General features: G+C 69.5%; 25 protein-coding genes and 1 pseudogene (1 of these 26 running past the window's edge). 14 read left to right on the top strand and 12 right to left on the bottom strand.

What is annotated here, in order from left to right:
- From ACPEH1_RS12905 to ACPEH1_RS12915, 3 genes and pseudogenes are all read left to right on the top strand, one after another.
- A pseudogene (locus ACPEH1_RS12905) lies at window positions 1-1,228 on the top strand (NAD-glutamate dehydrogenase); the annotation flags it as partial.
- A 300-nt stretch (window positions 1,229-1,528) separates the two neighbouring features.
- The gene (locus tag ACPEH1_RS12910; RefSeq protein WP_423715883.1) at window positions 1,529-2,299 is read left to right on the top strand and encodes an NAD kinase; all 771 of its coding nucleotides are present in this window, start codon (window positions 1,529-1,531) and stop codon (window positions 2,297-2,299) included.
- Window positions 2,300-2,348: 49 nt separating this feature from the next.
- Complete coding sequence (locus ACPEH1_RS12915; protein WP_017355219.1) at window positions 2,349-3,293, top strand: 5'-nucleotidase; 945 nt, start codon at window positions 2,349-2,351, stop codon at window positions 3,291-3,293.
- Between the two features lie 48 nt (window positions 3,294-3,341).
- Here the strand turns inward: ACPEH1_RS12915 and ACPEH1_RS12920 are convergent, their stop codons facing one another.
- From ACPEH1_RS12920 to asnS, 12 genes are all read right to left on the bottom strand, one after another.
- Entirely contained in the window at window positions 3,342-3,881 is a 540-nt protein-coding gene (locus ACPEH1_RS12920; RefSeq protein WP_313160783.1) for a DUF2939 domain-containing protein, read from the bottom strand.
- Window positions 3,882-3,944: 63 nt separating this feature from the next.
- A complete protein-coding gene (locus ACPEH1_RS12925; RefSeq protein WP_423715884.1) occupies window positions 3,945-4,940 on the bottom strand; it encodes an aldo/keto reductase in 996 nt (331 codons plus the stop codon).
- 5 nt (window positions 4,941-4,945) lie between these two features.
- Window positions 4,946-5,632 (bottom strand): DUF2461 domain-containing protein, encoded by a 687-nt coding sequence (locus ACPEH1_RS12930; RefSeq protein ID WP_017355222.1) that lies wholly within the window; start codon window positions 5,630-5,632, stop codon window positions 4,946-4,948.
- Window positions 5,629-7,071, bottom strand: a complete 1,443-nt coding sequence (gene sbcB, locus ACPEH1_RS12935; RefSeq protein ID WP_136003394.1) for an exodeoxyribonuclease I — start codon at window positions 7,069-7,071, stop codon at window positions 5,629-5,631. The genes ACPEH1_RS12930 and sbcB overlap by 4 nt, the downstream gene beginning before the upstream one ends.
- Entirely contained in the window at window positions 7,071-8,438 is a 1,368-nt protein-coding gene (locus ACPEH1_RS12940; protein WP_017355224.1) for an FAD-dependent oxidoreductase, read from the bottom strand. The genes sbcB and ACPEH1_RS12940 overlap by 1 nt, the downstream gene beginning before the upstream one ends.
- Window positions 8,439-8,448: 10 nt before the next feature.
- On the bottom strand, window positions 8,449-9,726 hold the full coding sequence (kynU, locus tag ACPEH1_RS12945; protein WP_423715885.1) for a kynureninase: 1,278 nt from the start codon (window positions 9,724-9,726) through the stop codon (window positions 8,449-8,451).
- A gap of 370 nt (window positions 9,727-10,096) precedes the next feature.
- Entirely contained in the window at window positions 10,097-10,624 is a 528-nt protein-coding gene (locus tag ACPEH1_RS12950; protein WP_017355226.1) for a 3-hydroxyanthranilate 3,4-dioxygenase, read from the bottom strand.
- Between the two features lie 25 nt (window positions 10,625-10,649).
- On the bottom strand, window positions 10,650-11,312 hold the full coding sequence (gene can / locus ACPEH1_RS12955; RefSeq protein WP_017355227.1) for a carbonate dehydratase: 663 nt from the start codon (window positions 11,310-11,312) through the stop codon (window positions 10,650-10,652).
- A 74-nt stretch (window positions 11,313-11,386) separates the two neighbouring features.
- Window positions 11,387-12,025: an FMN-binding negative transcriptional regulator gene (locus ACPEH1_RS12960; RefSeq protein ID WP_423715886.1), complete on the bottom strand. Its 639-nt coding sequence runs from the start codon at window positions 12,023-12,025 to the stop codon at window positions 11,387-11,389.
- A gap of 6 nt (window positions 12,026-12,031) precedes the next feature.
- Window positions 12,032-12,346, bottom strand: a complete 315-nt coding sequence (locus tag ACPEH1_RS12965) for a hypothetical protein (protein ID WP_017355229.1) — start codon at window positions 12,344-12,346, stop codon at window positions 12,032-12,034.
- Window positions 12,343-12,648 (bottom strand): hypothetical protein, encoded by a 306-nt coding sequence (locus tag ACPEH1_RS12970; RefSeq protein WP_136003401.1) that lies wholly within the window; start codon window positions 12,646-12,648, stop codon window positions 12,343-12,345. Before ACPEH1_RS12970 ends, ACPEH1_RS12965 begins: the two co-directional genes overlap by 4 nt.
- A 24-nt stretch (window positions 12,649-12,672) precedes the next feature.
- Complete coding sequence (asnS, locus tag ACPEH1_RS12975) at window positions 12,673-14,067, bottom strand: asparagine--tRNA ligase (RefSeq protein ID WP_017355231.1); 1,395 nt, start codon at window positions 14,065-14,067, stop codon at window positions 12,673-12,675.
- Between the two features lie 132 nt (window positions 14,068-14,199).
- Here asnS and ACPEH1_RS12980 point away from each other — a divergent pair, with 132 nt between their 5' ends.
- From ACPEH1_RS12980 to ACPEH1_RS13030, 11 genes are all read left to right on the top strand, one after another.
- On the top strand, window positions 14,200-14,538 hold the full coding sequence (locus tag ACPEH1_RS12980; protein ID WP_017355232.1) for a HesB/IscA family protein: 339 nt from the start codon (window positions 14,200-14,202) through the stop codon (window positions 14,536-14,538).
- 326 nt (window positions 14,539-14,864) lie between these two features.
- Window positions 14,865-15,599 carry a thioesterase II family protein gene (locus ACPEH1_RS12985; RefSeq protein ID WP_165699836.1) on the top strand — a complete coding sequence of 245 codons (735 nt, stop codon included), beginning with the start codon at window positions 14,865-14,867 and terminating at the stop codon, window positions 15,597-15,599.
- 206 nt (window positions 15,600-15,805) lie between these two features.
- Complete coding sequence (locus ACPEH1_RS12990) at window positions 15,806-27,367, top strand: amino acid adenylation domain-containing protein (RefSeq protein ID WP_423715887.1); 11,562 nt, start codon at window positions 15,806-15,808, stop codon at window positions 27,365-27,367.
- A complete protein-coding gene (locus ACPEH1_RS12995) occupies window positions 27,367-31,893 on the top strand; it encodes a MupA/Atu3671 family FMN-dependent luciferase-like monooxygenase (protein ID WP_423715888.1) in 4,527 nt (1,508 codons plus the stop codon). The genes ACPEH1_RS12990 and ACPEH1_RS12995 overlap by 1 nt, the downstream gene beginning before the upstream one ends.
- Window positions 31,886-34,948, top strand: coding sequence for a type I polyketide synthase (locus ACPEH1_RS13000; protein ID WP_423715889.1), 3,063 nt, complete (start codon window positions 31,886-31,888; stop codon window positions 34,946-34,948). The genes ACPEH1_RS12995 and ACPEH1_RS13000 overlap by 8 nt, the downstream gene beginning before the upstream one ends.
- 73 nt (window positions 34,949-35,021) lie before the next feature.
- Window positions 35,022-47,666: an amino acid adenylation domain-containing protein gene (locus ACPEH1_RS13005; protein ID WP_423715890.1), complete on the top strand. Its 12,645-nt coding sequence runs from the start codon at window positions 35,022-35,024 to the stop codon at window positions 47,664-47,666.
- 28 nt (window positions 47,667-47,694) lie between these two features.
- Window positions 47,695-48,687 (top strand): TauD/TfdA family dioxygenase, encoded by a 993-nt coding sequence (locus ACPEH1_RS13010; protein ID WP_312708353.1) that lies wholly within the window; start codon window positions 47,695-47,697, stop codon window positions 48,685-48,687.
- Window positions 48,688-48,745: 58 nt separating this feature from the next.
- The gene (locus tag ACPEH1_RS13015) at window positions 48,746-51,808 is read left to right on the top strand and encodes a non-ribosomal peptide synthetase (protein WP_423715891.1); all 3,063 of its coding nucleotides are present in this window, start codon (window positions 48,746-48,748) and stop codon (window positions 51,806-51,808) included.
- Window positions 51,801-56,234 (top strand): type I polyketide synthase, encoded by a 4,434-nt coding sequence (locus ACPEH1_RS13020; protein ID WP_423715892.1) that lies wholly within the window; start codon window positions 51,801-51,803, stop codon window positions 56,232-56,234. The genes ACPEH1_RS13015 and ACPEH1_RS13020 overlap by 8 nt, the downstream gene beginning before the upstream one ends.
- Window positions 56,231-57,292, top strand: a complete 1,062-nt coding sequence (locus ACPEH1_RS13025) for a TauD/TfdA family dioxygenase (protein WP_017357526.1) — start codon at window positions 56,231-56,233, stop codon at window positions 57,290-57,292. The genes ACPEH1_RS13020 and ACPEH1_RS13025 overlap by 4 nt, the downstream gene beginning before the upstream one ends.
- A gap of 1 nt (window position 57,293) precedes the next feature.
- Window positions 57,294-57,671 carry the start of an amino acid adenylation domain-containing protein gene (locus tag ACPEH1_RS13030; RefSeq protein WP_423715893.1) on the top strand. 2,667 nt of this gene lie beyond the right edge of the window, so the window shows 378 of its 3,045 coding nt (coding positions 1-378); it begins with the start codon at window positions 57,294-57,296; its stop codon lies beyond the right edge, outside the window.

A 57,671-nucleotide genomic window follows, 5' to 3' on the forward strand; every position in this document is an offset into this window, starting at 1 on the left:
GATGACCGACGAAGTGGCCGCGCTGGTGCTCAACGACAACTACCGCCAGAACCAGGCCCTGAGCCTGATGGAGCGGATGGCGGTCAAGCGCCTGGGCTCCAAGCAGCACTTCATCCGCACGCTGGAGCAGCAGGGTCTGCTCGATCGCCAGATCGAGTTCCTGCCGTCCGACGCGGAGCTGTCGGCACGCAAGGCGCGTGGCCAGGGTCTGACCCGTCCGGAGCTGTCGGTGCTGTTGTCCTACTCCAAGCTGGTGGCGTTCGCCCAGCTGCTGGATTCGGACATTCCGGAAGATCCGTACCTGTCCAAGGAACTGCAGCGCTACTTCCCGACGCCGCTGCAGAAGAAGTATGCCGATGCGATGGAGCGTCACCGCCTGAAGCGTGAGATCATCGCCACGGCCGTGACCAACCAGACCATCAACCGCATGGGCGCCACCTTCCTGATGCGCATGCAGGAAGACACCGGCCGCAGCATTGCCGAGGTTGCCAAGGCGTACACGATCAGCCGTGAAACGCTGGACGCGCGCGCCCTGTGGGCGCAGATCGACGCCCTCGACGGCACTCTGCCGGAGTCGGTGCAGATCGATGCGCTGGAAGTCATCTGGAAGCTGCAGCGCTCGTTCGTGCGCTGGCTGCTGTCGCGCCCCGGCGCGATGCCGGGCATCACCGAGGCGGTGAACCGTTACCAGGCGGCGTTCAACGACATCCGCGTGGCCTCCGGCGTGCTGCCGGACTCCCAGCGCCCGGCCTACGAGGCGAGCGTGCACGAGTGGAAGGAGAAGGGTCTGCCGCCGGCACTGGCACAGCAGCTGTCGGAGCTGCAGTTCCTGGAACCGGCGTTCGACATCATCGAACTGGCCCGCACCCGCAAGCTCAAGCCGGTGGACGTGTCCAAGATCCACTTCCGCCTGGGCGACGCCCTGCAGCTGCCGTGGCTGTTCGAGCAGATCGACGCGCTGGAGGTCAACGGCCGCTGGCACGCCGTGGCCCGTGGCGTGCTGCGCGACGAGCTGGCCGCCCATCACCGCAACCTGGCTGCCCAGGTGCTGTCGATGAAGGGCGGCAGCGCGGAGGCCAAGGTCGCCGCCTGGATCGGCCGTGACGACAGCAGCCTGCGCTTCACCCTGTCGATGCTGGCCGAACTGGCCGAGCAGAAGACCCTGGACTACCCGACCGTGTCGGTCGCGGTGCAGCGCCTGGGTCAGCTGGCCGCGCACGGCGCGTAACCCGCGCTGGCGCGTGAGAACGAAAGGGCCCCGCTTCGGCGGGGCCTTTTCTTTGGGGCGACGGCGTGTTGATCTGGCAACCCACTGTCTGAGGGCCGCCGGGTGCGGGGGTAGGGGACACGCCGTAAACCCATCCCTGGGGGCTCGTAGAAAACATCCATGTTCTCTACGGTCCCGCACCCCCGCACCCGACGGCCCCTGGACAGTGGATCGGTGGCCTTGGGAACAGCCTGTGACACGCCATACGTGTCTGTGCGTCGACCGGGTATGCTTCGGTCGTATGCCTTACCCGGACTTTCCATGAGCGACACCCCCCGCATCGCTTTTCTGGCCAGCAGCACCGAGCCCGCGCAGCAGGCCCTGGCGCTGATGCTGGCCTGCTACGGCGCATGCCCGCCCGAGGAGGCCGATGTCCTGTGCCCGCTGGGCGGTGACGGCTTCCTGCTGCAGACCCTGCACCGCCACGGCGCACTGGGCAAGCCGGTGTTCGGCATGAAGCTGGGCACCGTGGGCTTTCTGATGAACCAGTTCCGTGACGACGACCTGCCGGCGCGGCTGGCGGCCGCCGAGCCGGCCAACCTGCGCCCGCTGGAGATGCTGGCGTTGACCGAATCGGGTACGACCACCGGCTCGCTGGCCTATAACGACGTCTCCCTGCTGCGCCAGACCCGCCAGGCCGCGCATATCGGCATCGATCTCAACGGCCAGGAGCGGGTTGCCGAGCTGATCGGCGACGGCGTACTGGTGGCCACCCCGGCCGGCAGCACCGCCTACAACTATTCCGCGCATGGCCCGATCCTGCCGCTGGGCTCGCACACCATCGCCCTGACGCCATTGGCACCCTATCGCCCGCGGCGCTGGCGTGGCGCGATCCTCAAGGCCGATACCGAAGTACGCTTCCGCGTGCTCGATCCCTACAAGCGTCCGGTCAGCGTCACCGCCGATTCGCACGAGACCCGCGACGTGGTCGAAGTGACCATCCGCGAGTCGCGCGAGCGCCGGGTGACGATGCTGTTCGACCCCGAACACAACCTGGAAGACCGGATCCTCAGCGAACAGTTCATGTTTTGACGGACAATAGCTGGCCGGCCGATCTGGCCGCATTGGATGGCTGACCGACATGGGCGACAACACCCCCCGCTTGCTGACCGTGGCCGTGACCTCGCGCGCCCTGTTCGACCTGGAAGAAGGCCACGCGCTGTTCGAGGCGGAAGGCGTGGATGCCTATGCCGAGTACCAGCGCAAGCACGAGGACGATGTGCTGCGCCCCGGCGTGGCTTTCCCGGTGGTGCGCAAGCTGTTGGCGCTCAACCAGGGGCAGTCGCCGGAGTCGCCGCGGGTGGAAGTGATCCTGCTGTCGCGCAACTCGGCCGATACCGGGCTGCGCATTTTCAACTCGATCCAGCACTACGGGCTGGGCATCATCCGGGCCACGTTCACCGCCGGCGAACCGACCTGGCCGTACGTGAAGCCGTTCGGCACCGATCTCTTTCTGTCGGCCAACCCCGAGTCGGTGCGGCGGGCGCTGCTGCACGGCATCGCTGCCGCCACGATCCTGCCCAAGCCCCCGGGCGAAACCATCGCCGCCGCCGAGCAGCTTGATCTGGGCCGGCCCGCCGGGCAGCTGCGCATCGCCTTCGATGGCGACGCGGTGATCTTCGGCGATGAAAGCGAGCGTATTTCGCGCGAACAGGGGGTGGAAGCCTTCGGCCGGCATGAGCGCGAGAATGCACGCGAGCCCCTGAGCGGCGGCCCGTTCCGCAACTTCCTGTCGGCGCTGCACACCCTGCAGGCGGTGTTCCCGTCCGGCGAAGACGCGCCGATCCGCACGGCGCTGGTCACCGCGCGGTCCGCGCCGGCGCATGAGCGGGTGATCCGCACCCTGCGCGAGTGGGGCGTGCGCCTGGACGAGGCGCTGTTCCTGGGCGGGCGTCACAAGGGGCCGTTCCTGGAAGCGTTCGGCGCGGACATCTTCTTCGATGATTCGCAGCACAACATCGACAGCGCCCGCCAGCACCAGAGCGTGGCGGCTGGTCATGTTCCGCATGGCGTGGCCAACGACTGAGCCGGGTAGAGGGCGGGTCACGACCGTCGGTCGGGACGCCCTGAACACTCACTGCAGCGGCAGCACGATGTTCACCAGTTTCCAGCGCAGCCCGTGGCGCTGCAGCACGAAGACCACCGGTGTGCCGTCCGGCGTGTGCGTGGTGGCGGTGAAGCGCGACAGCGATTCGAAATGGTGCTCGGCGCCCTGCAGCGGTCGCGCGGCGCGTGGCGCGGCGTAGGCGTCGGTGCTGTCCAGATCATTGCTGGCGCGCTTCCACAGCGTGTGTCCCTGCAGCAGGGCATCGATGCCGGTCGGGGTCACCATCGCATCCACGGCGGTGCCGGTGAGCGTCTGGCTGGCCGACAACAGCAGCGCGCCGATCCTGTTCGACTGCACCTCCGGGCCGGCCCGGCGGACGACATAGTCGTTGAGCTGTGCGCGCAGATTGGCGCGCAGCAGCGGGAAGTCGACGTAACGGTCGAGCCGGGTGGTGTCGCGGGTTTCGATGGCCTGGGCCAGGCCGCGCACCGCGAGGTACGGGCCACTGAACCAGGCGCCGGCGAGCAGGACGACGACAGCAAGCACGAGCCAGGGGAGTTTCTTCATGCCGTGGCGGCCTCCAGGAGAACGACAGCAGCTTGCCGCAGCACGCGTCAGCCGACGTGAAGGCTACTGGCTCGGCGACGCGCCAGTCTGCTGGAAGGTGGCCACCAGCCGCTCGCGCTCCTGCGGCGCCAGCATGTCCACGCGGGTGTCCAGCACCTGATCCAGACTCGCAACCCGGGTGGTGCCGAGCACGCCAGAGGCGACGGCGGGGTTCTGCAGGACGTAGGCGAAGGCTGTCTGCGCCGGTGCCTGAGAGCCAACGCGGGCGATCGTGCGCTGCATCGCCTTGGCGCTGCGCATCAAGGCCCGACTGGAAGGCTTCAGCCAAGCCCGCGCCAGGTACCACGCATCGGCCAGCCGGGGCACGCGCGGCCGGGCCGGAAGCAGGTGGCCCTGGGCCAGCACGGTGCCGGCGAGCACGCCGATGCCGGCGGCGTGCATGGCGGCGATGACCGGTTCCCGGTCCTGCTGCAGGGCGTTGTAGTCGATCAGGGCGACGTCGAAGGGACCGCGGCGTTCGGCCAGGTGTCGCATCACCGCGCCGGTATGGGTATTGATGCCAAGCAGCTGGAACATCCCGCTGCGCCGCATGCGCTCCAGCGCGGTCAGCAGCTCATCGCTGATCTGCTCCAGGCCGATGCCGTGGAGCTGGAAGATATCCAGGTGGTCGCAGTGCAGGTTGCGCAGCGAGGCGGCGCAGCTGCGTTCGATGGCAGCGGGAGAGAAATCGCGCTGCTCGGCACCGCTGATGCCGGCCTGGCCGGTCAGGGTGCCGGCCTTGCTGGAAATCACCAGGCCATCGCGCGGATGCGTAGCGAATGCCCGCTGCAGGATACGCCCCAGCCGCGGTTCGGCGTTGAAGGCCGCGTAGTTGTGGCCGGTATCGAACAGCGTGACCCCGCGCTCCAGGGCGCGGCGCACGATGCGTTCGGCCTCGGCCTCCGGAAAACGCCGGTTGCCCCAGAACCCCGAGCAGCCGAGGCCGATCTGCGAGACCTGCAGCCCGCTGCTGCCCAGCGCGCGGTAGGTCATCGGTGGCGGCGCGACCGGGCTGGTCATCGTGCTCAGAACTCCAGGTCCAGCGCGGCGCACAGGTAGTCCACGAACGGCGCCAGCGTGGCCAGGTCGGCCGCGAGGGTCTGGCGCAGACGCGGACCGGTCATGGTGGCGTCGTCCAGCGCGCGCCAGAACACCCAATTGCGGTGCTTGAGATCGTCGATGAATTCAAAGTCGGCGTCGAAGCCACGCGGTGCGCGCACCAGCTTCTCGCTTTCCTCGAAATCGAACTTCTTCCGCAGCGCCGGCGCGTGCGCGGCGGCCTTCCAGCTGCCGGGGTTGTCGACGATGAAGTGCCGCACCTTGCGCTGCGTGGCCGGCTCGGGGTGCCACAGGCCCGCACCGACGAAACTCTCGCCCGGTTGCAGGTGGATGTAGAACGACGGTGCCGGCACCTGCCTGCGCCGCTCATGGAACAGGCGGGCACCCTGCCAGGTCTTGTAGGGCGACTTGTCGTTGGAGAAGCGCGCATCGCGGTAGATGCGGAACAGCGACCCGCCCACGCCGCGCGGGTCGGCGCGGAAGTGCGGGCTGATCGTGGCCAGGTCCGGCTGCAGGTCGGCAATCAGGCGCAGGAACGGCTGGCGGACATGTTCTTCGTAGGCCGGCTTGTGGTCGTTGAACCAGGTCTTGTCGTTGTGGCGCGCCAGCCCGCGCAGGAAGGTGAAGCTGGCGGGAGTGAAATAACTGCTCACAGGCTTTGCTCCAGGTGGGTGCCCCAGTCGCCGAGCTGAGACAGCAGGGCCAGCCTGGCGGGATCGGCGGCATGTTCGATGGCCAGGCTGTCCAGCTGCGCACGGAACGCCGGCAGGGTCTGTTCGCCCAGCGCGGCGTCGCCCAGCAGGCGCTGCCGCCGGTAGTCGTTCCAGCGCCCGCGCTCGGCGGCATCCAGCGTCTGCGGGTAGTTGCGCGCCCGGTAGCGGAACAGCAGCTCGGGCATGCGCGGATCTTTCAGGCGCTCGGCGAAACCGGCCAGCTCCGACGGCGGGCTGGTGCGCAGGCGGGGCATCAGGGCCTTGTCGCCGTCGGCGAGGAAGCCGTCATACAGCGAGGCATCCACGTCGCTGACGGTGGCCGTGCGCTCGCCGCCGTACACCTGCCGGACCTTCTCGACCAGCGCCGGACCGGCCTCACGTACCCGTGCGGCGTTGGCGTCCACTGCGGCGGCATCGATGCCCAGACGGGCATGGTCGGCCGGGCGCAGGTGGTTCCATGCGACCAGGGCCGGCACCTTGTTCAGGTGCACTTCCTTGAGCGGCACACGCTGCTCGCCCTCGGCCAGGTCCGCCGCGCGTGTGTACAGGCGCGCGGCCAGCGTATCGGCCGGCAGCGCGAGCAGGCCGTCGATGTCGCCCTCCAGATCCAGCGCGATGATCCGGTTGTTGATGTACGGATGCCGCGCGATGGGCAGCACCGGCGCGGCGCACATGCGCTGGGCCGGGTAGCGCATGGACACATGCAGCACCGGCTGCAGGGCGTCCACGTCGAGCAGGCTGGCGACGAAGCGCTTGTCGCGCAGCTTCAGCGCGTACTCCCACAACCGCGGCTGCGACTGCTTGAACAGCCGCGCCATGCCGATGGTGGCGTGCACGTCCGACAATGCCTCGTGCGCATCGCCCTGGCGGACGTCATTGGCCAGGGCGAGGTGTTCGAGTTTGAACGAGGTGGCGCCGTCTTCGCGCTGCGGCCACACAATGCCGTCGGGGCGCAGCGCGTGCACCAGCCGCAGCATGTCCAGCAGGTCCCAGCGCGAGTTGCCGTTGCGCCACTCGCGCTCGTACGGGTCGTAGAAATTTCGGAACAGCCCGTGGCGGACGAACTCGTCGTCGAAGCGCAGCGTGTTGTAGCCCAGCGTGCAGGTGCCGGGGCGCGCCATCAGGTCGTTGATCCGCGAGAAGGCCTCGGCCTCGCTGACGCCTTGGGCCAGTGCATGCTGCGGCGTGATGCCGGTGATCAGGGTGGCGACGGGTGAGGGCAGCAGGTCGTCGGCCGGCTTGACGTAGAAGCTCACCGGTTCGTCGACGACGCGCAGGTCGGCGTCGGTACGGATCGCGGCGAACTGCGCGATGCGGGTGCGGCGCGGGTCCTGGCCAAAGGTCTCCAGGTCGTAGAACAGGAAGCTGTCGGCCGCCATCAGTGCGCGCCCTCCAGCACCGGCAGCTGCGCGTGCACGATGCGCTCGAGTGCGTCCCAGTCGATGTGGTCCAGACTGTCGTGGCCGGCAGTGGCATCCTCAAGGATGCGCCGTTGCAGGTCGGTGCGCGCCAGGGCGACCGCATAGGGCGTGTGCAGGAAGGTCACCATCGTGTAATGCGGCACGAAGCGCGTCGGCCAGCGGGCCTGCAGGGCCTGTTCGAGCTCGCGCTGCAGCAGGAAGGCCGGGTCGGCGACGCGGTCACGCATTTCCAGGTAATTCTCGAGCGCCATCTGCTGGATCGCCTCGGCGTTGGGCTTGCGGTCACGTTCGAAGGCGGCGAACGCCTCGGCGAGGGTGTCCTGCTGGAGCAGGTGCCCGGCAAGGGCGACGCAGTCTTCGAACGCGCAGTTCATGCCCTGGCCGTGGAAGGGAACCATTGCATGGGCGGCATCGCCGAGCAGTACGGCGCGGCCCTGCAGGTGCCAATGCGTGAGGTGCAGGGTGCCGAGCAGGCCGGGGGGATGCTCTTCCCAGTCGCGGCGCAGGTTCGGGATCAGCGGCAGTGCGTCGGGGAAGTCGCGCGCGAACAGGGCTTCGGCCTGGGCACCGGTGGTGGTGGTGGCGAAGCTGGGGGCGCCGGTGTTGGGCAGGAACAGGGTGACGGTGAAGGTGCCTTCGTCATTGGGCAGGGCGATGCACATGTAGTGGCCGCGCGGCCAGATGTGCAGGGCGTTGGCCTCGATGCGGAAGCTGCCGTCCGGGCCCGGCGGAATCTCCAGTTCCTTGTAGGAGTGGTCGAGGAACTCGATGCGCTCGTCCAGCGGCTGCTTGCGGTTCATCGCCGCGCGCAGGGCCGAGCCGGCGCCGTCGGCACCGATCAGGGTGTCGAAGCGGATGTCGTGGGGCTGGTCGTCGCGATCGTCGATGAAGCGCGCGTAGCCGGCGTCGAAGTCCACCGTATGCAGGCGGCGGTGGAAGTGCACGCAGGCACCGGCGTCCTCGGCCAGCTGCAGCAGGGTGGTGTTGAGGTCCTTGCGGTGGATGGACCAGATGACTTCGCTGTCGTCACGGCCGTAGCGCTGCAGCTGCGCTGCGCCGTCGCGCGGATGGACCATGCGCCCGCGCATCATCACGGCCTTGGCCATCACCGCGTCTTCGACGCCGGCCTGGCGCAGGGCGTTGCGGCCGCGTTCGGCGAGGGCAAGATTGATCGAGCGGCCGGACTCGTAGTCGCTGATGCGGGGGTCGCCGCGGCGCTCGTACAGGGTGATCCGCCAGCCTTGGCGCGACAGCAGGATGGCCAGCAGGGAACCAGCCAGGCCAGCGCCGATGATGCTCAGCGAGCGGGAGGGGGTTGCGATCAAGACAATGTCCTTAGAGGCCGGCCCAGGCTTCCACTTCCTCGACGAAGTGGTGCAGGTCGAGGTAGCGGTTGTACAGCGGGGTGGGCGAGATGCGGATGACGTCGGGCTCGCGCCAGTCGCCAAGGACGCCGACGGTCTGCAGGTACTCGAACAGGCTGCGGCCACGCTCGCGGCCGCCGGTTACGCGCAGGGAGAGCTGGCAGCCGCGGCGTTCGGGTTCGGCGGGGGTCAGCACCTGCAGCACGCCGGGCAGGCGCGCGCGGACGAGGGCGTCGAGCATGCCGGTCAGGCGCAGCGATTTGGTGCGCATGGCATCGATGCCACCGGCCTTGTCCAGGACGTCGAGGGAGGCGCGCAACGGCGCGAGGCCGAGCACCGGGGGGTTGCTGAGCTGCCAGCCCTCGGCGCCGACGGCCGGCACGAACTGGGGGGCCATCTTGAAGCGGGTGGCTTCTTCATGGCCCCACCAGCCGGCGAAGCGCGGCAGGGTGGTGTCGCGGTGGTGGCGTTCGTGGACGAAGCAGCCGGCCACGGCGCCCGGACCGGCGTTGAGGTACTTGTAGTGGCACCACACGGCAAAGTCGGGGGCGACGTCATGGAGCTGCAGCGGGACGTTGCCGACCGAGTGGGCAAGATCGAAGCCGACGCGGGCGCCCTGCAGGCGGGCCATGCGGGTGATGGCATCCAGGTCGAAGACCTGGCCGCTGCGGTACTGCACGCCAGGCCAGAGGACGAGGGCGAGGCGGGGGCCGTGCGCGACGATGGCGCGCTCGATGGCCTGCAGCGACACGGTGCCGTTGGGTTCGTCGGGCTGCACTTCGACCAGGTCCGTTGCCGGATCGAAGCCGTGGAAGCGGATCTGCGATTCGACCGCGTGACGGTCGGTGGGGAACGCGCCGGCTTCAATGAGGATGACGGGGCGTTCGGCGGTGGGCCGGTAGAAGCTGACCATCATCAGGTGCAGGTTCACGCTCAGGGTGTTCATGGCCACTACTTCGCTGGGCAGCGCGCCGACGACGCGGGCCAGCTGTTCGCTCACCAGGCGGTGATAGCGCAGCCACTGGGTGTCGCCGGTGAAGTGGCCTTCGACGGCCAGGCTGGCCCACTTGTCCATGACCTCCTGGACGGCCGCACGCGCGCCACGCGGCTGCAGGCCCAGCGAATTGCCGACGAAGTACGTCTGGTCGCGGTGGTTGTGCTGGGGGAACACAAACTCGCTGCGGATGGCGCGCAGCGGATCGGCGGCGTCCAGGGCAACGGCATGGGTGCGGCTGAGGATCTCGGACATGGTGCGACCGGCGGTGACAGTGACCGACAGTTTACCGGCTGCCGGGCCGCCCGGGCTCGACCACCCACCGCTCCACAGCTTCACCCCGTGGCGCCGGGCTCTGCCCGGTTGCTCTCCGTTCCGCGCCCGCAGCGCATCGGTGCGCAACAGCGACAGCAACGTCGCCGCCAACGCCGCAGGGTGGCGGAATGCGTCTGGGGTGCCGGGACAGGCTGCACGTACGTCCCCGTAAGCTCCATCGCCGCATCCATGCGGCGAAGGGTCGCGTCACCCCAGCCGCACCCCGCCCGGACACCGCGTATCGGCGCGCACGGAAAAAGCGGAAGGCGCATGCACCACAGCGCGCCCCTCGCAGACCGCAGGCGCGGCGTCAGCCTTCGACGGCGACTTTGGCCGGCAGCGGGTCCACGTGCCCGCAGGCTCCGCAGGTGCGAAGCTCCAGCGAGGCGTGGTAGCGGGCGAACACCTTCGGCAGATCCGTTTCGATGTTCTCGAGCGCGAAATACTCTTCATACAGCTTGTGGTTGCACTGTTCGCAGAACCACATAAGGCCATCCTGCTCATGCGCCAGGCGCTTGCGCTCGACCACCAGGCCAACGCCGCCCGGCGGGCGACGCGGCGAATGCGGCACCTTGCCGGGCAGCAGGAAAATCTCACCGGCGCGGATCGGGATGTCGCGTACCGCGCCGTCTTCCTGCACCTTCAGCACCATCTCGCCCTCGAGCTGGTAGAACCACTCCGGACCCTCGTCGTAGTGGTAGTCGGTGCGGCTGTTCGGCCCGCCGACGACCATCACGATGAAGTCGCCGTTCTCGATCATCTTGTTCCCCACCGGCGGCTTGAGCAGGTGGCGGTGTTCCTCGATCCAGGCCAGCAGATTGATGGGGGAGGGGAGCATGGTGGCGGTTCCGTAAGAGCGGCGGTCAGTCGCGGCGGCCGTGGCGCGGGACGTAGGACAAGGCCTTTTCGTAGGCTGCCTGCAGCTCGTCGGGGGCGCCGACGTCAATGCCCATCTCGCGCACTCGGCCGTCCTTCAGGCTGTAGACCCAGCCGTGCACCATCAGCTTCTGGCCGCGGGCCCAGGCATCCTGCACGATCGTGGAACGGCAGGCGTTGACCACCTGTTCGATCACGTTCAGCTCGCACAGCCGTGCGTGCTTCAGGTCCGGCTCGTCGATGGCATCCATGATCGCGGCATGCTTCTGCGCGACATCGCCCACGTGCCGCAGCCAGTTGTCGGCCAGGCCGACGCGGGTGTTGTTGAGGCTGGCGTGCACGCCGCCGCAGCCGTAGTGGCCGACGATCAGGATGTGCTTGACCTTGAGCTGGTCCACCGCGTACTGGATGACGCTCAGGCAGTTGAGGTCGGTGTGTACCACGACGTTGGCGACGTTGCGGTGCACGAACACTTCACCCGGGGCCATCCCGATGATCTGGTTGGCCGGCACGCGCGAATCGGAGCAGCCGATCCACAGGTATTCGGGGTGCTGCTGCTTGGCGAGCTGGTGGAAGAACTCGGGATCTTCCCTCTCGATGCGGTCGGCCCATTCGCGGTTGTTCTGCAGCAGTTTGTGGATGTCTTTCATGGTGCGGAGTCCCTGACGTCGGGTGGGGGCAAGGCGCGGCCGGGGTGGTCGCGTCGTCGCGGGAAACGGGAAGGTCAGTTGGCGGTGGTACGTTCGTCGCGGCGCCAGCGCATCCACTGCGCCAGCTCCTGCGACGCGGGGGCCGGAAGCGCCGACAGCGCGTCGATCACGCTGCACTGGTTGGCCTCGGGATGGTTCTGGCTGAGTTTGAGTTTGATCTGCACCTGGTCGGGACGGAAGCGGAACCCGACGATGCCCGCCAGCATCCGACGCTGACGCGGGTCGATCGGCTGCAGGTCCCAGTCGCCGCCCACGCCGGCTTCATGGCGCGCGCTGAGGCCGTCGAGCATGGCGATCAGTGCGTCCGGGTAGTCCACCGGCTCGAGCACGCCGCGCAGTTCGGCGGCCGCGTAGTTCCAGGTCGGGACGCGGGCCTGGGCCTCCTTGTCGGGGTACCAGCCCGGCGACACATAGGCGTGCGGGCCATGCACCAGCAGCAGCGCGGGCCCGGCGTGGCCGGCCTGCGGGTTGGGCCGGGCCCAATGGCCCTCGATCAGGATGTCCTCGCCATCGCGCCGGTACAGTACCGGCAGCCGCGTGGCCTGGGGCAGGCCATCGGCGCCGGTGGTCAGCAGGGTCACGAACGCGTCGCGCGCCAGCAGCCGGTCCAGCCAGATCAGGTCGGTCTCAGCGAAGGCGGACGGGATGAACATGGTGGGTCAGGCGCGGGCGCCGAGGCTCTGCACCATCCGGCCGTGCAGGTCGGCGTCGCTGGCGGCCTGCGGCGGCGCCACCTCGTGCAGCGAGAAGCCGCGGATCAGTGCGTCCTCCTCGTCCAGGCCGTCGTAGGCGACGAACTCGGCGTCGAACAGCTGCGCGCGCGCAGTGTCCTCGCTGTCGTAGCTCAGGGTGTTGCCGTCGCTGTCCAGCACTTCGGCGGTGCCGGCTGGCCGGATGCGCAGGCGGGCCCAGATCAGCGTGTTGCCGAGGCTGGCAAGAAACCACTCGTCGCGGTGGGAGGTGTCGTCGTTCATGTCGTTACCATCGAAAGCAGCCAGAGCAGGGCGGCCATGCCCAGCCCGGCCAACAGGGTCAGCAGGGAAACCCATGCCGGGGCGGCCAGCCCCGACAACGAGCGGTCCGTGCTGAGCCGGTAGTCGCGGCCCAGCAGCCAGCGCAGCGCATCCGGGCGCAGGAAGGCACCGCTGCCGAAGCGTTCGGCGAGCGCCGGGTGGCGGTCGCGGATGTGCACCAGGGTCAGCGGCCAGAAGATCACGAAGGCACTGAACCCGGCGATCGCCACGCCGACGAAACACAGCGCGAAGAACAGGGTCATGGGCTCGGTGCCTCCGTGGTGGGATCAGAACTCGGCCGTACCCGGTGCACGCGGGTAGGGGATGGCGTCGCGGATGTTGCCGAGCCCGCACACGTATACCACCAGGCGCTCGAAGCCGAGACCGAAACCGGCGTGCGGGACCGACCCGTAGCGGCGGAAATCGCGGTACCAGCCGTAGTGCGCCGGGTCCAGGCCGAACTGGGCCATGCGGGCGTCGAGCACGTCCAGGCGCTCTTCGCGCTGGCTGCCGCCGATGATCTCGCCGATGCCCGGCGCCAGCACATCCATCGCGGCGACGGTCTTGCCGTCGTCGTTGAGGCGCATGTAGAACGCCTTGATGTGCTCGGGGTAGTTGGTCACGACCACGGGGCGGCCGATGTGCTCCTCGGTCAGCCAGCGCTCGTGTTCGGTCTGCAGGTCCAGGCCCCATTCGACCGGGAAGTCGAACTTTTTGCCCGAGTTCTGCAGCAGCTTCACCGCCTCGGTGTAGTCGATCTGCTCGAACGGGGCGTTGATGAACGCCTCCAGCTTGGTGATCGCGTTCTTGTCCACGCGCTCGGCCAGGAACGCCAGATCATCGCCACGCTCGTCCAGCACCGCACGGAACAGGTACTTCAGGAACTGCTCGGCCAGGCGCGCGTCTTCGGCCAGGTCGGCGAAGGCGATCTCCGGCTCGATCATCCAGAACTCGGCCAGGTGGCGGGTGGTGTTGGAGTTCTCGGCGCGGAAGGTCGGGCCGAACGTGTACACCTTGCTCAGCGCCAGGCAGTAGGCCTCGACATTGAGCTGGCCGGACACGGTCAGGAAGGTTTCCTTGCCGAAGAAATCACGGCTGAAATCGACCTCGCCCTTTTCGTTGCGGGGCAGGTTGGCCATGTCCAGGGTCGAGACCCGGAACATCTGGCCGGCGCCCTCGGCGTCGGACGTGGTGATGATCGGGGTGCTGATCCAGTTGAACCCGTTCTGGTGGAAGAACCGGTGCACGGCCTGGGACAGGCAGTTGCGGATGCGCGTGACGGCGCCGAACAGGTTGGTGCGCGGGCGCAGGTGCGCCACTTCGCGCAGGAACTCCGCGCTCATCGGCTTGGGCTGGATCGGGTAGGTCAGCGGGTCCTCGACCAGGCCCACGATCTCGATGTCGCTGGCCTGGATCTCGAAGGACTGGCCCTTGCCCTGGGACTTGACCAGGGTGCCGCGGGCGATGACCGAACAGCCCGGGGTCAGGCCCTTGACGGCGTCGAAATTGGCCAGCGTGTCATTGGCCACCACCTGGATGGGGGCGAAGCAGGAGCCATCGGTGACATTGACGAAGGCAAGCGCCGCAGACCCGCGCACCGTCCGTACCCAACCGCGTACGGTTGCCTCGCCGCCTTCCGGGATCTTCCCGGCAAGCGCATGTTCAACGCTGACCACCGTCATGACTTGAATCCTCTGTTGATCGACTCGATCTGTGAACGGGAGAGTTTACCGGCTGCAGTGTTCCGCTTGCGAGGCATTTCTGCGGTACCGGTGTCCTCTATAATCGTCAAGTCCCTTCCCGGAGCACTCCACATGGCCGTCAGCCTGACCCCGATCGCCCTCCAGCGCGTCCAGCGCTTTGTCGCCGGCACGCCGGGCGCGCTCGGCCTGCGGTTCGGTGTGACCCGGACGGGCTGTTCAGGTTGGGGCCACATCACCGACCTTGCCCGTGATGAGCGGGAGGGCGACAGCGTCTTCGAGCAGGAGGGGGTCCGGATCTACGTGGACGCCCAGAGCCTGCCGCTGGTGGACGGCACGGTGATCGATTACGGCAAGCAGGGATTGAGCGAAACCTTCACGTTCAGGAACCCGAATGCAGCGGCCGAATGCGGTTGCGGAGAGAGTTTCACCACCGACGACGCACATCGCTGAGCATCCGCGTGCGCCGCTCTGTCGTGGCCCGTGTTTGCCTTGACATTGCCATCACATATCGATAAAACCCTACTGGATTGAAGAAAGGTGTTGATCGCGAATTGTCGATCTACATTGCCTTTCGGGATCTTTCGCGCGGCAGGGGAATTGCCGTGTGCAGTACCGCTGTCCGGGCTCGCACGACGCGCCGCGGACAGCGCAGCTTCAATGGAGTTGTATGGCTGCCGGACGCGTCCCGTCCGGGTCGTTGAGGGGGAAGGATGCACAAGGTCGAGCAGGGAAGTGCGCGTTCTGTCATTGCGCTTGCGCGCAACGACGACGCCCGCGTGAGATTGTTCTGTTTTCCATTCGCCGGTGGCGGTGCGTCGGTGTTCCGCAAGTGGACGCCGCATGTGTCCCGGGACGTGCAGATGATGGCCATCCAGATGCCGGGGCGCGAGTCCAGGCTGTCTGAAGACCTGCACGTGGACATGCCCGTTGCGGTCGCGGCGATCGTCGATGATCTGCTGCCGTGGCTGGACCGTCCCTTCGCCTTCCTTGGCCACAGCCTGGGGTCGCTGATGTCGTTCTGTGTGGCCCGCGAACTCCGTGAGCGTGGCGCACCGATGCCGCTGCATATGTTCCTCTCCGCACGCCGTGCGCCGCATCTCGCCGGCCCGCGCCGCGCCCTGCACGGGTTGCCGCGCGACGAGCTGCTGCGTGAACTGCGCAGCCTGGAGGGAACGCCGTCGGCCGTGCTCGAACATGAGGAACTGCTGGAACTGCTGCTGCCCATTCTGCGCGCGGATTTCCAGCTCAACGAGCGCTACGTCCACGCCGACGCGGCACCGCTGCCGTGCACGGCGACGGTAATGGGCGGACTCTCGGACCACGCCGCAGACCGCGCGCAGCTTGCGCAATGGGCACAGCATTTTGCCGGCCCCACCGAGCTGGACATGTTCCCGGGTGGGCACTTCTACGTCGACCAGATGCTGCCGGTATTGGGGGCGCGCATCGGCCAACGGCTGTTGTCGTCGGTGGGACGTGGAACGGTGGTGGAAACAGCCTGCGCAGCGGGCTGAGCAACAGGCGCGCCGTGGGGTGCGCATCCGTATCGCAACAGTGGGGGAGCGCTTCGATGCCATGACAGGCACCGACGGGGAAGGGCGCCCCACGCAATCGACCGGACGCACCGCATGGGTGATCCGGGTCGTCGAAACAGGCAACACCACGATCGGCAGCAAGCGGTTCTCAATGCATCAGGACGATGAGGAGGCGGTACGCGGTCATGCAGGGCGCCAACGGAAGGGATTTCAAGCCGGCCAAGGCCGAGCCGACGCAGCGTTTCGCCAGTCTTGTCGATCTGGGACGGCATCGTGCCGCCGAGAACGGCGGGCAGACGGCATTCGTGTTTCTCAAGGACGGCCACCAGCCGCAGGCGAGCTGGACGTACGCGCAGCTGGATGAGCGCGCCCGCGCGATCGCGGCGTGGCTGCAGGCGCGCGGCGGACGCGGCGAGCGGGTGATCCTGCTCTACAGTTCGGGTCTGGATTTCATTGCCGGCTTCATGGGGTGCCTGTATGCGGGCGCCCTTGCGGTACCGGTGTATACCCCGCAGGCACGGGATGAACACTGGCAGCGGCTGGAGCAGTTGAGCGACGACGCCGATGCGGGATTCGTGCTGACCACCGCAGACATGCACCGCGCGTTGCACGACCGCCTGGCGGCCTCGCCGCGGTTGGGTACGGTGCCCTGCTGCCTGACCGACACGCTGGATCTTGACCATGCGGCCGCCTGGGTGGATCCCGGCGCCCGCGCGAGCGACCTGGCCTTCCTGCAGTACACGTCCGGGTCCACGGGCGCGCCGAAGGGCGTGATGGTGTCCCACGGCAATCTGCTGCACAACCAGATGCTGATGCAGGCTGCGTTCGACCACGATGCCGACAGCGTATTCGTGTCGTGGTTGCCGCTGTTCCATGACATGGGCCTGATCGGCAACGTGCTGCACACGCTCTACCTTGGGGCGCGCTGTTACCTGATGACGCCGGTCGCCTTCCTGCAGCAGCCGGCGCGGTGGCTGCAGGCCATTTCGGACTATCGCGGTACATCCAGCTTCGCACCGGACTTTGCGTTTGCGTTGTGCGCCGAGCGCGTTACCGACGCACAGAAGGCGACGCTGGACCTGTCCAGCTGGACCTTCGCCCTGAACGGCGCCGAGCCTGTGCGTGCGGCCACGCTGGAGCGGTTCAACGCGGCGTTCGCCTCCTGCGGTTTCGACCCGCAGGCGCACTACCCGGGGTACGGCCTGGCCGAAGCCACGCTGTTCGTCTGTGGCCGGGGGCGCGGGCGGGGCGCGGACACGCGTCGCTTCGACCGGCAGGCGCTGGAGCAGGGGCAGGCGCGCCTGTACGAGGGCGGCGGGGCGCTGGTGGGATGCGGACGCGCCTGGTTCGACCTGGCGGTGGAGGTGGTCGATCCGGTCACCGGCCGCAGGTGCGACGAGGGGCAGGTGGGGGAAATCTGGGTGCGCGGCCCGAGCGTGGCGCACGGCTATTGGCGACGGCCGGATGCCACCGCGGAAACGTTCGCGGCCCGCCTGCCGGACGTGGACGCCGACCACCTGCGCACGGGCGACCTCGGCTTCGTGAGCGACGGCGGGGTGTTCATCAACGGACGCCTGAAGGAACTGATCATCGTCCGCGGCCGCAACCTCTATCCGCAGGATGTCGAGGCGGCGGTGCAGCGGTCGTGGAAGGGATTCCGCAGTGGCGGCGGTGCCGCGTTCGCGATCGAACAGGACGGCGAAGAGCGGCTGGTGGTGGTGCAGGAAGTGGACCGCTCCGCACTGCGCAACCTGCAGGTGGCCGATGCCGTGGCGCTGGCCCGCGAAGCGGTGGCGCTGGCCTGCGACGCGCGCCTGCACGACCTGGTCCTGATTGGGCCAGCACATCTTCCCAAGACATCGAGCGGCAAGATCCAGCGCGGACGGATCCGGCAGCACTACCTGCTGGACAGCATCGATGGCCGCGTCGACGGCACACGCCGCCGTCAGCGTGCCAGCGCCGCCGCCGGCAACGTGGAGACGCCCCTGCAGCGGTTGCAGGCGATGGTCGCGCCCGCGCTGGCGATATCCGCCGACGAGGTCGCGCGCGACCGCCCGCTGCTTGCCCTGGGGCTGGATTCGCTGGCGCTGGTGGACCTTGCCGGCCGCGTGGAAGCGGCGTTCAGCACCAACGGGGTGCTGCAACGGCTGTTCGATGGCGCGTCGCTGGACGAACTGGCTGCCTCGCTGGAGGCGCGCCCCGACGCGTCGCCTGCATCCGCCCCCGCACCTGCGCCGGCCCTGTCGTCCGCAGCGGTGGGCGATCGCCACCCGATGTCGGCCAACCAGGCCGCGCTGTGGTACCTGTACCGCCTGCAGCCGGAGAGCGCGGCCTATAACGTGGCCCTGCCGATTGCCTGCACGCATCCGCTGGATCGTGAACGCCTGGGATCGGCGGTGGCCGCGCTGCTGGCGCGTCACCCGGTGCTGGGTTGCCGCTACGAAGACGGCCCGGCGGGGCCCGAGCAGATCGTGCAGGCGCCCGACGCCGCCGCGCTGCAGCCGATGCGCGCCGCGCACGGGGTCACCGCCGCCGAGCGTCCGGCCCTCCTGCAGCGCCTGGCCGCGCGCCCCTTCCGGTTGGATGTCGAGCCTCCGTTCCGGGTAGAACACCTGCGCGAGGCCGACGGCGATGTACTGATGCTGGTCGCGCACCACATCTGTGTCGATCTGGCCTCGATGCTGCGCCTGATCGACGAGCTGGCCGCGCTGTATGCCGGTGAAGCACTGCCGCCGTCCGCAGCGACGGGCTTCTTCCAGTATGTGGAGGACGAGGCGCGCCATCTCCGGCACGGTACCGATGTCGAGCGGGCGTACTGGCGCGACACCCTGCCAGCGCGGCCGCCGGTGCTGGACCTCCCGCGCCGTGGCCCACGGCCGCGCGTGCAGGACGTGGCGGGGGACAGCGTCCACTTCCACCTTTCCGCCGCCGAGGGCGCGGCGGTCGACGCGCTCGCCGCGCAGTGGGCGTGTACGCCCTTCAGCCTCTTCGCTGCGGCCTTCGCCTGGGTACTGCACCGCTATGCACGCCAGCCGGAGGTGCTGATCGGGGTGCCGACTCTGGGCCGCTCGACGCCCTCCGCCCGCACGTCGGTGGGCTATTTCGTGAACACGGTGGTCCTGCACTCCGCGCTCTCGGGGGACGCTGCGGACCTCGATTTCGTGACCTTCCACCGGGCGCTCTGGGCGCGGTTGCGGGGGGCCATCGCGCACGCGCGGCTGCCGTTCGCGCAGGTTGTGGAGGCGCTGTCGCTGGAACGCGATGCAAGCGTGCCGCCGCTGGTGCAGGTGCTGCTCAATCTGCATACCGCCAGCGGCACTCCGGGCCTCGCGGCGCTCATCCAGGGGCAGCAGGACGATGCGATAGCGCTCCACGGCTGGCAGGTGCGGCCGGTGCGCCTGTCACCGGGCACCAGCCCGCTGGATCTGTCGCTGTCGCTGGTCGAGCTGGGCGATGGTCGCTACGAAGGCCGCATCGACTTCGCCACCGCGTTGTTCGAACCCAGCGTTGCCGCCAGCCTGGCCGACAGCTTCGCCCGGGTGCTGCGCGAGGGGGTGGCGCAGCCGACCGCACCGTTGCGGCAGATCCCGCTGGCGCCCCGGGACACACATCCGGGCTGGGGCGAGGACCGCGACTGGGGCGCCTTCCTGTCCGTGGACGCGCAGTTCCGCCGGCAGGCCGCGCAGACGCCGGACCGCATCGCGCTGCACGTCGACGGCGGCACCATGACGTATGCGACGCTGGATGCGCAGTCCGATGCGGTCGCTGCCGCGCTGCTGGCCCAGGGGGTGGGCAGTGACGATGTGGTCGCGGTGTCGATGCGGCGTTCTGCCGATCTGCTGGTGGCGCTGCTGGGGACGATGAAGGCAGGTGCCGCCTATCTGCCCCTGGACCCGGCGCTGCCTGCGGCACGCATCCAGGCCATCCTGGACACCGCCCGCCCGATGGCGGGCATCCACGACGAAGGTGCCGACGCCGTGTTCCCGGGCAGTCGCAGCGTCGCCGATCTGCGTGCCGACGGCACGCACCGGCGCACCGCACCGCGCGTCCACGCGCCGACCCAGGCCGCCTACGTCATCTATACGTCCGGTTCCACCGGACAGCCCAAAGGCGTGGTCAACACGCACGCGGCGCTGGCCAACCGGCTGCAGTGGATGCAGCGGCGCTTCGCCCTGCAGCCTGACGAGCGCGCCCTGCTGAAGACGCCGTACACGTTCGACGTGTCGGTGTGGGAGCTGTTCTGGCCGCTGATGGTCGGTGCCGGGCTCGTCATCGCCCGTCACGATGGACACCACGATGCGGACTACCTGCATGCCCTGATGCGCGACCAGCGCGTCAGTGTGGTGCATTTCGTGCCGTCGATGCTGGCCGCCTTCGTCGATGCGCACGGGCTCGGTGCGCTGCCGTCGTTGCGGCAGATCGTATGCAGCGGCGAAGAACTGGGCATCGATGTGCTGGACCGCTGCCGGCAGCGCTTCCCGACCACACGGGTGGCCAACCTGTATGGCCCGACCGAAGCGGCCATCGATGTGAGCTGCTGGGACTGCGATGCACAGGACGCGGGCACCCGCGTGCCGATCGGGCATCCGATCGACAACGTGCAGATGGTGGTGCTTGACGACGACCTGCAGCCGGTACCCCAAGGCGTGGCTGGCGAGCTGTACCTGGGCGGGGAGGGGCTGGCCCGTGGCTATGCCGCAGCGCCGGCGCTCACTGCCGAACGCTTCGTGCCCTCGCCGGTGCCGCGCGCGCCTGGCGAGCGGCTGTATCGCACCGGAGATCTTGCCCGCCAGCGCCAGGACGGCGCCATCGAGTACCTCGGTCGCCTCGACTTCCAGGTCAAGCTTCGCGGCCAGCGGCTGGAACTGGGCGAGATCGATGCGCTGGCCGGCACCTGCGACGCCGTTGCCGGTGCGCTGACCGTCCTGGCGCGGCATGCCAATGGCGAGCCCTATCTGCTCTGCCACGCTGTGCGTGCCGGCGCCTTCGATGACGCCGAGCGGCTGGAGCTGCTGACTGCCCACCTGCGGGCCAGATTGCCGTCCTATGCGGTCCCGGAACGGTTCACGCTGCTGGACGCATGGCCGTTGAACAGCAGTGGCAAGATCGACCGCGCCGCGCTGCCGACATCGGCGAACGTGGCACCGGTCGCGGCCGTCGAGGCCGCACCGCTGACGCCGGTGGGCGCGCAGGTGCTGGCGGCCGTGCGCGAGCTGCTGGCGGTACCGGAGGCCTCGGCCGCCGACAACTTCTTCTCGCTTGGCGGCCACTCGTTGCTGGCCACCCGCCTGTGCTCGCGCCTGCGCGAAACGGCGGGAGTGCACCTGCAGGTCGCCGACGTGCTGCTGCACCCGGTGATCGGCGACCTCGCACGGCGCGCCGACCAGCGTCAGGCCGGTGGCGATGTCGACGCCCCGCCTGCGCCGTCGGCACCGGAGGTCCTGTCGCCGGCGCAACAGCGGCTGTGGTTCGTGGACCAGCTGCACGGCCCCAGCGCGGCGTACACGATGCCGCTGAGCATCCGCCTGGCCGGCGTGCGGGCCCCTGACACCGTGCGCGGACACGTCGCCCATGTGCTCGCGCTGCATCCGGAACTGCACGCCTGCTACGTGGCCGGTACCGACGGTCCGCAGCGGGTTGTCGGCGCGCACCCGCACCCGCCGGTCGCGTTGACCGATCTGTCCGGACACATCGGGCAGGCACGCGAGGATGTGCTCGCCTCGCACCTGCAGGCATTGGCCGGGACCGTCTTCGATCTGGCGGCCGGGCCGATCTGCCGGGCCGATGTGGCCTGGCTGGGGGATGGGGAGTGCGTGCTGACGGTGCTTGCGCATCACATTGCCGCCGACGGTGGTTCGCTGGCCGTGCTGCTGCGGCAGATCGCCGCGCGGTGGAGTGGGGCGGACGCGCTGCGGGCGGGCGACCATACGGGGTACTGCCAGGCGCAGCAGGCGGCGCGCGAGGCCGATGCCTGGCAGGCCGGCCTGCAGCGGATCGCGCAGCGCCTGCAGGGCATGCCGCCGCTGCTGGAGCTGCCCACCGACCTGCCGCGGCCGCCCGTGGCGGGCATCCGTGGCGGAGTCGTGTCGCGCACGCTGTCGCTGCCCGAACGCCACCGTGTCGAGTCGCTTGCCGCCGCCACTGCATGCAGCCCGTTCATGCTGCTGGCCGCGGTCTTCCAGCTGTTGATGTGGCGCTACAGCGGCAACGAGGACGTACCGCTGGGGACCGCGGTGGACACGCGTGACCAGGCGCGGCACGGGGATACGGTCGGTCTGTTCGTCAACACCCTCGTGCTGCGCAGCCCCATCCAGCCAGCGGACAGCTTCCAGGCGCATCTGCGAAGGTTTGCCGGCGATGGCGTGACCGCGTTGCAGGATGCCGCCGTCCCCTTCGACCATGTCGTGGATGCGCTGGCACCCTCCCGCTCGCTGAGCCACGGCCCGCTGGTGCAGGCGATGGTGACGCTGCAGCCGGACGTGGTCGACCCCTGCGCGTGGCCCGACGGCGTGCAGGCCGCGTGGCTGCCACTGCACACGGCAACGGCCAAGTTCGACATCAACCTGCTGATCACCTTCACGCGCCACGGCATGCGCCTGGAGCTGGAGTACCGGCGCGACCTGTTCACATCCGCGTCGGCAGAGGCGATGCTCGCGCATTACGCCGGTCTGCTGGCGTCGGCGCTGGAGCATCCCCTGCAGGCAGTGGCTGCGCTGCCGCTCGGGGCGGCAGTGGCGCCGACGGCGGCTGCGGCCGCACCGGCCACGGTGCCGGGTGTGCCAGGCGATCTGCCTGCGCGCTACAGCGCAACGGCGAAGCGCTTCCCGACGGCCATTGCGGTCAACTGCGCGGACCAGGCACTGACCCATGCGCAGTTGGATGCGCTCAGCGGGCAATGGGCGGCCGCATTGCGCGAGGCCGGCATCGGGCGCGGGAGCCGCGTCGGGCTGTGCATGGAGCGGGGCTGCGACCTCATCGTGGCCATGCTCGCCATCCTCAAGGCCGGTGCCGCCTATGTCCCGCTGGATCCGCGCTACCCGGCCGAGCGGCTGCTGTACATGGCACGCGACGCCGACGTGGCCGGCATCCTCGGGCATCACGCGCATGCAGGGCTGTTCGCCGATGCGTCGCTGCGCTACCTGCCGGTGGAAGCGTTGCAGACCACCGATGCGCCACCGCTGGCGGCCGTGGCCATCGATCCGCAGGAGGCGGCGTATGTGATCTACACGTCCGGTTCCACCGGCCGTCCGAAGGGCGTGGTGGTGACCCATGCCAACGTGCTGCGGCTGTTCGAGGCCACGGCGGCGACCTTCACGTTCGGCCCGCAGGATGTCTGGGCGTTGTTCCACTCCTACGCCTTCGATTTCTCGGTCTGGGAAATCTGGGGCGCCCTGCTGCATGGAGGAAGGCTGGCCGTGGTGCCGTATGCGGTCGCGCGCTCGGCCGACGAGGTTGGCCCGTTCGTCCGCGCGCAGGGCGTGACCGTACTGAACCAGACGCCGTCGGCCTTCCAGCAGCTGCTGCAGGCCGATCTCGCCGGCCCCCCACGGCCCTGGCCCGCGCTGCGCTACATCGTGTTTGGTGGAGAAGCGCTCAACCTGGCGGCACTTGCGCCGTGGTTCGAGCGGTATCCGCAGGGGCCGGTGATGGTGAACATGTACGGCATCACCGAGACCACGGTGCATGTCACGGCGCGGATCATCCAACACGTTGACGTGGACGCGCCCGGCAGCCTGATCGGCGAAGCCTTGACCGATCTGTCCATGTACATCCTGGACGACAACGGCGTTCCGCAGCCTGCAGGCGTGCCGGGCGAACTGCATGTGTCCGGCCCTGGGCTGGCACGTGGCTACCTGGGACGCGCCGAGCTGACGGCCGAACGCTTCCTGCCTGATCCGTTCTCGCCGATCCCCGGCGCACGCATGTACCGCAGTGGCGACCTGGCGGTCCGCCGGGCGCACGATAGCCAGGTGCACTACATCGGGCGGCGCGACCAGCAGGTCAAGGTGCGCGGCTTCCGCATCGAACTGGGGGAAGTGGAGGCGGCCTGCGCGAGCCTGCCCGGTATCGGCCAGGTGGTGGCGCGGGCAACCGGCGATGGCCAGCTCGCCGCGCATGTGGTGCTGGCCGATGGCGGCAGCCTGGACGCCGCCGGCTGGATGCGCCACCTGCGTGGCCGCCTGCCGGAATTCATGGTGCCGGGGATGTGGGTGCCGATGCCGGCGATCCCGCTCACCCGCAACGGCAAGGTCGATGAGGCGGCACTGGCGGCGGCACGCGTGGCGGGCGGCGCTGCCGACACTGCGGCGCCGGTCGGCGGCGCCGACGAGACCGAGCGGCTGGTGCTGCAGTGCTGGTCGCAGCTGGTGGGCTCGGCGTCCATCGGTCGGGATGATGATTTCTTCAGCGTGGGCGGAAATTCCCTGCTGGCCGCCCGCGCCAGCGCGCGGTTGCAGGCCGTGTTCGCCGTGGGCCTGACCGTTCGCGATCTGTTCGATCACCCGACGGCAGCGGGCCTTGCCGCCTGCATCCGGTCGCGCACTGCCGGGCGCGGGCAGCCATTGCCGGTGCTTGGGCCATGCGCCGGTTCCGGCCCGGTGGTGGCCACCACCGGGCAACAACGGTTGTGGTTCCTGGAGCGCCTGGGCGGCGACCCGACGCTGTACACCATGCCGGGGGTGTTCCACATCGACGGTGCGCTCGACACCGCGCGCCTGTCGGTGGCGCTGGATGCGCTGGTGGCGCGCCACCAGGTGTTGAACGCGTCCTTCGTTGCCATCGACGGGGTGCTGCACCAGCAGGTCCAGCCCGCGCGGACCGGACTGCTGGAGGTGATCGATCTTCGCCACCTTGGCGACGCCGAACGGGCGACAGGGTTGGCGGCGCTGATCGATGCCAATGCCTCGCACGCGTTCGATCTCGCCGCAGGTGCGTTGTTGCGCTGCACGCTGGTCAGGCACGGCGACGCCGCCTGGACGATGCTGCTGAACATCCACCACATTGCCTTCGACGGCAGCTCGCTGGCGATCTTCTGCCACGAACTGCGGGCGTTGTACGCCGATGGCGTGGCCGCGCTGCCGGCGCCCACGCTGCAGTACGCCGACTACGCGGTGTGGCAGCACGACACCGCGCACCTGCTGGAGCCGCAGTTGGCGTACTGGCGCGAGGCACTGGACGGCGCGCCTCCCTTGCTGGAACTGACCACGGCATCGCTTCGCCCCCCGGTGCAGTCGCACCGGGGGGGACTGCACCGCTTCGAGATGCCGCCCGCCCTGCATGCAAGGCTCGGACAGCGCTGCCATGCACTGGGCATGACGCCGTTTGTGGTGCTGTCCAGCGCGTATGCGCTGCTGCTGTCGTACTTCTCGGCCAAGCAGGATCTGGTGATCGGCACGCCGGTGGACAACCGCCAATCGCTGGCGTCCCAGTCGCTGATCGGCTTCTTCGCCAACACGCTGGCGCTGCGCTTCCAACTGCAGCCCACCGCCACGGTGGCCGATCTGCTGGAGCAGACGCGGTCGCGTCTGATCCACGGGCTGTCCCACCAGGAGCTGCCGTTCGAACGGGTGATCGAACACCTGCAGCCCGATCGCGCGCTGAGCCACAGCCCGCTGTTCCAGCACATGTTCGTCATGGAACAGGGCGACGAAGCGACCCTGGCGCTGGATGGCGTCCGGGTCACCGCAGCACCGCCCGGCGACCGGGCGGCCAAGTTCGATCTGACGCTGTCGATGCGCGCGTCGGGCGGAACATTGCAGGGCAGCCTGGAGTTCGCGCGCGACCTGTTCACCGCCACCACGGCGGCGCAGCTCGCGGACGCCTACGTGGCGGTCGTGGAGGCGCTGTTGGACGATCCGTCGCGGCGCCTGGACGCACTGGCGCCGCGCTGGCCACAGCCGTCGCTGCTGGACGGCTCGCGGGTTGACCGGTGTGCCCACGCGCTGCACGCACGCGTGCTGGATCAGGCGCTGCGCACGCCGGTCGCCGTCGCCATCGACGATGGGACACAGTGCCTGACCTATGCCGGGCTGGCCGCCGAGGTGGCGTCCACCGCGCACGCCCTGCAACGCCTGGGCATCGTGCCGGGCGAGCGCGTTGCGGTCTGCCTGCCGCGCACCGCCCGCCTGGTGACGACGCTGCTGGCGATCCAGTCGGTGGGCGCGGCCTACGTGCCACTGGATCCGGACTACCCGCGCCAGCGGTTGCTGGACATCCTGGACGATGCGGCGCCCGCGCTGCTGATCGTGGACGCGCGCATCCGTGACAGCGTGCTCGGGCAGATCGGTGATGTGCGGGTCATCACGCTGGACGAGGTGTTGGCCGGACCGGTGCCGGCCGCCATGCCCGCGCTGCCGGCCGTGCCGGTCGGGGCGGTGGCCTATGTGATCTATACGTCCGGTTCGACCGGCCGGCCGAAGGGTGTGGCAATCCGCCATGTCAATGCGAATGTGATGCTCGACTGGGCGCTCACCGAGGTGGACGACGCGGATCTGCAGGGTGTGTTTGCCTGTACCTCGGTGTGCTTCGACCTCTCCGTGTACGAACTGTTCCTGCCGCTGGTGGCCGGTGGCACGGTGGTGCTGGGCGACAATGCGCTGGCTCTGCACCAGGCCGCCGCGCGGCGTCCGCTGACCCTGGTGAACACGGTGCCGTCGGCCATCGATGCGCTGACGCGCGAGCGTCCGCTGCCGGCCAGCGTGCGCGTGGTCAACCTTGCCGGCGAAGCGCTGCCGGCAAGGCTGGTGGAGCGACTGCACGACCAGTCGCCCGCGCTGCGTGTCTACAACCTGTATGGCCCGTCCGAAGACACCACGTACTCGACGTGGGCGTTGATGCCGCGCCGGACCGGCGTCAAGCCGGTGATTGGCGTTCCGATCGCCAACACCCGCGCGTATGTGCTCGACAGCGCCGGTGATCCGGTGCCGTGGGGCGTCCCCGGAGAACTGTATCTGGCGGGCGACGGCGTGGCGCAGGGGTATCTCGGTCGTCCCTGCGCGACGGCCGAGCGCTTCCTGCCGGACCCGTTTGCGATCGACGCGGGCGCGGTGATGTACCGCACCGGCGATCTGGTGCGCTGCGCGGAAGGCGGTGCGCTGGAGTTCATCGGACGCGCCGACCAGCAGGTCAAGCTGCGTGGATTCCGCATCGAACTGGGCGACGTCGAGCACCACCTTGGCCGTCTGGACGGGGTTGGAGAGTGCGCGGTGCTGGTGGTGCCGAGCGCAGGGGAGGATGTCCTGGTCGCGTTTGTCTCGCCGGCCGAAGGGCAGGTGCTGCAGGCTGCCGGGCTGCGTGACGCGCTGGCCCGCGCGCTGCCCGCCCACATGCTGCCAACGCGCTATGTCCTGTTGCCGGCCCTGGCCAGGACTGCGAACGGCAAGCTCGATCGCAGGGCGCTCGCGCTCGATGACGCGGCCTCCGCCCCCGTGGCGCAGGCGACCGCGGCCCTGCCGCCCGGCAACGAGGCCGAACGCGGCCTGCTGGCGCTGTGGCGGGAGATGCTGCCCGGCGAGGTCGCCGGCGTGGACAGCAACTTCTTCCTGGCGGGCGGCCATTCGCTGCTGATGCTGAAAATGCTGCCCCGTGTGGAAGCCATGTTCGGCGTGCCGGTATCGATGCGCGCGGTGTTCGAACACCCCGACGTGCGCGGTCTGGCCCGTCACCTGTCGGCGCAGCAGTGGCTCGCCAACGCAGACCGATCACAGGGAGTGAGCAGCGATGAGCTTGTCGACGAGGGGAGCCTGTAATGTCCATTGATGCACTGCTGCTGGAGCTGCGGGAACGCGGGATACAGGTCTGGATGGAGAACGGGGCGCTTCGCTATCGGGCACCGGAAGGCCGCTTCGATGCGGAACTGAAGGAGCGCGTGGTGGCTGCCAAGGCCGCGATCATCCACGCCCTGGAGGCCTACCAGTCCAGCACCGATGCCGGTGGGGCGCTGCTACGGGTGCAGCGGGGCGACCTGTTGCCGCTGTCGCACGCGCAGGAACGCCTGCTGTTCATGCGCACACTGGGCGGCAACGAAGCGGCATACAACATTCCGGTCGCATTCCGCGTGCGCGGGCCGCTGGATGTCGATCGGCTGCAGCAGGCGGTCGACGCGCTGGTGCGGCGGCACGAGGTGCTGCAGACCCGTTACCCCGACGGGGCCGACATCGCCGGCGCTTCCTGGGTCGACATGCCCATCCCGATCGAACAGCGCGCCGTGTCCGCGCAGGGGCCGGACCTGGACGCGCTGCTGGTGCTGGAGGCTGGCCGTGGCTTCGATCTCGCCGGGGCGCCGCCGCTGCGGGTGACGCTGATACGACTGGATGACGGCGAGCACGTGCTGCTGATCGTGCTGCATCACATTGCGGCCGATGGCTGGTCGCTGGATGTTCTCAAGCGCGATCTCGGCGCGCTGTACGCGGGTGCGACGCTGCCGACGCTGCCGGTGCAGTATGCCGACCATGCCGCATGGCAGCGCAGCTGGCTGCAGTCCAGTGGCCCGCGGATCCAGGCGCAGCAGGCGTACTGGCGGCAGCAGCTTGCCGGTGCCCCGGTGCTGTCCACCTTCCCGGGCGACCGCCCGCGGCCGGTCACGCAGCGTTACCACGGTGCGGTGCTGCGCAGGGCGCTGCCGGGCGGGGCGCGGCAGGCACTGCAGTCGCTGGCGCACGATCACGGCGTCACGCCGTTCGTGGCCGGCCTGGCCGTGTTCAATCTGTTGATGTGGCGGCATACCGGAAGCACCGATCTGGTGGTCGGTACCCCGGTGGCGAACCGCGTGCGCGCCGAAGTGACCGATCTGGTCGGCTTCTTCAGCAACACGCTGGTGATGCGCACCCGCGTGCAGCCCGGTGAGCGCTTCCAGGACCTGCTGGGCAAGGTCCGTGAGACTGTACTGGCCGCGCAGGAAAACCAGGACATCCCGTTCGAGCAGGTGGTCGAGCTCCTGCAGCCACCGCGCAGCCTCAGCCACACGCCGCTGTTCCAGCTGATGTTCTCGATGATCGAGCGCGACACCGACGGCCTGCGGCTGACCGGCTGCGACGTCCAGGCGATTGCTGCCGATACCCATGTCGCCAAATACGATCTCACCCTGACCCTCGAGCACGCTCCCGACGGCACGGAGATGGGCCTGGAGTACAACACCGATCTGTTCGATGCCGACACGGTTGATGCCCTGGCCAGCCAGTTCGCCGCGCTGCTCGAGCAGGCCGGCGCGGCGCCGGCGCGGCAGCTGCCGCAGTTCCGCCTGCCGGCCGACGCGGTCGACCCTGCAGGCCCCGGTATCGCTGCCGACGAGCGCTCGGTGGCCTGTCGTTTCCGTGACGTGGCGCAGCGCGATCCGGATGCCGTCGCACTGCGCTGCGGTGACGTGTCGCTGGATTTCGGCACGCTGGCATCGCAGGTGGCAGCGCTGTCGGCGCGGTTGCGGGCACGGGGCATCGGTCCTGAGCACCGGGTTGGCGTACTGCTGGAGCGCCGTCCGGAGATGGTCGTGGCGCTGCTGGCGGTGCTGGACGCCGGCGCGGCCTATGTTCCGATCGATCCGGACTACCCGGTGGCCCGGCAGGCGTTGATGATCGAGGACGCGGGCCTGAGCCTGCTGATCAGCGCGCCGTCGCTGGGCGCGATCGCCGAGGTGGCCGGTGCCGGTGTGCCGGTCGAGATGCTCGGTGTCGGCGATCCGCTGCCGCCGCCTGCGATGGACGAGCCTGCGGCGGCGCCACCGCCGGAGGCCCTTGCGTACATGATCTACACGTCCGGCTCCACCGGTCGCCCCAAAGGCGTGATGGTGTCGCACGCCAACCTCTGCGGTTTCCTGCATGGCCTGGACCAGCGGCTGCAGCCGGCGCCCAACGAGCGCCAGGTGTGGCTGGCCGTCACCAGCGTCTCCTTCGACATCTCCGTCCTGGAGCTGCTGTGGACGTTGTCGCGTGGGCACCAGGTGGTACTGCAGCAGGAACAGCCTGCTGCTACGGCTGCAGCGGCACTCCCGTTGGCCGGCACCGTACAGCGCCGGCCGGCAGCGCCGGTGGGGTTCAGCCTGTTCTACTTCGCCGCCGAACGCAGCGCGCCGGGCGCGGACCGCTATCGGCTGCTGATGGACGGCGCGCGTTTTGCCGATGAGAGCGGTTTCGAGGCGGTGTGGGTGCCTGAGCGCCACTTCCATGCCTTTGGCGGCCAGTACCCGAGTCCGGCGGTCGCCGCCGCTGCGCTCGCGGCGGTGACGCGCAACGTGTGCATCCGCGCCGGCAGCGTCGTGCTGCCCCTGCACCATCCGGTGCGGGTGGCCGAAGAGTGGTCGATGATCGACCATCTGTCCAAGGGCCGTGCCGGCATCGCCTTTGCCTCGGGCTGGCACTTCAACGATTTCGTCTTCAACCCGGACAACTATGCCGAGCGCCACCAGGTCCTGCGCGACGGGGTGGACACGGTGCGTGCGCTGTGGCGTGGCGAATCGCGGCCGTTCCGCGCCGGCAACGGCAGCGAGGTGGAGATCCGCACCCGTCCCGAGCCGATCCAGCCCGAACTCCCGGTGTGGATCACGGCGGCCGGCAGCCCCGAGACGTTCGAGTATGCCGGGCGGATCGGTGCGAACGTACTCACCCACCTGCTGGGGCAGAGCCTGGAGGAGCTTGCGGGCAAGATCGCGCTGTACCGGCGTACCCGCGCCGAGCATGGGCACGACCCCGAGGCGGGCCGCGTGACGCTGATGCTGCACACCTACGTGGGCGAGGACAGCGCGGAGGTCAGCGCGCGTGTGGAAGCCCCGTTCAAGGACTATCTGCGCAGTTCGGTCAACCTGCTGCGGCCGGTGGCCGAAGCCAATGGCCTGGACCCGGATGTCGACCAGGACGTGCTGGTCGAAGCCGGCTTCCAGCGCTACGCCCGTTCCAGCGCGCTGTTCGGCACGCCCGAGGAATGCCTGCCGATGATCGGACGGCTGCAGGCGATCGGCGTCGACGAGGCGGCCTGCCTGGTCGACTTCGGTATCGACGAGGATCACGTGGTCGAGGGATTCGCGCAGCTGAAGCGGCTGCGCCAGCTGGCCGACGCCGAACACGCGCGGCAGCAGATGCTGGCGCGGCGCACCTACCATCCCGCAGAGGAGACGATGGCCCGCCATGCGGTGACGCACCTGCAGTGCACGCCGTCGTTCATGCGCCTGCTGCTGGACTCCGAGCCGGGCCGGCAGGCGGTGGCCCGGCTGGATGCGGTGCTGGTCGGCGGTGAGGCGTTGCCCGCACCGTTGGCACAGCAGCTGGCGGCCACTGCGCGGTCTGCATGGAACATGTATGGACCCACCGAGACCACCGTGTGGTCCGGGGCCACCCAGGTCACCGAAGCAGCCCCCACGCTGGGCGGCGCCCTTGGCGGCGAGCAGATCCGCGTGCTGGACCTGGACCTGGAACGGGTGCCGACCGGTGTGGCCGGTGAACTCTACATCGGCGGCATCGGCGTCACCCGTGGCTACTGGCAGCGGCCCGCGCTGACCGCCGAGCGCTTCCTTCCCGACCCGCTGTCGTGCGTGCCCGGCGCCCGCATGTACCGGACCGGCGATGGGGCGCGCGGCCGCCGTGATGGCGCGATCGATTTCCTGGGCCGCCTGGACCAGCAGACCAAGTGGCGCGGGTTCCGGATCGAGCTCGGCGAGATCGAGGCGGCCCTTGAAGCAGACCCGGCGGTGACGCAGGCCGTGGCCGTGGTGCGCCACGACAGCGGCGCACCGCCGCGGCTGGTCGCCTACGTGGTGGCCACCGGCATCGCGCAGGGCAGCGTGCTGCAGGACGCGCTGCGTACGCGCCTGCAGCGGATGCTGCCCGATTACATGCAGCCGGACCTCGTCCTGGTGCTGCCGCACATGCCGCTGACGCCGAACGGAAAAGTGAACCGGGCAGCGTTGCCGGCACCGGATGCCGCACAGCTTCCGACCCGGGAGGATGAGCCGCCTGCGACCGACACCGAGCGCGCGGTGGCGAAGATATGGGCGTCGCTGCTCGGTGTGGAGGGCATCGGCCGTCATGCCAATTTCTTCGAGCTGGGCGGGCACTCGTTCCTGCTGGCGCAGATGCACGCGCGCCTGCGCGGCATGGGGCGTCGCGAACTCAACGTGGTGGATCTCTTCCGCAACCCGACCATTGCCGGCCTCGGCGATCTGCTCGATGCCGAGCAGGACGACGATGGCAGCGCGCGTGCGGCGATGATCGCCACGCGCAGTCGGGAACGCGGACAGGCGGCACAGCGGCAACGACAGCAGTTGAAGGAGCGACTCCGCAATGGATGACAGGTTGGACAGCCCGATGGAAGGCATCGCGATCATTGGCATGGCAGGACGGTTCCCGGGCGCGGACGATGTCGCCGCTCTCTGGCGGAACGTGCTGGCAGGGCAGGTCGCGGCACGTCCGCTGAGCGAGCAGCAGTTGCGCGACGCCGGGGTGGACCCGGCCCGCATCGCCGATCCGGCTTACGTGCGGGTGGCGTACGGCCCCCAGGATATCGACCGCTTCGATGCGGGTTTCTTTGGTTTCACGCCGCGCGAGGCGGAGACGATGGACCCGCAGCACCGGTTGCTGCTGGAGTGCTGCCAGCAGGCGCTGGACGACGGCGGGCATGCCCCGGCGCAGTTCGACGGGCTGATCGGCGTGTATGCCGGCGTGGGGACGCCGGCCTACATGATCCGCAACCTGCTGCCGGAACCGGGCCTGATCGATGCGATCGGTACGCTGCAGTTCTCCATCGGCAACGAAAAGAGCTTCGCGGCCACCAAGGTGTCGTTCAAGCTCGGCCTGCAGGGGCCAAGCGTCAACGTGGATACCGCCTGCTCCACCTCGCTGGTGGCGGTCCACCAGGCGTGCCAGAGCCTGCTGTCGTTCGAATGCGACATGGCGCTGGCCGGTGGCGTCAGCCTGAACGTGCCGGTGGACGAGGGGTATCAGTTCCATGAAGGCGGCATCGTCGCTTCCGATGGCCTGTGCCGCCCTTTCGACCACCGTTCGCAGGGAACGGTCAAGGGCGCCGGTGCGGGAATCGTGCTGCTGAAGCGGCTGGACGATGCCATTGCCGATGGCGATCGCGTGTACGCCGTCATCAAGGGATCGGCGGTCAACAACGATGGTGCGCAGAAGGTCGGCTTCACTGCGGCCAGCGTGGACGGCCAGGCTGCGGTCATCGCCCAGGCGCTGGGCGTTTCCGGCGTCCCGGCCGACAGCATCGGTTACGTGGAAGCGCACGGCACCGGCACCCAGCTGGGTGATCCGGTGGAGATCGCCGCACTGTCGGAGGCCTATCGTGCCACCACGGCGCGCACGCAGTACTGTGCGCTGGGCGCGCTGAAGGCCAACATCGGTCATCTCGACATCGCCGCCGGCGTCGCCGGGTTGATCAAGGCTGCCAAGGCGGTGGAGCAGGGCGTGCTGCCGCCTGCCACGCATTTCGAGGCACCCAACCCGGCGATCGACTTTCCGTCGTCGCCGTTCTACGTCCCCACCCAGGCCACGCCGTGGCCGGCGTCCTTCGATGCCCGCCGCGCCGCCGTCAGTTCGTTCGGCATCGGCGGCACCAATGCACATGTGATTCTCGAACAGGCGCCGCTGCCGGCGCCGCCGCCCGCACCCGCACCTGTCCAGGTCCACCCCGCCCACGGTACCCCCACGGCGCGGTCGCAACTTCTGGTGGCGAGCGCGAAAAGCGCGGCGGCACTGGCCGACACCGTGGAGGCGCTGGCAACGGCACTGGCCGACGGCGGGGTGGACATTGCCGATGCCGCCTTCACCCTGCAGGCCGGCCGCAGCCATCACCGGTTCCGCTGTGCCGTGGCCTGCGCCGATGGCGCCTCCGCAGCCGACGCGTTGCGGCGGGAGATGGCCCGCGCCGGCCGCGAGGTCCATTCGAAAAAGCGCCGCGTGGTGTTCATGTTCCCCGGGCAGGGCGCGCAGCATGCGGGCATGTGCCGCGGGCTGTACGAGCACGAGCGCGTGTTCCGGCAGACACTGGACGAGTGCGCGGATCTGCTGCGGCCGGAGCTCGACTGCGACGTGCGCGACATTCTCTTCGCCGATGACGACCCCCGGCTGAAGCAGACCCGCTACACCCAGTCGGCCCTGTTCTGCGTGGAGTACGCGCTTGCCTGCCAGTTGCAGGCCTGGGGCATCCAGCCGGATCTGCTGATCGGCCACAGTCTGGGCGAGTACGTGGCCGCCTGCGTGTCCGGCGTGCTCGGGCTGGAAGACGCGATCAAGGTCGTGGCACGGCGCGGCGCACTGCTCGATGCGCTGGCGCCCGGCGGCATGCTGGTCGTGCCGCTCTCCGAGGCGGCCCTTCAGCAGGCCCTGGCCGACGGCGGAGAGGCCACGGCCGGCTGCGTGGCAGCCGTGGTGAACGCACCCACACTGTGCGTGGCGGCCGGTCCCGTGGAGGCGTTGGAGCGGCTGCGTGATCGACTGGCGCCGCGCACCGAGTGCCACCTGCTGCCCGCCTCGCACGCGTTCCACTCGCCGATGATGGATCCGGCACTGTCCGCGTTCGGCGATGTAATGCGTGGCGTAAGGCTGCTCGCCCCGCGGATTCCGCTGGTGTCCAATGTCACCGGGCGCCTGCTGGCACCCGAAGAGGCGACCTCCGCAGCGTACTGGGTCCGGCATCTGCGTGAGCCGGTGCGCTTCGCCGATGGCATGGACACCGTGCTGGACGGCGGCGCTGCGGTGCTGATCGAAGTGGGGCCCGGCGTCACGTTGACGACGCTGGCCCGGCAACAGCCGGGCATCGATGCGCATGTGGTGTGCAGCTCCCTGCGCCATCCGCGCGATGCCAGCAGCGACCACGCCGCGCTGATGGCGGGCCTGGCCCAGGCCTGGATGGCGGGTGTCGAGATTGACTGGCGTGCCTTCAACCAGGCGCGCAGGGGGCGGCGCGTGGGGCTTCCCGGTGTGGCGTTCGAGCGCCGCCGGCACTGGATCGCAGCGCCGGGGCAGATCATGCCGGCCGAGGTTCTGCCGCCAGCGCTGGCAGCCACCGCAGCTGCACCCAGCGGTGTGCTGCCGCGCGATGAGATGGAGCGGACCGTTGCCGACGTCTGGCAGGCCCAGTTCGGCATTGCGCGCATCTACGTCGACCAGGACTTCTTCGAACTCGGCGGCCATTCGCTGCTGGCGGCGCGGATTCTGGTCGCCCTGGAGGAACGTACCGGCGTTCGCCTGACCATCGCCGACCTGTTCGGCGCGCCCACGGTGGCCGGGTTGGCCAACCGGCTGCTGCTGGCGCAGGTCGACGGGGCCGATGACGCATTGCTGGCGCGCCTGCTGGCGGAGATCGAAGGAGCGCCCGAGCCGCTCGCAGGCTGAGCTGCGCGGCCGGGCACAGGGGTACGGGCGGGAGGCGTCCGTGCCGAAGCAATGGACTTGGAGGCACTACGACATGGATTCGCTGAACGACAGGATCGCCCGTCTCTCTCCCGCCGAACGCGACGCACTGATGCGTGCGCTGCGCCAGCAAGGCACTACGGCGGCACCGGCACCGATCCCGCTGGTGGATCGCAGCCAGTCCGTACATGCCGTCAGTCCGGCCCAGCAGCGCATGTGGATGTTCCAGGAGCGCGGCGGCAATGCGGCGTACAACATGTCGTCGGCGGTCCGCCTGCGTGGTCCCCTTGATCTGCCGGCGCTGCAGTCCGCGCTCGACGACCTGCAGGCGCGTCACGAATCCCTGCGGACCACCTTCGAGCTGGATGGCGTTGCGGTGGTGCAGCGCGTACATCCTGCCGGGGGCCAGGCGCTGACCCAGGTGGATCTGTCACCGCTGACAGCCGCCGATCGCGCCGCGGCGGTGGATGCCCGCTGCGCCGCGCTGAGCCAGCGCGTGTTCGATCTGCAGACCGGGCCCCTGTTCGAAACGCAGCTGCTGCGCGAGGACGCAGAATCGCATGTGCTGCTGGTGAACATGCACCACATCATCTCCGATGGCTGGTCGATGGGTGTCCTGATCGGCGAGCTGAGCCGCCTGTATGCGGCCCATGCGAGCGGGGCGACGGCGGCACTGGACCCGTTGCCGGTGCAGTACGTCGACTACGCGCACTGGCAGCAGGACCAGATGGGCCCTGACCAGGCGCGGCGTCACCTTGCGTACTGGCGCGAGCGTCTTGCCGATGCTCCGCCCCTGCTGGACCTGCCGGGCGACTATCCTCGCCCCGCAACCAAGAGCTTCCAGGCCGCGACGCTGTTCTTCGACCTGGATGCGTCCACGGCCGACGCGGTGGCCGCGCTGGCCCGTCGTTGCTCCGCTACGCCTTTCATGGTGCTGCTTGCGGCATTCGAGGTACTGCTGGGCGTCCACAGCGGGCGCAGCGATATTCTCGTTGCAACTCCCGTGGCCAATCGGGGACGCTCGGAGCTGGCGGGGGTCATCGGCTTCTTCGCCAACACCGTGCTGCTCCGCGATGCGATCGACACGGCACTCAGCTTCACCCAGCTGCTGGATCAGGTGCGGCATGGCACGCTGCAGGCCTATGCCCACCAGGAGCTGCCGTTCGACCAGGTCGTGGACGCGCTGAATCCGGTGCGGAGCACCGCGCACGCCCCCTTGGCGCAGGTGTTGTTCGCGGTGCAGAACGTGCCCGGCGGGGATCTCGCGCTGGGCGGGCTGGCGATCGAGCCGATCGAGATCGGCCGTGAGGGCAGCGATTTCGATCTGGTGCTGGAACTGCAGCCGCAGTCCGCCGGGTACCGTGCGATCCTCACGTACAGCACGGACCTCTACCAGACCGAGACGATGCGCACCTTCGGTGCCCAGTACGGCGCGCTGCTGAGCGCGCTGGTGCGCGCGCCGGAGGCGCCGGTGGCCGGGACGATCGCGGCGGCACTGCCCCCGCGGTTGCCGTTGCCGGAAGGGGCGGCGGTCGATGCCACCACGGTGGCCGCCCTGCAGGCCCGCTGCGCGGACATGCGGCTGGTGGACGCAGACGGCGTCCACGAGGGCCGGGATCTGCTGCAGGCGGCGGTCCCCGCGGCCCGCGCGCTGGCGGGCACCGCCGGCCAGGGGGCGGTGGTCGGTGTGGCGATGGACGATGCGGTGGCAGGCTGGACGGCGGTGCTGGCGTGCTGGCACGCAGGCGTGGTGCCGTTGCTGGTGGACCGGACGTTGCCGGCAGGCGCGCTGCGCGCGCTGCTGGGGCGCCACGGCTGCACCGTCCTCATCCATGACGGAGAGGAACCGGCGTCGCCGCTCGACGCTGACCTGCGCGCGATCGCCTGGCGCGATCTGGTCGCGCCGGACGCCGCCGTCGTCCCGGACGCCCTCTGGTCGCCCCGTCTGGATGTACCGGCCCTGCAGGTGGACTGCGAAGGCACCGCACGGGTCTGCTCGCATGACACGCTGCATGCGGCGGTTCTGCGGCAGGGCCGCTGCTGCGCCTTGGTGCGTGGCGACGACGTCACCCTGTTGCGGCATCCCGGTACGGCAGGATTCGTGCGCGACATGCTGTGGGCAGGCCAGGCGGCGCGCGTGATCCTGCACGCCGGTGGCATGTCGGGCCAGGCGCTGCTCTGCGACGACCGCTGCATCGGCGAGGTGCAGGCGGCGCATCCGGGCCTGCTGCCGCCCATCCTGATCTACGTGGGCGGGGCCACCGATCTGAACCGCCTGCAGGCCAAGGTCGGCGGCGCGCTCGTCCAGCTTCACCATCTCCACGCGCTGACCCCGTCGCCGGCGCATGTAGTCGCGCAGTCGATGGCCGGCGGCAGCGCGTCGCCGGGTCAGGACCGCTGGGAGGCGTGGGATGCCGCGTTGGAGATCTGCGACGCGCAGGGCCGTGGCTGCGCCCCGACCATCGCCGGCAACGTGCGCGTGGCCGGTCCGTCGCCGCTGACGCTGCAGCGACGGGGGCGCTGGCGTCCGGACGGACAGTTGCAGTTGCTGCCGGGGCCGGCCGATGTGGTCCGCCGCGATGGCCATGCGCTCGCACTGGCGGGCATCGAAGCGACGGTGCAGGCGCATGCGATGGTCAAGGATGCGCACGTCGCGCTCCAGCCCACCGCTGACGGCGACCGGCTCGTGGTGTACGTCGTGGTCGCGCGCAGCGAAGCGGTGGCGTCGGTCGCCGAGGCCACCGCGCTGTTGCTGCCGGTGGGCCTCCGTCCGGACATCTGGGTGAGCGTATCGACCATTCCGCTGTGCGCCGACGGTCGGGTCGACCTCGCCGCGCTGAAGATGTGTCCTGCGCTGGCAGACACGGACATGGCGCGGGTAGAGCAGGCGCTGTCCGAGGCGACCGCAGGCGCCGATACGGCCGCAGTGCTGGTGGACACCGAGGTGCAGGCGCGTCGCCACCACCTGGCCGATGCGATTCCGGGCTGGCGTCGCCAGGCCGTGGAGCAGGCCCGGGTCGAGGATGCCGCGGACGCGACAGTGCAGGCGGCGACCGCGCCGCAGGCTGACGCGCTGCTCGAGGGCAATGCCCTGCCGTCGGACCTGCCGACCGACCTGGGGGCCGTGCTGCGGCGCGCGGCGGCCGGCGACCGGGGGGTCATCTGCATCGACCGCGACGGCGTGGCCGTGCGCCGCAGCTATGCCCAGGTGCTGGTGGAGGCCGAGAAGGTGCTGGGCGGGTTGAGTCAGGCAGGCGTTGTCCCCGGCGACATCGTGGTGCTTCAGCTGGCCGACAACCTGGACGTCGTCCCGGTGTTCTGGGCCTGCGTGCTCGGCGGACTGGTGCCGGTGCCGCTGGGGGTGCTGCCCAGCTATGACGTGCCCAGTGCCGGACGCGACAAGCTGCTCAATACCTGCCGGCTGCTGCAGCCCAGGGCGGTGGTCGCCAGCGCGGCCCAGTACAGTGGAATCGCCGCGCTGCTGCGTCGCGAAGACGTGCCCGTCGCCGTGCTCGACGGCGCCGTGCTCGCACGCGCGCAGGCACCGGGTCACCTGCACACGCCCGATGCGGATGACGTCGCCCTGCTGCTGCTGACGTCCGGAAGTACCGGCATGCCCAAAGCGGTGCGACAGAGCCACCGGGCGCTGATCGCACGCTCGGCCGCCACAGCGCTGCACAACGGATTCGATGCCGGTGCCGTATCGATGAACTGGATGCCGCTGGACCACGTCGGTGGGCTGGTCATGTTCCACGTGCTCGATACCTGGCTTGCCTGCGAACAGCTTCAGGTCGCCACCGAGTATGTGCTGGAGGCGCCGCTGCGCTGGCTGGACCTGATCCAACAGTACCGCGCAACCGCCACCTGGGCACCCAACTTCGCCTTCGCGCTGGTCAATGAAGCCGTGGACCACGCGCCCGAACGCAGCTGGGACCTGTCCTCGATGCAGTTCATCCTCAATGGCGGCGAAGCGATCGTCAGCAAGAGCGCGCGCGGGTTCCTGCGTCGCCTGCGCGCCTTCGGCCTGCCCGGCACCAGTATGCGCCCCTCCTGGGGCATGTCCGAGACGTGCTCGGGCGTCGTGTTCTCGCGACTGACCCTGGAGGGCAGCCGTGATGACGATCCGTTCGTCGCGGTGGGCGAGCCGATTCCCGGCGTGGCCATCCGCATCGTGGACGCCGACGACCGCGTGCAGCCGATGGGACGGGTCGGACGCCTGCAGATCCGGGGCCCGAATGTCACCAGCGGCTATCTGCACAACGTCGAGGCGACGTCGGAGGCGTTCACCGCCGATGGCTGGTTCAACACCGGCGACCTGGCCACGATCGGTGCGGTGGGGTTGACCATCACCGGTCGCGAGAAGGACGTGATCATCATCAACGGCGCCAACTTCCACAGCCACGAGATCGAACAGGTGGTGGATGAGACCGGCGCCGTGCAGATCTCCTTCACCGCTGCCACCGCGGTGCGCGAGCCGGGCGCGGCGACCGATCGACTGGCGATTTTCTTCGTTCCCGCCGCAGAAGCGGGGGACACCGATGCCGCCATCCGCGCGGTGCGGCAGGCGGTCCTGCGCGGCTGCCAGGTCAATCCGTCCTACATCGTCCCGTTGTCGGTCGACGATGTGCCCAAGACCTCCATCGGCAAGATCCAGCGTGGCCAGCTGGCCGCGCAGCTGATGGCCGGCCAGTTCGACAGCCTGCTGCGCACGCAGGACCTGCTGGCCGGCAACGCCAACACGGTGCCGGCGTGGTTCCACCGACGCACGTGGCGGCCTGCGCAGCGTCGCGCGATGGGGGCACGCACGCCTGCTGCGCGGATCGCGTTCGTGGATGATGCGCTGCAGGCGCGCGCGCTGCTGGCAGCGTCGGGCGACACCGTGCCGCTATGGCTGGTGTGGCCGGCCGGTGGCGCGCCTGCGGTGGACATCGTCGCACCGGACGGGGCAACGCCTCGAACCCATGTGGTGCGCCGCGACCGCGCCGAGGATTACCGGGCACTGCTGGATGCCGCGCTTGCCAGCACGGCGGGCGTGCTGCAGCTGCTCTGGTTCTGGCAGGACCCCGTCGATGCGCCGGCGCACGACCCGGTGAGTGAGACCGATGCGGCCCTCGCTCCGGTGCGCACGCTGCTGCGGGTGCTGGCGCAGTGCGCTCCCGCGCAGGACGTGCAGTTCCTGCTCGCACGCGGCGGTGAGGCCGGCGCCACGGCGGCAGATGCCGCGTTGCCGGGCCTGCTGCGCACCGCCGCGCTGGAAGCGAGCTGCCTCGAACCCAGCCTGGTGCACCTTGCCGATGCCGACGCGGAGGGGACCGTCGCGCGGCTTCTGGAAGAAGGCAGTGCCGCCGCGCTCGATCACGAAGTGATGTACCGGCGGTCGCAGCGCCTGCTGCCTCGGTTGTCCGAGCTGGACGTCAGCGCCGCCGATGCACAGCCGTTGCCGCTGGTCAGGGGCGGAACCTACCTGCTGACCGGTGGCCTGGGGGGTATCGGCCGGTACCTGGCCAACCGGCTGTGCCACGAGTTCGATGCGCAGGTGCTGCTGATCGGGCGCAGCGCTGCCACGCCCGATGGCGATGCACGTGAGCGTGAGCGGGCCCGCGTCCTTGCCGAGCTGCGGTCGCGTGCGCGCGATGGCGCTGTGCTCTATGTCCAGGCCGATGTCACCGACAGCGCTGCCGTGTGCGCCGCCGTGGCCGAGGCCGAGCGGCGGTGGGGACGGGGGCTGGACGGGGTGTTCCACCTGGCGGGCGATCTGGCGGAGGGCGGCAATGTAGCCGCGCACTGGTCGCAGGCCAGCCGCCACGGCCTGGCGGAAGAGACCGAGCAGGCCTACCGTGCCGCACTGACGCCCAAGGTGGGCGGGCTGCATGCCGTGGTGCCGCTGCTGGAGGAACGCCCGTCGCTGCTCTGCGTGGCGTTCTCGTCGGTCAACGCGCTGTACGGCGGTGCGACGTTTGGTGCCTATTCGATGGCCAACGGTGCGTTGGCCGGGTATGCGGAACAGCTGCGCCCGCGCTTCCCCAACACCTACGTCATCGACTGGGCCATGTGGGACGACGTGGGCATGAGCCAGGACAACCCCGGCTATGCACGCGAGGCCTCGCGCGCGATGGGCTACCACGCCATCAGCCTGGAAGAGGGCTGGGTGTCGATGAAGGCCCTGCTGTGCCGGTCGCCAGGACGCTATTCGGTCGGGTTGGACGGTGCCAATCGACACCTGCTGCCCGACATCGAGGGCACGCCGGCCCGACGCCGCGTGCTGGCTGCCTACATCGCGGCGCCTGCGGCCCTCGTCGCACAGGCGACGGATACCTACCGCGACGGGCTGGGGCACCGGCATGTGCTGGATGTGCGGCCGTGCGAGCGCATTCCGCGCCTGCCCGACGGCTCCCTGGACGAGGCCGCGCTGGCCGGCATGGGCGCCACGGGCGCTGCTGAAGGCCATGATCCGCAGCTGCCGCGCAACGCCTGCGAGCGCACGCTGGTGGAGGTGTGGCGGCAGGTGTTGGGGCTGCAGCGGATCGGGGTGCATGAGAACTTCTTCGAGCTTGGGGGCGATTCGGTACTGGGCACGCAGGTGGTGGCACGGGCCAACCAGGCGGGATTGCGCCTGACCTCCCGGCAGCTGTTCGAGCGGCAGACCATCGCCGAACTGGCCGAGGTCGCGGCGCAACCGGACGCACCGGCGATTCTGGCCGAGCAGGGGGTGCTCAGCGGCGACTGTCCGCTGGCACCGATCCAGGCGTGGTTCTTCGCGCAGCCATTCGCGCACCCGCATCATTGGAACCAGTCGTTGCTGCTCAAGGTCAACCGGCCTTCGCTGGACCTGGCGGCAATGCAGGCCGCGCTTACCGCGCTGGTAGAGCACCACGACGCGTTGCGGCTGTGCTATCGGCAGGACGGGGGCCGCTGGCATCAGTCCTACGGTGCTCCGGAGGAGGTGGTGCCGGAGTGGCACGACCTGGGCATGCATGCACCGGAGGCGGCCGCCCAGGCCATGCAGGACCAGGCCGCCGCGATGCAGGGCAGTCTTGTGCTCGAGCGTTCGCCAGCCCTGCGTGCCGCGTGCTTCGACTTGGGACACGGCGAGCTGCGACTGCTGCTGGTGGTCCACCATCTCGTCACTGACGGGGTGTCCTGGCGCATCCTGCTGGAAGACCTGGCCACGCTCTACACCGCGCATGCGGCGGGTACACCGGCCCTCCTGCCGGCCAAGACCAGCGCCTACAAGGCGTGGACCGGGCAACTCCAGCACTACGCCCGCACTGAGCAGGCCAACGAGCAGGCGCGCTACTGGCACGGCATGCCGCTGGCGCCGCTGCCAGTGCCGCTGCTCGACGGCGGCCACAACCGGCATGGTGGACAGGAGCAGTACGAACTGGCGTTGGACGAAGGCGACACCCACTGCCTGCTCCGGGAGGCCGGCGCGGCCTACCGCACCGAGATCAATGATCTGCTGCTGTGCGCCCTGGCGCTGTCTGCCCGTGCGCTGACCGGCCAGCTTCAGCTCAGCCTGACGCTGGAAGGCCACGGACGCGAAGACCTGTTCGACCAGATCGACGTATCGCGGACGGTGGGCTGGTTCACGTCCATGTTCCCGCTCACGCTGGACCTGCCTGCCGCGGGCGACGAAGGGCGTTGCCTGCTGGCGGTGAAGGAGCAGCTGCGCGCGCTTCCCGGCAAGGGACTGGCCTATGGCGTGGTGCGCTACCTCGGGGCGGGTGTGGATGAGGCGCCTGCACCGGCGGTGAGCTTCAACTACCTCGGACAGTTCGATCAGTCGATGGGGCAGGGCAGCCTGTTCGACCTCGCGCTGGAACACCCTGGCGCCATGCAGGCCCACGACGAGACGCGCACCCATGCGATCGACGTGGTCGCCTTCGTCAAGGACCAGCGGCTGCAGGTGGTGTTCACCTATTGTCCGACGTACGTCCGGAAGGAGGATGTCGCCGCATGGGCCGCGCAGTATGTCCAGGCGCTGCGCGGCCTGGTGGGACACTGCGTGCTGGCATCCAGCGGCGGACTGTCGCCCTCCGATGTACCGCTGCTGGAGGACGGACAGGAGGAACTGGACGCGCTGGTCGCGTCCACCGGGCTGGCCTCGGCCCGCATGATCGAGACGATCTTCCCGGTCACCCCGATCCAGCACGGACTGATCTACCACTCGCTGCTGGCCCCCGGTGAGGGCGTGTATGTATCGCACCTCCGCAACCAGATCAGCGGGCGTCTGGACGCAGTTGCCTTCCAGCAGGCCTGGCAGATCGTGGCAGGGCGCCACGATGTCTACCGCGCCAGCGTGCAGCGCGCAGCGGGTGCGGTACCGGTGATGGTGGTACAGCGCAGCGTCGACCTTCCGTGGGTCTTCCATGACTGGCGGTCGCTGCCGCCGGCCCAGCAGGAGCAGCGCTACCAGGCGCTGCTGCAGGAGGACCGCGAGCGCGGCTTCTGTTTCGAACAGGCGCCGTTGCTGCGGGTCTACCTGCTGCAGTTTGCCGACGATGTCCACCGCTTCGTGCTCAGCGAACACCACGCGGTGTCTGATGGGTGGTCGCGATCGATCGTGCTCGCCGAAGTGCTGGCGTGCTACCAGGCGCTGGTGGCAGGCCGCCGGCCGACGCTGCCCGAACCCCGCCGTTTCGCCGATCACGTGGCGTGGCTGCGCCGCCAGGACCGCACCTCGATGGCCGCGTATTGGCAACGGACCTTCGAGGGACTGTCGCCGCGCCAGCCACTGGCCGGTGGCAGCCTCGCTGCTCCCGCACGCGGAGAGAAGCGTCCGTGCGCCTCGCGCGGCACCCTCGACGGACGGCACACGGCGGCTCTGCAGGCGCTTGCGCGTCGCTGCCAGTTGACGCTCGGCGTGCTGGTGCAGGGCGCCTGGGCGATTCTGCTCGCCCGCTACAGCGGCGACGCGGACGTGGTGTACGGGTGTACCGCCTCGGGGCGGCCGGTGGATCTGCCGGGCGTTGAACGCACGGTCGGACCCTTCATCAACAGTCTGCCGGTGCGGGTGCAGGTCGACGACACGCGGGAACTGCTGCCGTGGCTGGCCGGTCTGCATGCCGCGCAGTCCGAGCGTGAATCGCACGGACACTGCTCGCTCGCCGATATCGTGCAGTGGACGGGCCTTGCCGCCGGTACGCCGCTGTTCGACACGCTGGTGGTGTTCGAGAACTATCCTGCGGTCGATGGCGTTCTGGGCGATGGACTGCGGATCGACTGGGCCGACGCGCTGGACCAGACCGAGCTGCCGTTGACATTGATGGTCGAGCCCGGCGAATGCCTGTCGTTCTGCCTGTACCACGATGCACAGCGTTTCGCCCCGGCTGCTGCGACACGGCTGCTCGGCCATCTGGCCCGGCTGCTGCAGTCGATGGCCGAACAACCGGCCTCGGCGCTGGGCGCGCTGCCCATGCTCACCGCAGCCGAGCAGGCGGCCATTGATGGGGAGTGGAACGCCACTGCCACCGATCTGGGGGACCCCGACGCGACCCTGCATGGCCTGTTCGCTGCCCAGCTTGCGCGGACGCCGGATGCCGTGGCGGTCATCGCCGACGACAGGCAGATGACCTACCGACAGGTGCACCAGCACGCGCTTGCCGTGAGCCGGCGGCTGTCCGCCGCCGGCGTGCGCCCCGGGCAGCACGTGGCGGTGGTGATGGAGAAGGGCTGGCAGCAGGTGGTCGCGGTATACGCGGTTCTGTACGCGGGCGCGGCCTACCTGCCGATCGAGTCGTCCTGGCCGGCCGAGCGCCGTGCCTTCCTGGTCGGCCACGGTGAGGCAGCCGCAGTGCTGTCGGTGCCGGGTGTCGCCTGCGGGGATGTGCTGCCCGCGGGCGTGGCACGGCTGGACATCCACGCCGATGATGCGCTGCTGGAGGGGCCGGTGCCCGCACTGCAGGTGGCGACCGATCTGGCGTACACGATCTTCACCTCCGGCTCGACGGGGCAACCCAAGGGGGTGATGATCGATCATCGCGGCGCGGTCAACACCGTCCGCGACATCAATGCGCGCTTCAACGTGGAGGCGCGGGATCGCGTGCTGGCGGTATCGTCGCTGAGCTTCGATCTTTCCGTGTATGACATCTTCGGCCCGCTGGCAGCAGGGGCTGCGGTGGTGATGCCTGCCGCGTCCGCGCAGCAGGATCCGGCCGCCTGGACGCAGCTGCTGCAGGCCCACGGGGTGACGCTGTGGAATTCCGTGCCGGCGCTGCTGCAGCTGCTGGTGGACGAGCTGGAGCGGCAGGACCGCTGTCTGCCCGGCAGCCTGCGGCTGGCGATGCTGAGCGGCGACTGGATACCGCTGTCGTTGCCGCAGCGCTACCGGGCGCGCTTCCCCGGCGGCGCGATCGTGTCGATGGGCGGGGCCACCGAGGCGTCGATCTGGTCCATTCTCTATCCCATCGGCGAGGTCGACCCGTCCTGGCCCAGCATTCCGTACGGCAAGGCACTGGCCAACCAGCGCTTCTACGTGCTCGATGCAAGGCTGGCGCCTTGCCCGATCGGCATCGAGGGCGACCTGTTCATCGGCGGCGTCGGCCTGGCTCTCGGCTACTGGCGCGACCCGGTGAAGACCGCCGCCAGCTTCATTGTCCATCCCGGCACGGGGGAGCGCCTCTATCGCACCGGCGACAGGGGGCGCTACCTGGACGACGGCAACATCGAGTTCCTGGGGCGCGCCGACTTCCAGGTGAAGGTCAACGGTTATCGCATTGAACTGGGCGAGATCGAAGCAACGCTGCAGCAGCAGCCGGGCGTTGGCGATGCGCTGGTGGTCGTCCGCGAGGACACGCCGGGCGAACGCCGGCTGGTGGCCTACGTGCGGCCCTCGGAGACCGGCGGACCGGTGGCGGCCACGCTGCGGGAGGCACTCGCCGAGCGCCTGCCGCATTACATGGTGCCGTGGCATTACGTGACGCTCGCGGCCTTCCCCTTGTCGGCCAACGGCAAGGTGGATCGCAAGCAGTTGCCGCTGCCGGACGGGCAGGCGGCGACGCTGCCGGTGGCGCCCGGTACCCTGTCGGCCAGCGAGGAGCTGCTGCTCGGCATCTGGAGTGAAGTGCTGGACCGGCCGGTCGTGGACCGCGACAGCAACTTCTTCGAGATGGGCGGGCACTCGCTGTTGACCGCCCAGGTCGTGGTCCGCGCGCGGGAGGCGTTCTCCATTGACCTGCCGGTGCGCGCGCTGTTCGAGTCGCCCACGGTGGCTGGATTGGCATCCCGCATCGATGCGCACCGGTCTGCAGGCATTTCCCGTCGAGCGCCGTCGGGGCCGGTCGCCGACGATGGCGCGCTGTCCTATGCGCAGCGTGGTCTGTGGTTCCTGGACCGTCTCCAGGGCCAGGACGCGACCTACAACATCACCACCGCGCTGCGCCTTGACGGGGTGCTCGACGAGGAGCGCCTGCGCGACTGCCTCGCGCACCTGGTGGAGCGCCACGCCGCCCTGCGCACGCGCTTTGTCGACGACGCCGGCGTTCCGCGGCGGGTGGTGGATGAGGGCAGGGCGGACGCGATGCGGCTGATCGCCTGCGACGCGGAGGCGCTGGAGGCCATCGCGCGTGAAGAGGCCGCAGCGCCGTTTGACCTCGCGACCGGGCCGGTGCACCGGTTCACCCTGGTGCGGATCGGGCCGGTGCAGCATGTGCTGCTGCTCAGCGTGCATCACATTGCCGCCGATGGCTGGTCGATGGCGCTGCTGCTGCGCGAGCTGGCGGCACTCTATGCAGGCGGTACCGAGGGCGCCCGGTTGCCGCCGTTGCGGCTGCGCTACGCCGATCACGTCGCGCGCGAACGCGCGCTGCAGATGGAGGGTGTCACCGGGACGCAGCTGGACTACTGGCGTACCCGGTTGGCCGGCCTGCCCGCGCTGCTGCCGATCCGCACCGACCTGCCGCGGCCGGCCGTGCAGAGCTTCCGGGGCGCCACAGTGGACCTGCGCATCGGCGGCGCGGTGCGGGATCGCGTTGTCGCGCAGTGCAACAAGCAGGGCATCACGTTGTACATGTACCTGCTCGCGGCGCTGGATGTGGTGCTTGCGCACGCCAGTGGCAGCCGCGATATCGCGGTGGGAGCGACCGTGGCCAACCGCGCCGAGCGGGACCTGGAAGCGGTGTTCGGCCTGTTCGCCAACCAGGTGGTCATGCGCGTGGATCTTGCTGGTGATCCCACCTTCGAGGCACTGCTCCGGCGCGCACGTCAGACCGCCCTGGATGCGTATGCGCATCAGGACGCGCCCTTCGACCAGGTGGTGGACGCGGTGGGCCATCCCCGCACGCTGGCCCACACCCCGCTGTTCCAGGTGAAGCTGGTGCTGCAGAACGTCCCGATCCAGCAGGAGGCGATGCCCGGCCTGATGGTCGAGCCGGTGGGTGTGGACGCCGGCTCGTCCAAGTTCGACCTGCAGTTCACCATCGAGGAGGTGGAAGGCGAACTGCGTGGCAGCCTGAGTTTCAACACCGATGTATTCACCCGCGCCACCGCTGAGCGCCTGTCGGCACAGTTCGCGCACCTGCTCGACGTCTCCAGTGCAGCACCCACGCAGACCGTGGAAGCGCTGATCGAGGCACTGGCACGGATCGAGGACGCCGCGCAGGCGCGCCAGGCGGCATCGTTGCAGGAAGCATCCCACGGCATGCTGGCGCGCAGTCGTCGGCGCAACGCCATCATCAACGAAGGAGTCGTCGACCATGAGTGAGATCGAATCGCCGTCCTCGCTGTCCCTGTTGCGCCAGCGCAGCGGGCGGCGCCAGGTGCCGGTGTCGGGCAACCTGGTGGAGGAGCTGGACTTCGCCGACGGGCATCCGATACCTCGGCGCCTGCAGGCGAACGCCGGGGCGCAGATCGATCCCGTGGCCTGGACCCGCACCCATCGCGCGCAGTTGCGCGAGTGCCTGCTGCGGCACGGCGCCTTGCTGTACCGCAACATGGGCATCGACGATGTGGCCGTGTTCAAAGGCGTGGTGGATGCGCTGGGCGGCGGCGAACGGCTGACCTACGAGAACCGCTCGACGCCGCGCACGCAGCTGGACGACCGCATCTACACCTCCACCGAGTATCCCGCCGAGTACGCCATTCCGCTGCACAACGAGAACTCGTACACGCATGCGTGGCCGGGCGTCATCTATTTCCATGCGCAGCAGCCGAGCGCCGAAGGCGGTGAGACGCCGATCGCCGACAGCAGGAAAGTGTATGCGTCGCTCGATCCGGCGCTTCGCGAGCGCCTCGAACGGCGAAAAATAATGTATGTTCGCAACTACGGTGAACTGGACCTGTCTTGGCAGGAAGTGTTTCAGACTGAATCGCGCAGCGAGGTCGAAACATTCTGTGCCCAGGCGGGCATCGGGTTCTCGTGGCGGGAAGGGGAACGGCTTCGCACCTGGCAGGTATGCCAGGCGTCTGCAACACACCCACTGACCGGCGAGAAGGTCTGGTTCAACCAGGCCCACCTGTTCCATGTGTCTTCCTTGCCGGAAGACCAGGGGGCGATGCTGCTGGCTGCATGCGGAAGGGACAACCTTCCCCGGCATGCGTGCTACGGCGATGGGGGGGAAATAGAGGACAGCGTGCTGGAAGAGATCCGTGGCTGCTATGAACGCCATGCGATCCGCTTCCCCTGGCAGAGTGGTGACCTGCTGGTGTTGGACAACATGCTGTTCGCGCACGGTCGCATGCCGTTTCGCGGCCCCAGGAGGATTCTGGTGGCCATGACGGACTGAACCGTTGCAGCACTGTCAGCCAGGAACGCAGTTGGACTTCAAGGGATGAAGGAAAACCATGCTGGAAACTGATGTCGGATATCGTCTGTCACCCCTGCAGCGCCATGCATGGCAGGGACGCGGCACGGGAACGGGGTACAGCGCCGCAGTGTTCGCTCTGGATGCGCCGCTGACGCCGGATGCACTGGCAGCGCGGCTGCAGCGGCTGGCTGCCGAGCTGGAAATCCTGCGGGTCGAACTTGTCCAGGTGGATGGGCTGCGCGAACCGGTGCAGTACGTCCGCGAAACGGCGCGCTGCCATGTGGTCGCAGGCAGGCTGGCGACGGAGGCGGACGTCGACACGCTGGTCGACGCCTGGCTGGACTGCAGCGCGAGCCGGCAGGCGAACCTGGCGGTGGCGCTGCTGGACGCAGCGACCGGCCCTCGGCACCTGCTGCTGCGCGCGCCCACCTGGATCGCCGATGACGCCGCGCTGGCACTGCTCGCGCAGGCGTTGGCCGCGTCCGAGCCGTTCGTGGCCGACACGCAGTACATCGATATCGCCGAGTGGATGCACGACGTCCTGGAAAGCCCGGTCGCCGAAGCCGGGCGCGCGTTCTGGTCCTCGCTCAACGCAGACGCCGCGCACGCGGCACGGCTGCCGTTCGCGCGCCATGCCGCCTCGTCCAGCGTCACCCCGGCGCGGCGGAACTACCGGGTGGAGAGCGGCGTGACCGGTCCGGTCGAACCGGAACTGCAGGCTCTGCTCGCCTGGCACGGCGTGCTCTCCCGATGGTGCGGCGTGGGCGCATTGGACCTGACGCTGTTCGATCACGGCCGCAGGTTTGACGAACTTGCCACGGTGATCGGGCCTGTCGCCCGCGCGATTCCGCTGCGCTGCGATACCTGCGGCCTGACGGCGGCCGACAGCGCGGCGCGTATGGCGGACGCGCTCGCGCAGGCGCGGCGGCATCAGGAGTATTTCGATCCGGCCCTGCCTTTGCCTGTGCACGGATATCAGTGGCGCACGAGCGGCGGCAACGGCGGTGCGCGGTGGCGCGGCGACAGCGGGCTGGCCATCATGCCGGGTCAGCTGGTGCTGCGGGCGGGCATCGACGCGGGCGCGTGGATGCTTGAATTCGTGTTCGATGCCCGCTGCTTCAGTGCGGCCGATATCGACGTGCTGGCAGAGCAGATGCGCAGCGCGCTGCTGCAGGCGCCGCTGGCGGGGTACACCCCGCTGTGCGGGCCTGCGGTCACCCCGGCGCGTCCGGTCAGTGCCGATGCCCTGTTCGATGCATGTGTGGCAGGGTTCCCACATGCGCCGGCGGTCCGGTCCGGGCAGACGGTCCTGGATTACGCGGCGCTGGATCACCAGGTGGGCCGCATCGCCGATGCGCTGCTCGACCTCGGCGTACGGCACGGTGATCGGATCGCGCTGGTGCTGCCGCGCGACGCGGCGTGCATCGCGGCGATGCTGGCCGCGCTCCGCTGTGGCGTTGCCTACGTACCGCTGGACCCGGACGCACCGACGCAGCGGCTTGCCGACATCCTTGCCGAAGCCTCGCCGCGCGTGCTGGTGCATGCCGGCGCGACGGACCGCTGGGCGTCGCTGGACGGCATGGCGACGCTGGATGTCACGCGGTTGCCAGCGCGGGCCGAAGCGGCGGTGCGCCCGTCGCGGATAGCGGTCGATCCCCTGCAGATCGCCTATGTGATCTATACGTCCGGTTCCACCGGCCGACCGAAGGGCGTGGAAGTCAGCCACCAGGCGGTATGCCACTACGTACAGGCCATCGAGCAGCGTCTGGGGCTGGAGGCGTCGGCGTCGCTGAGCGCGCTTTCCACGTGGACCGCCGACCTCGGCTACACGGCGCTGTATGGCGCGCTGCTCACCGGGCGCTGTTTCGACATCGTGCCGTCCGACACCGTGCTCGACCCGGCTCGACTGAGCCTGCATCTGGCCCAACATCCGGTGGACTGTCTCAAGATCGTCCCATCCCATCTGGCCGCGCTGCTGGAGGTGCCGGGGGGCGAGGCCGTGCTGCCGCGGCAGTGCCTGGTGCTGGGGGGCGAGGCGGCGGCACCGGCCCTGCTGGCGCGCCTGCGCGAGCGTCGGCCCGACCTGCGGGTCGTCAACCACTACGGCCCGACCGAGACCACGATCGGCGTGGCGACCCATGAGGCGCAAGGCGCACCGCATCATGCCGGCCTGCCCATCGGCCGAGCGCTGGGACACCTGCGGCTGCATGTGCTCGACGCACAGCTGCAGCCCTGTCCGGTCGGCGTGATCGGTGAGCTGTACATCGCCGGTGCCGGCGTGGCGCAGGGCTATCTGTCCCGGCCGGACCTGACCGCCGAACGGTTCCTGCCCGAGCCGGTGTCCGGCGAGGATGCTCCCGGTACGCGCATGTACCGGTCCGGTGACCGTGCCCGCTATTGGCCGAACGGCGCGCTGCAGCTGCTCGGTCGCGCCGATGACCAGGTCAAGATCCGCGGCCATCGCGTTGAACCGGGCGAGGTGGCGGCGGTGCTCGGCCGTCTGCCCGGCGTCGGCGCCGCCGTGGTGGTTGCCCAGGAGGCCGGCGCGGACGCGTGGCTGGCGGCGTATCTGGTGCCCACCGGTGCGGTGCGTCCCGGCGATGCGGCGCTGCTAGCGCAGCTGCACACGTGCCTGCCCGCCCACATGGTGCCGTCGGCGCTGGTGTGGATGCAGCAGTTGCCGGTGACCGCCAACGGCAAGGTGGACCGGCGCGCGCTGCCGCCTGCCAGCCGCCAGCGAGGCAGCGGCCGCGCCGTGGTTGCGCCGCGCACGTCGCGGGAGCACGACATCGCCGCGATCTGGACCGCGCTGCTTGGCGTGGACGAGGTCAGCGTGGAAGACAATTTCTTCGACTGTGGCGGCCACTCGCTGCTGCTGGTGCAGCTGAAGGCACGGCTGGACGCCGCATTTGGCAGGGAGATGCCGATCGTGACCCTGTTCCAGGCCACCACCATCGCCGCCCAGGCGCGCTTCTACGACGCATCGTCGGCACCGGCGACGGGGCAGGGCGCTTCGACGGCCGAGCACGACATGGCCCGCCGTGCGGAGAAGGCGCGCGCGGCGCTGCAGCGCCAACGCGAGGTACGTACCGATGGCTGATACCTCTGTGCCGGCGCAGGCCGTGGCCATCATCGGGATGGCCGGACGGTTCCCGGGCGCGCCCGATACCGACACGTTCTGGGCGGCGATCCGTGACGGTCGGGAGTGCATCGTCGATCTGGACGCCGCTGCGCTGCAGGCGGCCGGCGTGGATGCAGCCACGGCAGCACGCCCCGGCTATGTCCGTCGTGCGGCGGTGATGGCGGCCGTCGAAGACTTCGACGAGGCCTACTTCGGTATCACCCCGGGCGACGCCCAGCTGAAGGACCCGCAGCACAAGGCGCTGCTGGAGTGCTCGGAAACCGCCCTGCAGGATGCCGGCTACGTGGCCGCCACCTATCCGGGGTTGATTGCCATCTACGCCAGCGTGGGCACCAGCGGGTATCTGTACCAGCATCTGCTGGCCTCGCCGGACATAGTGCACAGGGTGGGCGTGCACCCGCTGTACCTGCACAACGAGAAGGACTTCGCGCCCACCTTTGTCTCCTACACCCTCGGGCTGCGCGGCCCCAGCCTCAACGTCAACTGCGGCTGCTCGTCCTCGCTGGCGGCGGTCCACCTGGCCTGCCGCAGCCTGCTTCAGTACGAGACCGACATGGCCCTGGCCGGGGCGGCGTCCATCCTGGCAACGCAGACCAGCGGCTACGCCTACAACGAAGGCGGCATCCTTTCGCCGGACGGGCATTGCCGTCCGTTCGACGCCGCCGCGGCCGGCACGCTGCCCGGCAGCGGTGTCGGCATGGTGGTGCTCAAGCGCCTGGAGGACGCGATCGCCGATGGCGACCACATCCACGCGGTGATCCGTGGCTCGGCGATGAACAATGACGGCCGCGGCAAGATCGGCTTCACCGCGCCGAGCCCGGAAGGGCAGGCACGGGTCATCCGCGAGGCGCTGCTGGTGTCGGCGGTCGATCCGGCCGAGGTGGACTACATCGAAGCGCATGGCACCGGCACCCGGCTGGGCGACCCGATCGAACTGGACGCGCTGCATGCGACCTACGGCGCGGGTGGAACGCAGCCGTGCCACCTTGGCTCGCTGAAGGCCAACATCGGGCACCTCAATGCCGCCTCCGGCGTTGCCGGACTGATCAAGGCGTCGCTGTCGCTGGCGCATGGGCTGATTCCCCCGCAGGTGGGCTTCGTCACCCCGAACCCGGCGCTGCAGCTGAGCGGATCGCGGTTCCGGATTGCAGCCAACCCTGCGCCCTGGCCAACGCGGGCGCGGCCGCGCCGTGCCGGCATCAGTTCCTTCGGCATCGGCGGTACCAACGTCCATGCCGTGCTGGAGCAGGCGCCGCCGCGCGCGCCGGGGCGGGAGGGCGGCATCCACGTGCTGCCCGTGTCGGCGCTGGATGAGGTGGCGTTGGCGCAGTCGAGCGCCGCGTTGGCGGCCCATCTGCAGGCCAACGCCGGCCTGGCGCTGTGCGACGTGGCCCATACCCTGCAGCAGGGGCGGCGGATGTTGCCGCTGCGGCGCGCGGTCGTCGCGCGGACGCTGGAGGACGCCGTTGAGGCCCTGCGGCGGCCGGATGCCGGGACGCGTGTGGCGCAGCCTGGCGCGCGGGTGGCCATGCTGTTCCCTGGCCAGGGCAGCCAGTATCCAGGCATGGCGGCGGCGCTGCATGCCGCCGATCCGGCCTTCCGTGACGCGTTCGATGCCGGCGAACAGCTCCTGCGGCGCCTGCTTCCGCACGACCTGCGCGCGCTGTTGCTGCAGCCGGGCGATGGGGCGGCGGCCGAATGCCTGCGCCAGACCGAGGTGGCGCAACCGGCCATCTTCCTGGTCAGCCATGCGCTTGCCAAGGCATGGCAGGCCCGGGGTCTGGAGGCCGATGCGATGCTCGGGCACAGCCTGGGCGAGTATGTCGCCGCCACCCTGGCCGGGGTCTTCGACCTGGCGGACGCCCTGACGCTGGTCGTGGCGCGTGGGCGCGTCATGCAGGAAACGCCGCAGGGGGCCATGCTCAGCGTCGCGCTTCCCGCCGACGCGCTTGCGCCGCTGTTGCCGCAGGGCGTGACCATTGCGGCCTACAACGCGCCAGGACACTGCGTGGTGGCAGGCACCGCCGCAGACATCGACGCGCTCGACACGCAGCTGGCATCCACCATCGCGCGACGCCGCCTGGTGACCTCGCACGCCTTCCACTCGCCCCTCGTGGAAAGTGCCGTCCCTGCATTCCGGGCGGTGCTGGACTCGGTACGGATGCGCCCGGCAGTGCGTCCGTTCGTCTCCAACGTCACCGGCGACTGGGTCGATGCCGGGCACTGCGCCCGGTCCGACTACTGGGTGGACCACCTGCGCAGCCCGGTCCGGTTCGACCGCGCCGTACGCACGCTGCTGGCCGGTGGCAGCGACCTGCTGCTCGAAGTCGGCCCTGGCCAGGGGCTGACCTCGCTCGTACGGCACTCGCTGGCCGACGGCGCGCACGCCGCGGTCGCACTGTCCACCCTCGGGCATCCAGCAGCCGTTGGCGACGAGGCCGCGGCGATGGCGCGCGCCCACGCGCAGCTCTGGTGTCACGGTGCCGGTGTGGTCTGGAACGTGCCTCCCGCAGGTGAGCGCCGCCGTGTCCCGCTGCCGACCTATCCGTACCAACGGCGTCGCCACTGGGTCGAACGCCCAGGCATGGCTGCGCCACCGAAGGCGGCGGTGGTACCGTCCACGCAGGCCGCTGCGCAGCCACGGCACGAGACGGCACCGGTGTCCGGTGATGCACTGGCCTCGCTGCTGCTCACCCTCTGCGCCGAGCGGCTCGGGCGCGCGCAGGCGGGCCCGGCGGACAACTTCTTCGATCTCGGTGGCGATTCCCTGGTGGCGACCCAACTGATCGCGCATCTGCGTGCCGCCACGGGCAGCCGCATCACGCTGGACCAGTTCCTGTCCGCCCCCACGCTGGGCGACGTGGTGGAGCGGGCGCGACAGGCATCGCCGGCGCCGGCCGCGACGCCGCTGCCGGACGTGTCACCACTGGACGCCGCACAACGCACCCGCAAGGTGGCGCTGTCCGCCGCCCAGCAGCGGATGTGGTTCTTTGAACGCCATGAGGGAGGTGCAGGCGCCAACACCATCCTGACCACCGCGCGCCTGAGCGGACGCGTCGATCACGCTGCCCTGTGCGCCGCCTTCGAAGCGCTGGTCGCTGATCATGCTCCGCTGCGCACGGCATTCTTCGAAGAGGACGGCCGTCCCTGGCAGCGCGTGCTGCCGGCAGCCACGGTCGACATCGAACGGGTCACGGTCGCGCAGGGGCCGCTGCAGGCCGGGGAGGTCGATCGGATCCTGGGCGACTTCGCCGCCCGGCCGTTCGATCTGGAGCAGGGTGGGTTGATCCGCGTCCTGCTGGTCTCTCTGGGCGAAGACGACCTGGTGCTGGCGGTCGCGCTGCACCATATCGTGGGTGACAGCTGGTCGATGGGCGTGCTGATCGCCGATCTGCAGGCGCACTACCTGCGCAGCATCGGCGCGGCCGACGGCCCGGCCCCTGGCGTACGCTCGCCGGACGCGATCGATGTGGCCGCCTGGCAGCGGTCGCCGCAGTGGCAGGCGATGGCCAGCGGGCAGCTGGCGTACTGGACGCAGACACTGGCGGGGGCGCAGACGCACGCCAGCATCGCCGATCCGGCACGCCGCAGCGTTGAACGCAGTTTCGACGGCAGAGTGGTGACGCGCCAGCTCGATGCATCGCTGGAATCGGCCATCGTCGGGTTCGTGCGTCAGCGCCGGACCACCCGCTTCTCGCTGTACCTGGCGGCCTATGCGCTGCTGCTGGCGCAGGAAAGCGGCGTGGGGGACATCATGATCGGCACCGATGTCGCCAACCGCACCCGTCCCGAGATGGAAGGCATGATCGGCTTCTTCGTCAACCTGCTCGCGCTGCGCGTGCGGTTGCAGCCCGGCGAACAGGTGGACGCGTACCTGGCGCGCGTCCAGGCGCTAGCGATCGACGGCCACTCCAACCAGGACGTGCCCTTCGACCAGGTCGTGGCCGCGCTGGACCTGCCCCGCGACCGCCGTTTCGCGCCGCTGTTCCAGCACAAACTGGTGCTGCAGAACGCGCCCGTGCCACCGCTGCAGCTGCCCGGCGTGCAGGTGCTCGCCTGGCCGCATGCGCGCGAGTCGGCCGAGCTGGACATGGTGGTGACCGGTTGGAGCAACGACGCCGGGGCGGGGCTGCGCATCGAGTACAACCGGCTGCTGTTCGACGCCGACGCGGGTGAGCGCTGGCTGGACAAGCTGTGCCTGCTGCTGCAGCGGCTGGTGGAGCAGACCGGGGTGCCGGTCGATGCGCTGCTGGCCGAACTGCATGCGGCCGACCAGGCACGCCGGGAACACGATGAACGACTGGCCGCCGGCAGAATCGGCATGGTCAAGCGACGACCAATCAGCGGCAAGGTTGCCGCCCAGGCTGACAGGAGTGAGGCATGACGATGGAACAGGACGCGGCCAGCGGGTTGCGCGGCACGCGCCGGCGTGGGATGAGCGTGTCGGGTGCCGGGCGCGTGACACGGTCGGTGATGCACGCGCAGTCCGGCCTGCCGCTGGTGTTCACCGCCCAGTCGCCCGGGCAGGTCCTCGGCGAGTGGATACAGGCCAACCGCGAGGAACTGGCCGCCCTGCTGCTTGAACACGGCGCACTGCTGTTCCGTGGCTTCGCGGTCGGCACCAGTGCCGCCTTCGAACAATGCATCGTCGCCGGGTCGGGCGCGTCGCTGGAGTACCGGTTCCGCGCCTCGCCGCGCACCACCGTGGCCGGCAACATCTATACGTCCACCGACTATCCCAGCGACCAGTGGATTTTCCCGCACAACGAGCATTCCTACTCGCCGGTCTATCCGCTTCACCTCTACTTTCATTGCGCCCTCCCGTCGTCCACGGGTGGCGCCACGCCGTTTGGATCGACCCGCCGGATCACCGCGGCGATTCCGCCGCACATCGTGGAGGCGTTCGAGCGACGTCAGATCCTGTACGTCCGCAATTATGGCGATGGCTTCGGATTGCCCTGGCCGACCGTGTTCCAGACCGATGACCGTGCCGAGGTCGAGCGCTATTGCGCAGGCGTCGGCATCGAGACCGTGTGGAAGTCCGGCGATCGACTGATGACGCGCCAGATCGGCAACGCGATGGTGCCGCACCCGCAGACCGGCGAGCGGCTCTGGTTCAATCACGCCACCTTCTTCAACGTCAGCACCCTGCCGCCGAGCATCGGCGAGGAGCTGATGCGCACCTTCCCCGCACATGACATGCCGACCAATACCTTCCACGGGGACGGCGGTGATATCGATCCGGACCACCTGACGTGTCTGCGCGACATCTATCGACGCGAGATGACCCGGTTCGACTGGCAGGCCGGCGACGTTGTCTGGTTGGACAACATGCTCGTCGTGCACGGTCGGGAGCCTTTCCAGGGGCAGAGGAGGGTGCTGACGGGCATGGCCCAGGCGCAGCGCGGCATGGCCATTGAAACGACTACTGAGGGGACGTGACATGCAGGACGAACACACCGGGTACAGCCTTTCGGAGCAACAGCGGACCCGCCTGGCAGCACGCCCGGCCGATCATGCCGGGCGCATCGGCGTGCATGCCTGGGCGCTGGGCGCCGGGCTGGATCCCGCGCGCCTGCAGGCGGCGGTAAGCGCGGTGGTCGACCGCCATGAAATCCTGCGGACCGGCTATCCGGTCGTGCAGGGCTTCAGCGAGTCGCTTCAGGTGGTCCTGCCGCAGGCACGGATCGACTGGCTGCCCTCCACGGGAAACCTCGCGGACGACCTGGCGCTGCTGGTCGCGCGCGCTCCCCTTGCCGTCGGGACGCTGGAGGCCATCGCGTCCACCCACGCGCAGGGCGACCATCTGCTGCTGCGCGGC

Origin of the sequence: Stenotrophomonas sp. NPDC077421 (genome assembly GCF_049545505.1) — a bacterium.
Classification (GTDB): domain Bacteria; phylum Pseudomonadota; class Gammaproteobacteria; order Xanthomonadales; family Xanthomonadaceae; genus Stenotrophomonas; species Stenotrophomonas nematodicola.

What these genes read in the sequence shown, in the direction of transcription:
- ACPEH1_RS13020 (WP_423715892.1), top strand. Translation starts at nt 51,801, where the DNA reads ATGGCTGATACCTCTGTGCCGGCGCAGGCCGTGGCCATCATCGGGATG.
- kynU (WP_423715885.1), bottom strand. Translation starts at nt 9,726, where the DNA reads ATGTCCGAGATCCTCAGCCGCACCCATGCCGTTGCCCTGGACGCCGCC.
- ACPEH1_RS13025 (WP_017357526.1), top strand. Translation starts at nt 56,231, where the DNA reads ATGACGATGGAACAGGACGCGGCCAGCGGGTTGCGCGGCACGCGCCGG.
- ACPEH1_RS12950 (WP_017355226.1), bottom strand. Translation starts at nt 10,624, where the DNA reads ATGCTCCCCTCCCCCATCAATCTGCTGGCCTGGATCGAGGAACACCGC.
- asnS (WP_017355231.1), bottom strand. Translation starts at nt 14,067, where the DNA reads ATGACGGTGGTCAGCGTTGAACATGCGCTTGCCGGGAAGATCCCGGAA.
- sbcB (WP_136003394.1), bottom strand. Translation starts at nt 7,071, where the DNA reads ATGGCGGCCGACAGCTTCCTGTTCTACGACCTGGAGACCTTTGGCCAG.
- ACPEH1_RS12915 (WP_017355219.1), top strand. Translation starts at nt 2,349, where the DNA reads ATGGGCGACAACACCCCCCGCTTGCTGACCGTGGCCGTGACCTCGCGC.
- ACPEH1_RS12960 (WP_423715886.1), bottom strand. Translation starts at nt 12,025, where the DNA reads ATGTTCATCCCGTCCGCCTTCGCTGAGACCGACCTGATCTGGCTGGAC.
- ACPEH1_RS13005 (WP_423715890.1), top strand. Translation starts at nt 35,022, where the DNA reads ATGGATTCGCTGAACGACAGGATCGCCCGTCTCTCTCCCGCCGAACGC.
- ACPEH1_RS12980 (WP_017355232.1), top strand. Translation starts at nt 14,200, where the DNA reads ATGGCCGTCAGCCTGACCCCGATCGCCCTCCAGCGCGTCCAGCGCTTT.
- ACPEH1_RS12995 (WP_423715888.1), top strand. Translation starts at nt 27,367, where the DNA reads ATGTCCATTGATGCACTGCTGCTGGAGCTGCGGGAACGCGGGATACAG.
- ACPEH1_RS12970 (WP_136003401.1), bottom strand. Translation starts at nt 12,648, where the DNA reads ATGACCCTGTTCTTCGCGCTGTGTTTCGTCGGCGTGGCGATCGCCGGG.
- ACPEH1_RS13000 (WP_423715889.1), top strand. Translation starts at nt 31,886, where the DNA reads ATGGATGACAGGTTGGACAGCCCGATGGAAGGCATCGCGATCATTGGC.
- ACPEH1_RS12925 (WP_423715884.1), bottom strand. Translation starts at nt 4,940, where the DNA reads ATGACCAGCCCGGTCGCGCCGCCACCGATGACCTACCGCGCGCTGGGC.
- ACPEH1_RS12920 (WP_313160783.1), bottom strand. Translation starts at nt 3,881, where the DNA reads ATGAAGAAACTCCCCTGGCTCGTGCTTGCTGTCGTCGTCCTGCTCGCC.
- ACPEH1_RS13015 (WP_423715891.1), top strand. Translation starts at nt 48,746, where the DNA reads ATGCTGGAAACTGATGTCGGATATCGTCTGTCACCCCTGCAGCGCCAT.
- ACPEH1_RS12910 (WP_423715883.1), top strand. Translation starts at nt 1,529, where the DNA reads ATGAGCGACACCCCCCGCATCGCTTTTCTGGCCAGCAGCACCGAGCCC.
- can (WP_017355227.1), bottom strand. Translation starts at nt 11,312, where the DNA reads ATGAAAGACATCCACAAACTGCTGCAGAACAACCGCGAATGGGCCGAC.
- ACPEH1_RS12990 (WP_423715887.1), top strand. Translation starts at nt 15,806, where the DNA reads ATGCAGGGCGCCAACGGAAGGGATTTCAAGCCGGCCAAGGCCGAGCCG.
- ACPEH1_RS12965 (WP_017355229.1), bottom strand. Translation starts at nt 12,346, where the DNA reads ATGAACGACGACACCTCCCACCGCGACGAGTGGTTTCTTGCCAGCCTC.